Origin of the sequence: Neorhizobium descurainiae (genome assembly GCF_051400715.1) — a bacterium.
Taxonomy (GTDB): domain Bacteria; phylum Pseudomonadota; class Alphaproteobacteria; order Rhizobiales; family Rhizobiaceae; genus Neorhizobium.
The window spans coordinates 1-57,671 of record NZ_JBLFFK010000022.1 but is presented as its reverse complement, the minus strand read 5'-3'; the positions used below and the strand labels follow the sequence as shown (position 1 = coordinate 57,671).

Annotated in this window: 52 protein-coding genes and 2 pseudogenes; 42 read left to right on the top strand and 12 right to left on the bottom strand. The window is 57.9% G+C overall.

Annotated elements, in window-relative coordinates; translation table 11 throughout:
- Positions 1–73 precede the first annotated feature (73 nt).
- The 7 genes from ACMGE0_RS27335 to ACMGE0_RS27305 all read right to left on the bottom strand — a co-directional run bounded on the left by ACMGE0_RS27335 (position 74) and on the right by ACMGE0_RS27305 (position 6,561).
- Positions 74–1,141 carry a maleylacetate reductase gene (locus tag ACMGE0_RS27335; RefSeq protein ID WP_436819039.1) on the bottom strand — a complete coding sequence of 356 codons (1,068 nt, stop codon included), beginning with the start codon at positions 1,139–1,141 and terminating at the stop codon, positions 74–76.
- A complete protein-coding gene (locus ACMGE0_RS27330; protein WP_436819038.1) occupies positions 1,138–2,001 on the bottom strand; it encodes an intradiol ring-cleavage dioxygenase in 864 nt (287 codons plus the stop codon). Before ACMGE0_RS27330 ends, ACMGE0_RS27335 begins: the two co-directional genes overlap by 4 nt.
- Before the next feature lie 35 nt (positions 2,002–2,036).
- The gene (locus ACMGE0_RS27325; RefSeq protein WP_436819037.1) at positions 2,037–2,639 is read right to left on the bottom strand and encodes a nuclear transport factor 2 family protein; all 603 of its coding nucleotides are present in this window, start codon (positions 2,637–2,639) and stop codon (positions 2,037–2,039) included.
- Positions 2,640–2,818: 179 nt separating this feature from the next.
- Complete coding sequence (locus tag ACMGE0_RS27320) at positions 2,819–3,694, bottom strand: alpha/beta fold hydrolase (protein ID WP_436819036.1); 876 nt, start codon at positions 3,692–3,694, stop codon at positions 2,819–2,821.
- Between the two features lie 69 nt (positions 3,695–3,763).
- A complete protein-coding gene (locus ACMGE0_RS27315) occupies positions 3,764–4,555 on the bottom strand; it encodes an IclR family transcriptional regulator (RefSeq protein WP_436819035.1) in 792 nt (263 codons plus the stop codon).
- Positions 4,556–4,724: 169 nt separating this feature from the next.
- Positions 4,725–5,711 carry an aldo/keto reductase gene (locus ACMGE0_RS27310; protein ID WP_436819034.1) on the bottom strand — a complete coding sequence of 329 codons (987 nt, stop codon included), beginning with the start codon at positions 5,709–5,711 and terminating at the stop codon, positions 4,725–4,727.
- Positions 5,712–5,745: 34 nt separating this feature from the next.
- Entirely contained in the window at positions 5,746–6,561 is an 816-nt protein-coding gene (locus tag ACMGE0_RS27305) for a sugar phosphate isomerase/epimerase family protein (RefSeq protein ID WP_436819033.1), read from the bottom strand.
- A 354-nt stretch (positions 6,562–6,915) separates the two neighbouring features.
- On the opposite strand from ACMGE0_RS27305, the gene ACMGE0_RS27300 reads away from it, so the two are divergent.
- The 9 genes from ACMGE0_RS27300 (at position 6,916) to ACMGE0_RS27260 (ending at position 15,956) form a co-directional block, all read left to right on the top strand.
- Positions 6,916–7,746, top strand: a complete 831-nt coding sequence (locus ACMGE0_RS27300) for a shikimate dehydrogenase family protein (protein WP_436819032.1) — start codon at positions 6,916–6,918, stop codon at positions 7,744–7,746.
- Positions 7,747–8,149: 403 nt separating this feature from the next.
- A complete protein-coding gene (locus ACMGE0_RS27295; RefSeq protein WP_436819031.1) occupies positions 8,150–9,706 on the top strand; it encodes an ABC transporter substrate-binding protein in 1,557 nt (518 codons plus the stop codon).
- Positions 9,707–9,798: 92 nt separating this feature from the next.
- On the top strand, positions 9,799–10,767 hold the full coding sequence (locus tag ACMGE0_RS27290; protein WP_436819030.1) for an ABC transporter ATP-binding protein: 969 nt from the start codon (positions 9,799–9,801) through the stop codon (positions 10,765–10,767).
- Positions 10,764–11,753 carry an ABC transporter ATP-binding protein gene (locus ACMGE0_RS27285; protein ID WP_436819076.1) on the top strand — a complete coding sequence of 330 codons (990 nt, stop codon included), beginning with the start codon at positions 10,764–10,766 and terminating at the stop codon, positions 11,751–11,753. Before ACMGE0_RS27290 ends, ACMGE0_RS27285 begins: the two co-directional genes overlap by 4 nt.
- Positions 11,750–12,685: an ABC transporter permease gene (locus ACMGE0_RS27280; RefSeq protein ID WP_436819029.1), complete on the top strand. Its 936-nt coding sequence runs from the start codon at positions 11,750–11,752 to the stop codon at positions 12,683–12,685. The genes ACMGE0_RS27285 and ACMGE0_RS27280 overlap by 4 nt, the downstream gene beginning before the upstream one ends.
- Positions 12,685–13,572, top strand: a complete 888-nt coding sequence (locus tag ACMGE0_RS27275; protein ID WP_436819028.1) for an ABC transporter permease — start codon at positions 12,685–12,687, stop codon at positions 13,570–13,572. Before ACMGE0_RS27280 ends, ACMGE0_RS27275 begins: the two co-directional genes overlap by 1 nt.
- Before the next feature lie 12 nt (positions 13,573–13,584).
- A complete protein-coding gene (locus ACMGE0_RS27270; RefSeq protein WP_436819027.1) occupies positions 13,585–14,313 on the top strand; it encodes a hypothetical protein in 729 nt (242 codons plus the stop codon).
- The gene (locus tag ACMGE0_RS27265; protein ID WP_436819026.1) at positions 14,310–15,128 is read left to right on the top strand and encodes an alpha/beta fold hydrolase; all 819 of its coding nucleotides are present in this window, start codon (positions 14,310–14,312) and stop codon (positions 15,126–15,128) included. The genes ACMGE0_RS27270 and ACMGE0_RS27265 overlap by 4 nt, the downstream gene beginning before the upstream one ends.
- Before the next feature lie 15 nt (positions 15,129–15,143).
- Entirely contained in the window at positions 15,144–15,956 is an 813-nt protein-coding gene (locus tag ACMGE0_RS27260; protein WP_436819025.1) for an SDR family NAD(P)-dependent oxidoreductase, read from the top strand.
- A 9-nt stretch (positions 15,957–15,965) separates the two neighbouring features.
- Here ACMGE0_RS27260 and ACMGE0_RS27255 read toward each other — a convergent pair whose 3' ends face one another.
- A complete protein-coding gene (locus tag ACMGE0_RS27255; RefSeq protein WP_436819024.1) occupies positions 15,966–16,844 on the bottom strand; it encodes an AraC family transcriptional regulator in 879 nt (292 codons plus the stop codon).
- 112 nt (positions 16,845–16,956) lie between these two features.
- Between ACMGE0_RS27255 and ACMGE0_RS27250 the strand changes: the two genes are divergently transcribed.
- From ACMGE0_RS27250 to ACMGE0_RS27230, 5 genes are read left to right on the top strand one after another with little or no spacing between them, the layout of a single operon-like run.
- Positions 16,957–18,015, top strand: a complete 1,059-nt coding sequence (locus ACMGE0_RS27250) for an amidohydrolase family protein (RefSeq protein WP_436819023.1) — start codon at positions 16,957–16,959, stop codon at positions 18,013–18,015.
- On the top strand, positions 18,008–19,102 hold the full coding sequence (locus ACMGE0_RS27245; RefSeq protein WP_436819022.1) for an amidohydrolase family protein: 1,095 nt from the start codon (positions 18,008–18,010) through the stop codon (positions 19,100–19,102). The genes ACMGE0_RS27250 and ACMGE0_RS27245 overlap by 8 nt, the downstream gene beginning before the upstream one ends.
- A complete protein-coding gene (locus ACMGE0_RS27240) occupies positions 19,099–19,515 on the top strand; it encodes a Rieske (2Fe-2S) protein (RefSeq protein ID WP_436819021.1) in 417 nt (138 codons plus the stop codon). The genes ACMGE0_RS27245 and ACMGE0_RS27240 overlap by 4 nt, the downstream gene beginning before the upstream one ends.
- On the top strand, positions 19,457–20,509 hold the full coding sequence (locus ACMGE0_RS27235; protein ID WP_436819020.1) for a 2Fe-2S iron-sulfur cluster-binding protein: 1,053 nt from the start codon (positions 19,457–19,459) through the stop codon (positions 20,507–20,509). Before ACMGE0_RS27240 ends, ACMGE0_RS27235 begins: the two co-directional genes overlap by 59 nt.
- An 8-nt stretch (positions 20,510–20,517) precedes the next feature.
- On the top strand, positions 20,518–20,826 hold the full coding sequence (locus ACMGE0_RS27230) for a non-heme iron oxygenase ferredoxin subunit (protein WP_436819019.1): 309 nt from the start codon (positions 20,518–20,520) through the stop codon (positions 20,824–20,826).
- A gap of 59 nt (positions 20,827–20,885) precedes the next feature.
- Here ACMGE0_RS27230 and ACMGE0_RS27225 read toward each other — a convergent pair whose 3' ends face one another.
- The gene (locus ACMGE0_RS27225) at positions 20,886–21,770 is read right to left on the bottom strand and encodes a LysR family transcriptional regulator (protein WP_436819018.1); all 885 of its coding nucleotides are present in this window, start codon (positions 21,768–21,770) and stop codon (positions 20,886–20,888) included.
- 106 nt (positions 21,771–21,876) lie between these two features.
- Between ACMGE0_RS27225 and ACMGE0_RS27220 the strand changes: the two genes are divergently transcribed.
- Positions 21,877–22,911 (top strand): TauD/TfdA family dioxygenase, encoded by a 1,035-nt coding sequence (locus ACMGE0_RS27220; protein ID WP_436819017.1) that lies wholly within the window; start codon positions 21,877–21,879, stop codon positions 22,909–22,911.
- Positions 22,912–22,953: 42 nt separating this feature from the next.
- A complete protein-coding gene (locus tag ACMGE0_RS27215) occupies positions 22,954–23,271 on the top strand; it encodes a hypothetical protein (protein ID WP_436819016.1) in 318 nt (105 codons plus the stop codon).
- A 118-nt stretch (positions 23,272–23,389) separates the two neighbouring features.
- On the opposite strand, the pseudogene ACMGE0_RS27210 reads toward ACMGE0_RS27215, so the two are convergent.
- Positions 23,390–23,797, bottom strand: a pseudogene (locus ACMGE0_RS27210) (IS21 family transposase); the annotation flags it as partial.
- A 686-nt stretch (positions 23,798–24,483) separates the two neighbouring features.
- On the opposite strand from ACMGE0_RS27210, the gene ACMGE0_RS27205 reads away from it, so the two are divergent.
- The 10 genes from ACMGE0_RS27205 (at position 24,484) to ACMGE0_RS27160 (ending at position 34,579) form a co-directional block, all read left to right on the top strand.
- Positions 24,484–25,395, top strand: a complete 912-nt coding sequence (locus ACMGE0_RS27205) for a LysR family transcriptional regulator (RefSeq protein WP_436819015.1) — start codon at positions 24,484–24,486, stop codon at positions 25,393–25,395.
- Positions 25,396–25,478: 83 nt separating this feature from the next.
- The gene (locus ACMGE0_RS27200; protein WP_436819014.1) at positions 25,479–26,690 is read left to right on the top strand and encodes an aminotransferase class I/II-fold pyridoxal phosphate-dependent enzyme; all 1,212 of its coding nucleotides are present in this window, start codon (positions 25,479–25,481) and stop codon (positions 26,688–26,690) included.
- An 82-nt stretch (positions 26,691–26,772) separates the two neighbouring features.
- Complete coding sequence (locus ACMGE0_RS27195) at positions 26,773–27,582, top strand: transporter substrate-binding domain-containing protein (protein WP_436819013.1); 810 nt, start codon at positions 26,773–26,775, stop codon at positions 27,580–27,582.
- Positions 27,583–27,631: 49 nt separating this feature from the next.
- On the top strand, positions 27,632–28,333 hold the full coding sequence (locus tag ACMGE0_RS27190; protein ID WP_436819012.1) for an amino acid ABC transporter permease: 702 nt from the start codon (positions 27,632–27,634) through the stop codon (positions 28,331–28,333).
- Entirely contained in the window at positions 28,330–29,067 is a 738-nt protein-coding gene (locus ACMGE0_RS27185; RefSeq protein WP_436819011.1) for an amino acid ABC transporter permease, read from the top strand. Before ACMGE0_RS27190 ends, ACMGE0_RS27185 begins: the two co-directional genes overlap by 4 nt.
- The gene (locus tag ACMGE0_RS27180; RefSeq protein ID WP_436819010.1) at positions 29,064–29,792 is read left to right on the top strand and encodes an amino acid ABC transporter ATP-binding protein; all 729 of its coding nucleotides are present in this window, start codon (positions 29,064–29,066) and stop codon (positions 29,790–29,792) included. Before ACMGE0_RS27185 ends, ACMGE0_RS27180 begins: the two co-directional genes overlap by 4 nt.
- A 46-nt stretch (positions 29,793–29,838) precedes the next feature.
- Complete coding sequence (locus ACMGE0_RS27175) at positions 29,839–30,624, top strand: SDR family oxidoreductase (RefSeq protein WP_436819009.1); 786 nt, start codon at positions 29,839–29,841, stop codon at positions 30,622–30,624.
- Positions 30,625–30,637: 13 nt separating this feature from the next.
- Positions 30,638–31,342: a ribonuclease activity regulator RraA gene (locus ACMGE0_RS27170; protein WP_436819008.1), complete on the top strand. Its 705-nt coding sequence runs from the start codon at positions 30,638–30,640 to the stop codon at positions 31,340–31,342.
- 155 nt (positions 31,343–31,497) lie between these two features.
- Complete coding sequence (locus ACMGE0_RS27165) at positions 31,498–32,931, top strand: Glu/Leu/Phe/Val family dehydrogenase (RefSeq protein ID WP_436819007.1); 1,434 nt, start codon at positions 31,498–31,500, stop codon at positions 32,929–32,931.
- Positions 32,932–33,985: 1,054 nt separating this feature from the next.
- A complete protein-coding gene (locus ACMGE0_RS27160) occupies positions 33,986–34,579 on the top strand; it encodes a hypothetical protein (RefSeq protein WP_436819006.1) in 594 nt (197 codons plus the stop codon).
- Here ACMGE0_RS27160 and ACMGE0_RS27155 read toward each other — a convergent pair.
- Positions 34,576–35,772, bottom strand: a complete 1,197-nt coding sequence (locus ACMGE0_RS27155; RefSeq protein ID WP_436819005.1) for an ROK family protein — start codon at positions 35,770–35,772, stop codon at positions 34,576–34,578. The genes ACMGE0_RS27160 and ACMGE0_RS27155 overlap by 4 nt on opposite strands.
- A gap of 111 nt (positions 35,773–35,883) precedes the next feature.
- Here ACMGE0_RS27155 and ACMGE0_RS27150 point away from each other — a divergent pair, with 111 nt between their 5' ends.
- From ACMGE0_RS27150 to ACMGE0_RS27105, 10 genes and pseudogenes are all read left to right on the top strand, one after another.
- Positions 35,884–36,918, top strand: coding sequence for an SIS domain-containing protein (locus tag ACMGE0_RS27150; RefSeq protein ID WP_436819004.1), 1,035 nt, complete (start codon positions 35,884–35,886; stop codon positions 36,916–36,918).
- A complete protein-coding gene (locus ACMGE0_RS27145) occupies positions 36,915–37,877 on the top strand; it encodes an N-acetylglucosamine kinase (RefSeq protein ID WP_436819003.1) in 963 nt (320 codons plus the stop codon). The genes ACMGE0_RS27150 and ACMGE0_RS27145 overlap by 4 nt, the downstream gene beginning before the upstream one ends.
- Positions 37,878–37,891: 14 nt before the next feature.
- Positions 37,892–39,493, top strand: a complete 1,602-nt coding sequence (locus ACMGE0_RS27140) for an ABC transporter substrate-binding protein (RefSeq protein ID WP_436819002.1) — start codon at positions 37,892–37,894, stop codon at positions 39,491–39,493.
- 15 nt (positions 39,494–39,508) lie between these two features.
- Positions 39,509–40,537, top strand: a complete 1,029-nt coding sequence (locus ACMGE0_RS27135) for an ABC transporter permease (protein WP_436819001.1) — start codon at positions 39,509–39,511, stop codon at positions 40,535–40,537.
- A gap of 74 nt (positions 40,538–40,611) precedes the next feature.
- Positions 40,612–41,436 carry an ABC transporter permease gene (locus ACMGE0_RS27130; protein ID WP_436819075.1) on the top strand — a complete coding sequence of 275 codons (825 nt, stop codon included), beginning with the start codon at positions 40,612–40,614 and terminating at the stop codon, positions 41,434–41,436.
- Positions 41,423–42,268, top strand: coding sequence for an ABC transporter ATP-binding protein (locus ACMGE0_RS27125; protein ID WP_436819000.1), 846 nt, complete (start codon positions 41,423–41,425; stop codon positions 42,266–42,268). The genes ACMGE0_RS27130 and ACMGE0_RS27125 overlap by 14 nt, the downstream gene beginning before the upstream one ends.
- Positions 42,265–43,002, top strand: coding sequence for an ABC transporter ATP-binding protein (locus ACMGE0_RS27120; RefSeq protein WP_436818999.1), 738 nt, complete (start codon positions 42,265–42,267; stop codon positions 43,000–43,002). The genes ACMGE0_RS27125 and ACMGE0_RS27120 overlap by 4 nt, the downstream gene beginning before the upstream one ends.
- Before the next feature lie 35 nt (positions 43,003–43,037).
- Entirely contained in the window at positions 43,038–44,012 is a 975-nt protein-coding gene (locus ACMGE0_RS27115; RefSeq protein WP_436818998.1) for a mannonate dehydratase, read from the top strand.
- A gap of 83 nt (positions 44,013–44,095) precedes the next feature.
- Positions 44,096–45,000 (top strand): annotated as a pseudogene (gene kdgD, locus ACMGE0_RS27110) (5-dehydro-4-deoxyglucarate dehydratase).
- A 502-nt stretch (positions 45,001–45,502) separates the two neighbouring features.
- On the top strand, positions 45,503–46,045 hold the full coding sequence (locus tag ACMGE0_RS27105; RefSeq protein WP_436818997.1) for a sigma-70 family RNA polymerase sigma factor: 543 nt from the start codon (positions 45,503–45,505) through the stop codon (positions 46,043–46,045).
- A gap of 383 nt (positions 46,046–46,428) precedes the next feature.
- On the opposite strand, the gene ACMGE0_RS27100 is transcribed toward ACMGE0_RS27105, so the two are convergent.
- Complete coding sequence (locus ACMGE0_RS27100) at positions 46,429–48,801, bottom strand: penicillin acylase family protein (protein ID WP_436818996.1); 2,373 nt, start codon at positions 48,799–48,801, stop codon at positions 46,429–46,431.
- A 315-nt stretch (positions 48,802–49,116) separates the two neighbouring features.
- On the opposite strand from ACMGE0_RS27100, the gene ACMGE0_RS27095 reads away from it, so the two are divergent.
- The 6 genes from ACMGE0_RS27095 to ACMGE0_RS27070 form a co-directional block, all read left to right on the top strand.
- Complete coding sequence (locus ACMGE0_RS27095) at positions 49,117–49,347, top strand: MbtH family protein (protein ID WP_436818995.1); 231 nt, start codon at positions 49,117–49,119, stop codon at positions 49,345–49,347.
- Between the two features lie 10 nt (positions 49,348–49,357).
- The gene (locus ACMGE0_RS27090; protein ID WP_436818994.1) at positions 49,358–50,089 is read left to right on the top strand and encodes a thioesterase II family protein; all 732 of its coding nucleotides are present in this window, start codon (positions 49,358–49,360) and stop codon (positions 50,087–50,089) included.
- Positions 50,082–50,981, top strand: coding sequence for a 4'-phosphopantetheinyl transferase family protein (locus ACMGE0_RS27085; protein WP_436818993.1), 900 nt, complete (start codon positions 50,082–50,084; stop codon positions 50,979–50,981). Before ACMGE0_RS27090 ends, ACMGE0_RS27085 begins: the two co-directional genes overlap by 8 nt.
- Positions 50,978–51,964, top strand: coding sequence for a TauD/TfdA family dioxygenase (locus tag ACMGE0_RS27080; RefSeq protein ID WP_436818992.1), 987 nt, complete (start codon positions 50,978–50,980; stop codon positions 51,962–51,964). The genes ACMGE0_RS27085 and ACMGE0_RS27080 overlap by 4 nt, the downstream gene beginning before the upstream one ends.
- A gap of 59 nt (positions 51,965–52,023) precedes the next feature.
- Positions 52,024–53,463, top strand: coding sequence for a cupin domain-containing protein (locus tag ACMGE0_RS27075; RefSeq protein WP_436818991.1), 1,440 nt, complete (start codon positions 52,024–52,026; stop codon positions 53,461–53,463).
- Positions 53,464–53,522: 59 nt separating this feature from the next.
- Positions 53,523–57,671, top strand: a 4,149-nt coding sequence (locus ACMGE0_RS27070; RefSeq protein WP_436818990.1) for a condensation domain-containing protein, incomplete at its 3' end; no start/stop codon positions are given.

Below are 57,671 nucleotides of genomic sequence, written 5' to 3'. Positions count from 1 at the left end.
AACCGCTCTCCTCCAAAGCGCCGACGACAGTTCCACGTCCAGGGAACCGCGCCTCATTTCTCTACGAGGCCCGTCAGCGAGGGCGCTCGCCGCTGAATGCCTTACCAAGCAATGTGCGGATTGCCTGCCTGTCGAACGGTTTCGGCGCCCAGTAAGGATTGGCGACGGCAAGCTCGGCGGCGCGATCAAGCCATTCTTCGCGCATGCCGATCTCTGCCAGGCGCCTCGGCGCACCGATATCGATTGCGAGTTGCTGGAGCCCTTCGGCAGCGCTGCCTCCCGTTTTCAAGGCACGGCGCACGGCTGCCATTGCCTCCGGCACGGTCTCAGCGACATAAGCCGTCGCATAGGGAAGGATAATCGTGTGCGTTTCGGCGTGCGGCAGGTCGAATGAGCCACCGAGCGTGTGGCAGAGTTTATGGTGGATCGACATGCTGACCGATCCGAGGCACGTACCGGCCAGCCAGGCGCCGTAAAGCGCAAGCCGCCTTCCTTCAGTATTTTTGGGATGCCGCGTAATGAGCCGCATCGCCCTTGCGATACTGCGGATCGACTCTTCTGCCATAAGGGCAATGATCGGATTCCCGTCCGGTGCGTAGAGTGCCTCGACGGCATGCGCGATCGCATTCATGCCGCTCGTGACGCTGAGCGAATGCGGCAGCTCCATCGTCAGATCGACGTCATAGATTGTCGTGGCCGGAAGAATGGCCGGGTCACGACGCGTGGTCTTGGTGCCGTCTTCCGTCTCGCCGAGAATCGGGGTCATTTCGGACCCGGCATAGGTCGTTGGAATGGCGATTTGCGGAAGTCCTGTCCGCACCGAGAGCGCCTTACCCAGCCCAATTGTTGAGCCGCCGCCGATCGACACGATGCCATCGGCTCCCAACGCGCGAAGATCCTCAACAGCCGCTTTGGTCACCTCTACCGGCGTGTGCATGACCGCGCGCGCACAAATGCCGATAGCCGCGTCGCCGAGATGGTTCGTTATGAGCTCTGCTGCTTCGGTCTGCTGCTTGGTGCAGAGCACAAGGACGCGCCTCATCCCCAAACGATCCGCCTCGGCTCTCACATTGAGGATTGATCCGGCACCGAATACAACGCGATTGGACAAAGCCTGAAAAACAAAGCTCTCTGGTGTCATGGCCTGAGCTCCGGACTCAGTACGAAATCATATTCGAGTAAGAGATAAGGAACCGCCATCTCGGTACCGTCCGGAGCCAAACCCGGTTGGCACTCACGGTAGTTGGTAATCAGCGAGTTCTTGACACCGAACACGACGTCGCTGTCGAGGTAGGGATCCCCCTCGATGAACACGTGGGTAACAAGCGTTTCCTGTCCTTCCGCGGCAATCATGAAATGCACGTGCTCCGGGCGATAGGGATGTCGCCCCTGCGCGGCGAGCATTTCGCCGACCGGCCCGTCGTCCGGGATCGGGTAGAATTTCGGTCGTACCGACCAGAACCAGAATCGACCCCGGTCGTCCGCGCGAAAGCGAGCCCGCATCTTGAGATCCTCGCGGCGCTGGACGTCATAGAATCCTTCGTCGTCCGAATGCCAGGAATCAATAGTCGCTCCGGCGAGCGGCCGGCCCGAAACATCGCAGACAGTCCCCGAAACGAACATTGGCACACCGTCAACCCCGGTGGACATGTTAGCACCGAGCGGAAGCTCCGGCCGTTGCTCCACAAAGAAGGGGCCGAAAACCGTCGTCTCCGTTGCGCCTTTCGGCTTGCGGTGATTGATGGCGTCGACAAGCATCGACACGCCAAGCGTATCCGACAGAAGAATGAACTCCTGCCGAACATTGGAGCACATCTGCCCGACCCGAGTCAGGAAATCGATTCCGAATTCCCACTCCGCCTGGGTCGGCTCAATTTCTCGCACGAAGGCGTGCAAGTGCCGGACGATGGCTTCGCTGACGTCTCGCACCCTGGCGTCCGGCGTTCGGGAGATTGCCTGCAGCACTTCGTCGGTAATTGTGGTTTCGTCCAAATCGCGCATGACGCAAGCCCTCCTCTCGAAGGTATTTCCTCTCTTCAGAAGGTCGGCTTGCCGCTCAACCACTCGGCACCCTTGGTATAGAGTGCTTCAACCTCGGGGCCGACCAGCCCTGGCATGTCGAGCTTGACCTTGTAGCCAATGGCCGCCTGGAGATAGGCGAGGTGCCGGTAGCCCTCCGGAAACGTCTTCAGGCGTTCACCGTCGAGCTTCGGTGGCTTCGTCGGATCCACCGGGTCGATCCGGTCCTTTTCATAGATCGGCTGGCGCACAAATATCGCCCACTTACCGTTACGCCGCTCGATGAAATCATAGAAGCGCCCGGTGCAAACCACATCGCAGAGGATCCCCTCAACGTCCGCACGCTGATTGATCGTCATCTTCGTCTGCGCAATCGCCCTGTCACCTTGAACGTCGATCGAGCTCCCGCCGAGGAAATGCAGAATGCGCACGCCCTTCTCGAAACCCTTGACGCTCATGTCGATGAACTGCTCGGGAGTGCCCTGGAACCAGGTGGCCATCATTCGGCCATCGGGATGCCAGCACGTGCGGAACCGTTCCCAGTCGCACGCGTCCCGCCATACCGCCCAGTTTTCGAGGAGATCTCTTATCTCGAGCAAGGTCTCTCGTTCCGTCGTCATTACAATCCTCCTGATCAATTGATGTTCGTGTATATAAACTTGTTCTGTATGTAAACACCGATTTCGGATTTGGCGATGGAAATCTCGTCTAGACCGATATTGGTTCCGGACTGCATCCGACGACGGCAGGCGCTGGAACCATATTTGAGAAGCGGGCACGCGGGTTCGGATGCAGCAGTTCAAGCAGTAACGCGAGCCAAAAACGGCAAAAGGTGCTCGATCACAGCGTCAGGAGAGAATTCTGGCAGAAGATGCCCGCCATCGACCGCATAGCCGCTGACGTCATCTGCCCAGCGACGCCAGATGTCGATTGGAGAGGAACCACTCGCCGTCTTCCGCTTCGGCCACAGGACCGAAACGGGGCACTGCAGTTTTCGACCTGCCTCAATGTCAGCAGCGTCGATTTCTCGGTCCTCGAACGCTGCGGCTCGGTAGTCTTCGCAGATTGCATGACGAACGGCAGGATCATTAAAAGCCGCTCGATAGGCTTTAAGAGCGTCCGGCTCGAACCGCTCCAAGGATCCCGCCATGCCTAATAGCGTTGCGTCAATGAAACCAATGGGATCGGCGGCAAGCAAGCGCTCGGGGAGACCGTTCGGCTGTGCGAGCATGAACCAATGGAAGGCGTTTATCGCAAAAGCAGAGTCAACGGCGGCAAAAGCATCCAGCGTCGGGATGACGGTCAAGGATGTATACCCGCACACCCGATCAACAAAATCCAATGCCAACCGATAACCGACCCGCGCACCACGGTCATGACCCACAACAGCAAACTTCGAATGCCCAAGAGCATCCATCATGTCGACAAGCGTTCTCGCGGATTGTCGCTTGGTCCATGTCGTGTGGGCTTTTAGGATGCGGCTGTCGCCGTAACCGGGAAGGTCAGGGACGATGACCCTGTATCTTTCTGCCAATACGGGAGCAACGAAGCGCCAGGCAATGTGTGTTTGCGGATAACCGTGGAGGAGCAGCACCGGCGGACCTGAGCCGCCGATGACGCCCGCGAATTTCACATCGCGTGTGTGAATCTTGAGATTCTCAAAACCTTCGAACATTGCTAACCCTCTTTAGTGAACGAGGGTTATACCTATTTATGAATTAGATCACAATTGTGAACCAATCGATCAATCTTGAAATCTTGCTCGCAGCGTGGCGACCGCGCGTGTCAAAGTCGCTTCGCAAAGCGTCCTCTTTTCCTTCGTAAAACGCGCAACCGGAGTCGCAATGTTCAATGAGCCGATCGCGAGACCCGAGGGGCTCAGGATAGCTTTCGCAATGCCATTGATGCCCGGCGTGAACTCCTCATAAACATACGCAAATCCAGTGCTTTTAATTTGTTCAAGTTCTTCGCGCAGTCGATCGACTGACGTGATTGTTTTTGGCGTGATCTTTTCGAACTTCACTCTCGCCAGATATTCCTCCAGCATCACGGCGGGTAGATAGGCGAGCAGTGCTTTGCCACCGGACGTCGCATAAAGTGGCGCAATATCGCCTTCACGCATCGTGATGTTCAAGCGGTGGGTACCGTTGACGCTCGCCACAACTTCTGACCTATCGCCTTTGAGAAAGTTGAGCGCACAGGTCTCCTCTGTTTCGTTCGCAATCCATGAAAGGACCGGGCCCGCCGCCGTAAGGAGATCGCCGCTGTCATTCTCTCTCTTTGCGAGTTTTGCGATCGACGGTCCCAAGCGGTATCCTTTTGAGAGCGGCGCGTAGTCCAAGTAACCTCGTTTCAACAAGGTCTTGAGCAACTGGGTGAGGCTGCTTTTCGGAATCGCCAATTCTTCGGCAATCTCGGCGTGGGTCTTTTCAGCGTCCCAGCGGCCGAGGCATTCGAAAAGATCCAAGACGCGAGTCGCCGACTTTACGCTGCTCGACAGCACGTCAGCTCCGCCCACGTCTTTTTCATTCTTCATTGTTGTATTCACGGCGCCTTAGCTCATTTGAAAAATTGATTGCGGTGAAAAGGTATGCTGTGGAGCGACCGATGCACAAGTAGCCGTCATCGGAATTCTATCGTTATCATTCGAAGGCGAATTTCAACGTGTAGCAGGCGCTCGCCAGACCTCCTCGACCGCTAGCAAATTACCTTACCCATAACTCCTCTTCTGCCTTCTCCCAATCAGTTGTCTTGGCGATGTAAGTCTCGATCTCACGCCAAAACTCTACAGGAAGCGGTTGCGAAAGGAGAGTTCTGGTCTCTCTGAATTCCTGGACCGACTTGGCGCCGAACACGACGGATGAGACCGCCGGATGACGCAATGGGAATTGCAGGGCGGCGGCGGCAAGAAGAACCTCGTATTTGCGGCAAATCCCTTCGAGCGCCTTGACCTGGCGCAACACCAGCGGCGTTGCCGGACGCATATCGTAAAAGGCGTCTAGGCGAGCACCGGTCGCCAGAATGCCGGAGTTAAACGGCGAGGCCGCAATCCACGAGATATTGTTGTGTAGGCAATGGTCCAAGAGAGGCGCGCTATTGGTCCGAAGAAGCGAGTACTCGCCCGCCGGCATCATGACGTCCAAGCTAACGGCCCGTGCAAATTGCAGGCATGCACGCCAATCCATGGCTGCAACACCCACAGCCCGTATGAGACCTTCCTCTTTCAATCGCCGTAGGGACGGATATGCTTCATCACATGCCTGTTTGAAAAGTCTGTCGAAGTCTTCTCCGCAAAGTCGGCGGTCAAGATCGTGGACAAAAACGGCATCAAGCCGTTCCACTTTCAGTCGCTTTAAGCTCCGTTCAACAGAACGGCGTGTCGCATCTCCGGAATAGTCGAAGAAGCTTCTTCTGTTTTCCGTGTCGATACTTGAACCCGTGTGATTTTGGTAGCGTCCGATTTTGGTAGAGAAACGAATGTCTTCGCGCGAGACGTGTTCAAGCGCCACGCCGAGCCGTCGCTCACTTTCTCCCCCCAGATACAGGGCAGCCGTATCAAAGTACCGAACGCCGTCGCTCCAAGCCTCCTGTATTGTTTTGATGAACGCGTCCTCTCCGCCCTCATTCGCAAGACTGCCCGCACCCAAACCCATCGTGGGAAAACGTGCGGACGTTGTCGTGGCCGAGTGCAATTAGGTACCCTCCTATGATGTCGGCATAAATCCGCTACACGATCTCGATTTCCGAAAGGAACGACCGCAGCACCTTACCGGCGATCCTGCCCTGCTCGCGAAAATCGAGCCCCCGCAACCGCGCGGTCGGCGCTTCCAGACTGATAGGAATGTGGGCTGGAAGCGCAGCGAGAAGTTCCTTGACCGGAAGTTGTCCTTCACCCGGCAAAAGTCGGTCTTCTCTCGCCTCGCGCCGTCGCTCGTCGATTGTCTGCGGCGCCTCGGATCGTCCGTCGCAAATTTGAACATACGAAAAGAGTGATGGGTGATATGGTGCGACATCACGGGATGTAGCCCCTGACCGGAAGAATTGGAGCGCGTCGATCAACAGACCCAGGTTGCCAGCGCCGACGGCATTCACGGTCGCCGCAGCGCCTCCCAGCGAATTGACGCTGCAATAGGTGATGAACTCTAACATGATTTTCAGGCCGAGGGGTTCGGCAAGCGCGCACAGCGCGGCGAGATTTACCCGTAACCGCTCCTCATTTTCATCGTTCCCCACGACTAAAACGAACCTACCGCCGAGTTCCGCTGCAGCTTCCAATGCAGGCAACAGACTGCGGACATCAGTGCCTGGACTCAGCCAGATCGCTTCGATGTCAAGAAGTTTCACTCCAGAGTCTGAGAGCTTTCGGCGGATTGCTCCTATCGCACCAGCTTCCGAAAGAACATCCACCAGGGGATCGCCCACACGTGGGGCGACGAGACGAATTCCACAATGGCTGAAGCCTCCGCAGGCCGCTGCCTCGATCAACTGCAGCGGATGGGCATTGATCATCATGAGATGATGGAATGAGAGCGCAGTCATCATGGTCTCCGAAACGCTTGAGTGTGCAAACTTGGCCGGGGTTCAGATACTGAAATTCACCACAACTAGGGATAGTCGATTCTGAAGTAGTCCTCATGAAGCCGAACATCGTTTGGAATTGACGCAGGGCGATATGAAGCCCTTTTCCTGCCAGCTCAATGCGAGAATTGGCCTGGTGCCGGGATCTTCAAGTGGCAGAGGCACGTTAATCGATCGCCAAGAGGAAGGAAAGAGGAAACTGTTTACAATTATGAACTGATTTCTTAAAGAGAACAAAGAAGAGTATGCAGCGGGATATCGAGACCCTCGCATGCTCCCGCAAAACGCGACATCCGGGTAAAGCAAGAAGGGCCGCATATGAGTGAGAATTCGAGATTGAACCTCTGGATGCTCAACGGGAAAACCAGAATTGTCGGCGTCGTCGGCGACCCTGTCGAACAAGTCCGTTCGCCCTTGCCGTTGAGCGAGATGATGCAGAGGCGGGCGTTTAATGCAATACAACTCCCTTTTCACGTCACTCCGCAAGATCTTCGAACGTTCGCGGAGGGGATGAAGCGTGTTGGAAATCTCGCGGGACTTGTCTTTACCGTTCCTCACAAGATCGCAGCGATGGATTTGGTCGACCGACTGACGCCGGTAGCGGAGGCGGCGGGTTCTGTTAATGCTATCAGACGTGAGGCAGATGGACTCTGGCTGGGCGACAATTTTGATGGTGCCGGATTTGTATCCGGGCTCCAGGCAGAGGGACATCAGATCGAGGGGCGGTCGGCTTTCGTCGCTGGCGTCGGGGGCGCTGGCACTGCCGTCTGCGCCGCATTAGCTCAAGCGGGCATTTCAAGACTTCGGATATTTGATATTGCTGAGGCGCGTACGAAGGGGGTAAAAGAGCGGCTCGGCCGGCACTTTCCTTCGGTCAATGTCGAGATCTTGCGCCTGCCTGACCCGTCTGCCGTTGATATCGCTATCAATGCGACTGCCTTGGGGATGGGATCGGAAGATCCACTACCCTTCGGTGTGGAGGAACTCTCCGCCCACACTGTGGTCGCTGAGGTTGTTATGAAGCCGCCCGTAACCCGGCTTTTGCGCCTGGCCGAGGAAGCAGGACATCGCGTGTGCAAAGGCGAAAACGTCATGCTCCACCAGTTGAAACCTACGGCACAATTTTTTGAGGTGGCGTCGACATTCTAGGAGCGACCGGTGCGAGCGATAGGTCGATAGGTCGGCCGTGCGCATCCTTCCACCCACCGCCACGGAAGCAGGCCGACAATCCAATCAGTTTAAGAAAGCCGGTTTCGCAGCGCAATGAGACAAGACAACATCGCAAACGCGATCTCAGCGGCCGATAGCCTTTTTCCGGAGAATTTTGAAAGTTCACCGGAGCTTTTCCAGATAGAGAACCGGCGGAGGAGTAATTGAGCGATTGTGCCCGCCGTAGACTGGCCTGCGACACCATTTGCTTCGGGGACATTAACCGCGCAAAGGGATGAACCGCTCCCCTCAGGACGCGTCGCCGGATTTTAACGTTGCATCGGGCGATGCGCCAATGTTACTATGAATTCGTTTACATACATGAACATCTTGGGAGGATGAGATGGACTTTACACGACGTTCCGCGCTGGCCGCGGGAACGCTGCTTGGAATAGCGGGCTTGTTTCCGCCACTTGCGGCTCGCGCTCAATCTGCGCCTGCAGTGAAGAGGGGGGGAACCATTACCGCATCGATGGATCTTGAGCCGGTGAGCCTGTATCCGTTGAAGGGGAACGCGCCCGGGGTTGACCGATACATCATGAACCAGATCTTCGATGCTCTGTTTCGCATCGAGCCGGACGGTTCGATTTCTCCAGGACTGGCAACCAAATACGAATACAGCGACGACAATAAAGTGCTGACGCTGACGCTGAGGGCCGGCGTCAAGTTCCATGATGGAACACCCTTCGATGCAGAGGCGGCCGCATTCAACATCATGGCGGCCAACGATCCGAAAACCGTTGCCACACATGCCAAGGACTTGGCCGAGATTGACAAAGCAGAGGCTATAGATCCGACCACCTTGCGGCTCACGCTCAAGAAACCGTCCGGGGCGATTCTTGCGGTTCTCGGCACAGAGCCTGCCATGATGTGCTCCCCGACTGCCATGAGAGAAAAAGGGGATGCATTCGGGCGCAATCCGGTTGGCACTGGTCCTTTCAAGTTCAAGTCGTGGGCTTCGGGCGAAGCTATCGAATTGGACCGCTTCGAAGACTATTGGGAAAAGGGTCAAGATGGTAAGTCGCTCCCCTATCTTGATGGCATGAAAATGCGTTTCATCTCGAATAACGCCACGAAGATCATCGAAATGCAGGGCGGGAACCTCACGCTCGCCGACGCGATCACGCCCCGGGACGCGGAGAAGCTCAAGAGCGACGCGCGCATCAAGCTCCTGGATCCGCCCGGTGGGATACAGTCCTGGATTTCGTTCAACACTCAAAAGGCTCCCTTCGACAACGTGCATGTGCGCAGGGCAATCGTCGCGGCGATCAACCGGCCGGCGTTGCTGCAAGCAATCGCGCTCGGCAAGGGTGCAACACCACCGGTGATGTTTGCGCCGAACGAGTGGGCCTATAGCGAAAAACCAGCGCCCAGCGACTACAGCGTTGACCTCGCCAAGAAGGAGCTCGAACTCGCTGGGGTGGGGCCGAACTTCTCTTGCACTTTGAGCGTCATTCAGCGCGATCCGGACGTCCAAATTGCCCAGATTCTCCAGGCTATGCTGTCACAGGCCGGCATCAAGCTGAATGTTCAGGTCTCCGAGCGCCAAGCCTGGGTTCAGTCCATCATGGATGCGAAATTTGAAATCGGCCTGGGTCGCTGGGCCATCCCCTATCCGGATCCAGATCAAATCTGCGGCTCGGTGCTTGGCCGTGGGGCGCTCAATTGGGCCAATCTGCGCGACGACGAAATCAAAGGCATGGCGATCAAGGCCGCGCAGAGTGTCGATCGCGAAACGCGAAAGAATGTATACCACGACATCCAGTCGAGATTGATCGATCAGGCTTATTACCTGTTCCTCATCATGCGCGGGGTCAATCACATTTCGAGCTCCCAGCTTCACGGCGTAAGGTTCGAGTCGAACGGTCCTTGGTATCTCTCCTCGGCGTATCTGGCGTGATCAGCGATAGCGATAGAAACGTCGTTGCGATGCGACCGGCATCGGAGGAACGCTCCGAGCCGGCACGTTCGCTCGTCCTTAGCGTTGAGAACTTGAGTGTCGCGTTCGGGGCATTGCATGTGGTTTCCGGCGTGTCGTTCGAGCTTCACGAAGGCGAAACACTGGCGATCGTCGGGGAGTCGGGTTCCGGAAAGTCCGTAACAAGCCTTGCAATGCTCGGGCTTCACGGCGCCAAAGCAAAAGTGGACGGGACAATCGTGTTCCGCCACGGCGACCGGTCCTTGAATATCGCCGTCCAGCCCGAGAGCGTCTTGCGCGACCTCCGCGGCCGCGAGATGTCGATGATCTTCCAGGAGCCGATGACGTCGCTCAACCCGGTTCTTCGCATCGGAGAGCAACTGGCCGAAGTGCTTCACAATCACGGCAAGGTCAGCACTACGGATGCCCGAGAGCGAGCGTTGGCGATGCTGCGAACCGTCGGCATCAGCAATCCGGAGCAGCGGCTGCGCGCTTACCCCCACGAGCTTTCGGGTGGCATGCGCCAACGCGTGATGATCGCCATGGCGCTCATGAAGTCTCCAAGAATCCTCGTCGCCGATGAGCCGACCACCGCTCTCGACGTCACTATCCAGGCTCAGATACTCGACCTCTTGAGGACACTGCAGCGGCAGATGAAGATGGGCATCATCTTCATCACGCATGATCTTGGCGTCGTGGGTGAGATCGCCGATCAGGTCGCAGTGATGTATTCGGGGCGGATCGTCGAGCAGGGACCAGTCGAGGCCATACTGAAGGCGCCACGCCACCCCTATACCCGGGCGCTCATGGATTCCGTCCCCCATGTGGGTGCCGATGGCGAGCGCGTGCCGCTGACGTCGATTTCCGGATCGATTCCGAATTTGGCCAGACCACCGGCCGGCTGCCGCTTCCATCCGCGATGTCCGTATGCCGTTGCCGGTCGCTGCGACCAAGACGAGCCCGCGCTCGAGGCGATCGACCCGAGACGGCGCGTTCGCTGTGTCCGCTGGAACGAACTGTCTCTGTCGAGGGAGGAGATCTGATGCAGGACACGCTTATTTCCGTATCCAACCTGACGAAATGGTTTCCGTCCCGCGAAAGGGGTGGCAAGCCGGTTCAAGCGGTGACGGACGTTTCCTTCGACCTAAAACGCGGGGAAGTCCTGGGTCTGGTGGGTGAATCCGGTTCCGGCAAATCGACGATCGGCCAGAGCATCATCCGCTTACACAAGCCGGATAGCGGGCGCATCGATATCGACGGCATCGATTTCGCCGGTGCATCGGAGCGTGCTCTGCGGCGCCACCGGAAGCTCATCCAGATGGTGTTTCAAGATCCGAGCTCTTCGCTCAATCCGCGGATCAGGATCGGTGATGTCCTGTTTGAAGCGCTTGCTATCCACGGGATCGGCAGCACCCGGCAGGAGCGGCGCAAACGGGTGGCCGAACTCCTCGACATGATCGGCTTCGGTCCGGACTTTGCGCAACGCTATCCGCACCAGCTTTCCGGCGGCCAGCGCCAGCGGGTCGGCATCGCGCGTGCGCTTGCCGTGGAGCCCAAGGCCTTGATCGCGGATGAGGCAGTTTCGGCGCTCGACGTCTCCATCCAGGCGCAGATCATTCAATTGCTGGCCGATCTGCGTCGCAAGCTGTCGTTCACGCTGATTTTCATCTCCCACGATATGAACGTCGTGGAATATATTTCTGATCGGGTGGCCGTTCTCTACCTCGGCCGCATCGTCGAAATGGGGCCGGCCCGCGATATCTTCAAAAGACCGAGGCATCCCTATACCGAAGCACTCCTTTCGGCGATCCCCGATCCCTCATCGCGAAAGAGAGAGCGGATCATCCTTCAGGGTGACATTCCCAATCCGAGCAACCCGCCATCCGGTTGCGTCTTCAGGACGCGCTGTCGTCACGCCGTGGAACGATGCGCCACCGCAGTTCCACCCTTGGCACAGGTGCTCCCCGGACACCAGTCGGCCTGCATCCGGCAGGAGCTTTATCAGAACGATATGGGACAATGGTCATGAAGCGTCTCATCGATTATCTGGCACAATTGCTACCTTTGCTGCTGATTGTCAGCATTGTCGCTTTCGTCCTCATCGATCTTTTGCCTGGCGATGCGGCGATGGAGCGTGTGGGACTCGATGCTACACAGGAGCAGCTTCAACGGGCGCGCGAGGAAATGGGCCTGAACGATCCCTTGCCGTTGCGCTACATTTATTGGCTCGAGCGCGCTGTGCAGGGAGATCTCGGGCGATCGCTGCGTAGCGGAGAGCCGGTGACCGCGACCCTTGTCAGGCGCGTGCCGGTAACGGTCGAACTGGCCTTGTTCGGCACCGGCCTGGCGGTGTTGATTGGTGTCCCGGCCGGCATCTTGGCGGCCGTATTTCGCAACGGCCGAATCGACGCAATCGTCAATCTGCTCGCGCTCTCTGGCATGGCCGTGCCTTTCTTCTGGCTCGGTCTGCTACTCATTATGCTGTTCTCGCTGAAACTTCAATGGGTACCTCCGTCCGGCTATGTCAGCTTTGCCGAGGATCCTCTCGGCAACCTGAAATTCATGGCTCTTCCGTCCTTGACGATCGCCGTCGCGTTTGCTGCGACGCTGATGCGGCAGACGCGCGCCTCGATGCTGGAGGTACTGACGGCGGATTACATCCGGACCGCCCGCGCCAAAGGGACGTCCGAACGCCGCGTGATCCTGAAGCACGCGCTCCGCAATGCCCTCATTCCGATCATTACCGTCATGGGTCTGCAGATGGGTTCGCTGCTCGGCGGCGCGATCGTGACGGAAACGGTCTTCGCATTGCCGGGCCTGGGGCGGATGATGGTGGACGGTATCTTTCAGCGCGATTTCCCGAGCGTTCAAGGCGCGCTGCTGGTCATCATTATCGCGGTGGTCGTGACAAATCTCATCACCGACGCCTGCTATCGTCTGGTCAACCCGAGGATCAAGTGATGGCGGTTACCGAGCTTCACACAGGTGCGGTCGCCACTCCGGCGGAAATATCCAAGAGCCCCAACGCCGGCATGGTTCGCCGCGTTCTTTTGACGTGGCAAGGCGCTGTCGGCGCTTCCATTTTGGCTGTCGCTCTCTTTTGCGCGATCTTCGCGCCATGGATCGTGCCGTATTCGTCGGCCGACATCGACTATATGGCCATCATGATGCCGCCCGACCATATGCACCTATTCGGGACGGACGAGGTTGGCCGCGACATTCTCAGTCGCTGCATCGAAGGCGCTCGCACGTCGCTAATCGTGGTCTTCTCCGCAGTCGCATTTTCCGCGGTGGTCGGCATGGCTATCGGCCTCGTCGCAGGCTGGGTCGGAGGGCTGACGGAAAAGGTTCTGATGCGCGTCATGGACGCCGTCCTCGCCTTTCCTCTGATCGTGCTCGCTCTAACGATCATCGCGATCCTCGGCCCCAGTCTTTCGAATGCGATCCTCGCGATCGGTATCGTGAAGATCCCGCATTTCGCTCGTCTGACGCGCGGCGAAGTGCTTTCGCTCAAGGAGTTGGACTACATCAAGGCTATGAAGACGCTGGGCGCGAGCGAAGCGCGCATCCTGTTGCGTCATATCCTTCCCAACTCTATCGGCCCGGTTCTTGTCTATGTCTCGATTGCAGCCTCGCTCGCACTGATGACGGAAGCCTCGCTCTCTTTCCTTGGACTCGGCGTTCAGCCGCCCACGCCAAGCTGGGGAGGCATGGTGGCGGTCGGCATGCAGAACTATCAGTTCTGGTGGATGAGCATCTTCCCAGGCCTGGCGATTTTCTTGACCGTCTTTGCATTCAATCTTCTCGGGGATGCCATCCGCGATGCGGTGGATGCCCGCCTTCAATGAGAGGGGCAAACTATGATGGATTTCGAAGGCGCTGCAATGTTGGCGTTGTGGAATGGCGTAACCGCTGAACGGCAAGCGGAATACGACCTTTGGCACACACGCGAGCATGTGCCGCAGCGGCTTGGCGTTCCTGGTATACGCGGTGCGCGGCGATACACTCGCCTGAGAGGTCCGATGCCAGAATATCTGACATTGTACGACGTTGACCGAATAGAAGTGTTCGAGAGCGCGCCTTACCGTTACCTGATCGACAATCCAACGCCTTGGTCGCGCTCGATGCGCCCCTCATTCGAAGGCTTTTTCCGGCTTTGTTGCGACCGTCTCCTGACAGTCGGTGGGGGAATGGGATGTGTCGCCGCAGAGATAACGTTTGATGACGACTTCGACATCCGTGCCCCAGACATGCTGCGCCTTCTCGGCGAAATGGGCCGAGTACCGGGCATAACCGCCATTCATGCCATCAGAACCGATCGGTCGGTCGCCGGCATGCCTTTCGCCATCGGCGGCGCGAAACCAGCATTTCCGGACGGCGGGGCCCTGATTCTGGAAAGCTACGGTGCAACCGAGCTTGATCAAGCTCTTGAACGGTTCCGCGCTGCGGCCGCAGACACGATCTCGGCCGAGAAATGGGCCAGCCTCACAACCTACTCGTTGGCCTATGCGATCGAAAAGCCGTCGCTGGAGCGTGTAGTGACCATCGGACCGGATGCCGTCGCCGACGCGGGTTTGGTGTCGGAGTGAGCGGCCTCATTGAAATGCCTGACGGCGTACGCGTCTATACACGCACAGCTGGTCATTCCGATGCGCCCGCAGTCTTGTTCCTGCACGGCATTCTGCAGTCTCACATCTGCTGGGAATACCAATTCGCGGATCCACGGCTCTTGAAGCGGCATCTGATTGCTTTTGACCTTCGCGGCCATGGTGGCTCTGACAAGCCGGAGGATCCGGAGGCCTACCGCAAGCCTGGCGTCTGGGCCGACGAACTGGCGGCGGTCATCAAAATGACCGGCGCAAGAAAGCCCGTGCTCTGCGCCTGGTCGTTCGGTGGACGTGTCGTTCTCGACTACATCGAGAAATACGGCCAGAATGACATTTCGGGGATTGTGCTAGCGAACTCGGCTGCAAAAACTGGCGGACAATTCCGGAGCGAAACCAGTGCTCGTTTACTGCCCATGGCGGCGAGCGAGGATTTTGCCGAAATGCTGAACGCGAGGATCGCATTTCTTAAGGCTTGTTTCCATAAGGCGCCTCAGCCGGAATGGCTGGAGCGGTGTATTGCCTACAATTTCGTAACGCCTGCTGCCGTCCTGCGATTGATAACAGGACAGGCTGTTGACCATGACGGAACGCTGGCCTCGATCCGGATTCCCACGCTCATCATTCATGGCCAGTGCGACCCATTGATCTCTCCGGCGGTCGCTGAGCATGTGCTGACCATTTTGCCCAGTGCGAAGCTGCTTCGTTACGACGATATAGGCCATTCGCCATTCGCCGAGTGCCCAGACCGGTTCAACACCGATCTCAACGATTTTCTCGACAACATCGAACTAATCTAGCAGCGGAGTAACATCATGTCTGATGCGACCACCATATCCTCCCACGACACCGCGATCGTTACCGGCGGCGGCGGAACCCTCGGCAGCGCCATCTCTCTCGAACTGGCGCGCTTGGGATATAAACGTGTGGCGATCGTCGATTTCGATGCTGAGAAAAGCCGAACAGTGGCGGGCAAGATCTCCAGCGAGGTCCCCACGGCCGAGGTCGTCTGTATCGACGCGGACCTGACCGATCCGGCTGCACCCTCAGCGATCGTCAGCAGGCTGCTGGAGCCAGGGCGCAGGATATCATGTATCGTCAACAACGCCGCCGCGAACCGGCGCGGCGGGGCAGGAGAGCTTGCGCGGTCTGACTGGGACCTGGTCATGTCGATGAATATCGGCGCGCCGATGTATCTCTGCCAGGCTGCCATTGCGCATTGGCGGGAGACAGGCGCCGGCGCATCCGTGGTCAACATCACCTCGCGCGCCTGGCTAGCCGGTTCCGGCGTGGCCTATTCTGCCAGCAAGGCCGGCCTGGTCGGCCTCACACACGCCTTATCGGTAGAATTGGGCCCGCTGGGCGTTCGCGTGAACGCCGTCGGCCCGAGTTATATCGAAAGCCCGTTCAATGGCATCGTGAAAACGGAGGAAGAGCTTCAGCGCATCGGCGAAGTGCAGCGGCGAATGACGTCGCTCGGGCGGCTCGGCACGGCGCAGGACGTCGCTCACATGGTCGCCTTTCTCGCGTCCGAAAAGGCGAAGTTCATCACAGGCGAAACGATCTATGTTGCAGGGGGAGCCCAGCTTCCGCCAAATGCCAACGCCTCCAGAGCCTACGGTCTATGACCACTGGCCTCAGGTCGCTCTCAACTCCCGCGGCGATCTGCCATATTCCAGGCTGAAGGCATTGGAAAAGTGGGATGGGCTGGCAAAGCCGAGGTCGAGCGCGATCTCGGTCAGGCTTTGGCGCGTGTCGACAATGCGCTCGCGCGCCAGTGCCAGACGGCGCGACATCACATATTGATGCGGCGTGATGCCAAGAGCAATGCGGAACGACTCGCTGAAATGTGACGGTTTCAGCTCGGCGAGCGCGGCCAGTTTCGCAAGCTGATGCCGCTGTCCCGGATCATCCTCTATGGCGCGCAACACTCGTTTCAGCCGCCAATCCGTAAGTCCGCTCGCTGGCACTTCATGCTTCTGCGCGCGCATCGAAATCAACTCCGACGAGAGCATGTCAACGAGTTGCTCCAACAGACAGCTAAGGTCCGCGGCTTCGTCGGCTCTCATTGTCACGGACACTATTTCGCTAAGCAACCGGCTCAAATTATCGCTTTGAAAATCCAGCTCTGTCTGTCCCAAGTGAAGAGCCGAGGGAAGGAACAGCAATAGATATGTCCAACTTCCAGGAGGGCGGGCGCTTCTCACCGTCGCGCCGGCCGGCACAAATCGGATCCAATCCCGATGATGGGCGACAATCTGCTCCTTACCTGCGCCGACCGCATTGCGAAAGCCGTATCTGGGCCCCTCGCACAGGAACGTCAAGGCATCCACCGCCGGGCGAAAAAGCCCCGTCGTCCAGTCGCGCGCACTGCTGGTGACCACTTCCGCACAAGCATTGCCAGACGATAGCGAGGCGTGAACTTTTCGCGTACTTTCGTGCTGGAGCAGGGACTTTTGAACAACTTGCATGGGTCTGGAACTGGCAAAGATCATTCTGTACAGCACGTTCACCACATGGCGACTGCTGTCGAGACAGTTTCATTCGCAGCCTAACCTTTATCGGAGAAATTTGAAAGTCTGCTTGGACGCTTCCCGGTAGGTAGGGTCAACGGAGGAACCGTTGATCATGCCAAAATCAATCGATTGCGACATTCATCCCGCCTTGGCGTCGGTCAAGGAGCTCATCCCATTTCTTGATCCGTACTGGCGGGAAATGGAGGAAAGCCGCGGCACGAATGCTCTTTACATGTCGAGTTATCCGCCGGCCATGCCACTGTCGGCGGGGCTGGGATGGAAGACCGGAGACCCTCTGCCTGGTGCCGACGTCGAAGCGGTACGCCGACAGGTGCTCGATGTCGGCGGTTGCGATGCCGCGATCTGCAATTTGCTGTCAGGTGCAGCGATGGTGGCCAATCCTTATTATGCGGCCGCTCTCTGTCGGGCTATGAATGACTGGCTTGCTGAGACCTGGCTCGCCCAAGACCGACGGTTCCGCGGCTCCCTCGTCGTTTCGATCAACAACGTTCCCGCGGCGGTCGAGGAGATCGAGCGCCGCGCCGGTGACTATCGCTTCGTGCAGGTGCTGCTCTATCTCGGTGGCGAAACGCCCCTTGGACGAATGCAGTTCTGGCCGATCTACGAAGCTGCGGAAAAGGCCGACTTCACTATCGGCATCCATCCCGGCACAGCCTACCGTCACGCGCCGACACCGACGGGCTGGCCCTCATTCAGGGCCGAGGATTACGCAAACATTCCTTCGGCCTTCGAAAGTCAACTGATGAGCCTCATCAGCGAAGGCGTTTTTCAGAAATTTCCGAAACTCCGCGTGGTGCTGTTGGAATCCGGCGTGACGTGGCTGCCCGTCTTCATGTGGCGTTATGCGAAGCTGTGGCGGGGCACACGACGGGAAACGCCCTGGCTCGACCGTTCGCCCGAGGAGATCATTCGCCAACAGGTCTTTGCTTCGCTTGCTCCCGTCGATGCCGCCGATCCGGCGCGCGGGATCGAGCAACTTTGTGAAGCGGCCGGTTCGGACGGCATGTGGCTCTATGCGAGCGACCACCCACATTGGCAATTCGATGATCCCGATCCCTTCCGTGGTCTTTCGTCTTCGCTGCGGGAAAAGTTCGCGACCGAAAATCCATGCTCGGCCTATCCGAGAATTGCGAGAATCCTCAATGTCTGACGCACGCTCTTCGTCCGCCGGCATGACCGGCCCCATCGACTGTGACATCCACCCTGGCATGACCTCGCTTGCCGAGCTCTTCCCCCATCTTGAAGGCAGATGGGTCGATCATCTTCAGTCCTATGGTGTTCATCTTCGCCAGACCTTCGCCAACACCATGACCTATCCGAGGCTCGCGCGCGACACTGCCCGCAGCGACGCTTGGCCGCCCGGCGGAAAACCACCCGGATCGGACCTCGATTTCCTTCGCGAGCAGCATCTGGATGCGCAAAACATTGCCTACGGCATCCTGCAGCCGCTGCGGCCGGGTGTCGCCTCCGAGCGGAATCTTTCCTTCGCCGCAGCACTCGCGAGGGCGGTAAACAGCTGGCAGGTCGAGAAATGGTTTAAGCCTGAGCCGCGACTGAAGGGAAGCATCGTTGTCGCGCCGGACGATGCGGATGCCGCCATTGCCGAGATCGAGCACTGGGCCGGCCATCCCGGTTTCGTGCAAGTCGCACTACCGCCGAAATCGCTGGAGCCGCTGGGCCGCAAGCGATATTGGCCGATCTTCGAAGCCGCCGCCAACGCGGGGCTTCCGATCGGTATTCACGTCTCGGGCGTCGCCGGACACGCGATCACCGCGAGCGGCTGGCCATCCTTTTATGCCGAGGACCACAATTCCAACATCGCGGCCATCCAGGCGACCGCCATCAGCCTGATCTTCGAGGGCGTCACCACCCGCTGGCCTGATTTACGCTTCGTGCTGATCGAAGGCGGCCTCGGTTGGTCGACGGCGCTTGCTGCGCGCCTCGACCGCACCTGGGTGAGGTTTTCCAGTGAACTTGCCCATCTGACCGAAGCGCCGTCCATACATCTCAAGCGCAGCTTCCACTTCACAACCCAGCCAATCGAGGAGCCGGATCGAAAGGGAATGCTGACCGAGATGCTGCGCGAAGTCGGGATCGAGCGGATTCTGTTTGCCAGTGATTACCCTCACTGGGACTACGACGACCCGCGCTATGCGATCCCCGGCGACCTCACCTCTGTCGAACGTCAGGCGATCCTGCGCAACAATGCGGCTGCTTTGTATGGATTGACGCTGTGAAGACGAAGTATCTCATCTGCCCAAAGGTCGATCTCCCTGTCGGTGAACGTCGCATCGTGACGATCAAAGGGCGCGAGATCGGCGTCTTCAACGTCAAGGGTAATTTCTACGGCATGCTGAACCGCTGTCCGCATGAGGGGGCCGCGCTTTGTAAGGGGCTCATCGGCAGCCTGGTGACGTCGCAAGAGCCCGGCAGCTTCATGATGCACCGCGAAGGGGAGATTCTCCGCTGTCCATGGCATGGCTGGGAGTTCGATATCCGGACCGGCCAATCCTACTGCGATCCCGCGAGCGTCTTCGTGAAGCAGTTCGATATACACTGTGCTCCAGGCGCCAAGGTCGTTGAAGGCCCATTTGTCGCCGAGACATTCACCGTCAGCAGTGAAGGCGAGTACCTCTATGTCGAGCTCTAGTCCAACTGTTGCACGCGTGCTGATCGACCCCGCCGGGCTGGAATTCAGTGTAACCGAAAAGGAACCGCTTCTTCGATCGGGTTTGCGTGCCGGGCTTCCGATGCCGCACGATTGCTGCACGGGCAATTGCGGTACGTGCAAGTTTCAGCTGCTCGAAGGAGAGGTGCTACAGCTCTGGCCTGAGGCGCCGGCTCAAAACGCCAGAGATGTTGCACGCGGTCGGTTCCTCGCATGCCAGACGACGGTGACGACCGATGCGCGCATCAAGGCTCTCGGCTGGCCAGGCGAACTTGTACCCAACCGTCCAGCGCGCATGGAGGCCGTCTTGGCCGAGCGCCGGCGCCTGACGAAGAGCTTGAGCCATTTCCGCTTCAGGACAGAATTGCCTGCGGTATTCCTGCCCGGACAATTCGCGCTGATTGCGTTTTCCGGGGTCGAAGGAGAACGGGCTTTCTCCATGTCGAACCTTCCAAATGCGGAGGGCAACTGGGAGTTCATCATCCGCCGCAGCAATGGTCCGGGTACCGCCGCACTTTTCGACATGCCTGTTGGCCGCAAGGTTCACATCGACGGGCCGTTCGGCAAGGCGTTTCTGCGGGAGACGGATCGCCCGGTCCTGTGCATAGCGGGAGGGTCCGGCCTGGCACCGATCATGTCGATCATGCGCCGGCTGGCGCAATCGGAGGGGGGAGGGATCATCGATCTTTTCATCGGTGCCCGGTCGGCCGACGAGCTGTGCCTGCTCGATGAAATCGAAAGCTGGCGGAGAGCCTCGCTAACCAAGGCGAATTACGTCATTTCGGCGGGTGACCGCAGCGATTGGGGAGGGGACGTTGGCTTCGTCCATCAATTTCTAGTCAGTCGCTGTCGGCGACCTCTTTCCGATTATGAAGTCTATCTGGCCGGCCCACCACCGATGATCGATGCGGTTACGGCCGTGCTGCGAGACCATGACGTTCCGGCGCAGGACGTCCATTTCGACCGTTTTTACTGAGGTGCGACATGAGCGAACGGCTTTGCAGATTGAGTGAAATTGATCCCGGCAGCGCTGTGGCGGTGGATCATCCGCATTTCGGTAGGCTAGCGATCTACCACACCGAGGAAGGGGTGTTCGCCACCCAGGATCTCTGCACGCATGGCAACGCCAGCCTGGGGGATGGCTGGCTCGAAGGGACTGAGATCGAATGCCCCTTGCATGCCGGCCGGTTCTGCGTGAAATCCGGAAGGCCGACAGAAGCTCCGGCCGAGAAACCACTGAAGATTTTTAAGGTTGAAGTTGAGAACGATTGGATTGTCGTTTCGCAGGTCTGAGAGGCTCAAACTTTGATACCTGGCGGGGCTGAGCAAATGCACGATCTCCTTCTGGGCAATCAGTCACTAAGCTGCCTTGTAATCGCGGCCTGAAGCTCGCTAGCGGCAGCCCCCAACGGTCGATTTGCGTTCCATACTACACATACGTCCATGTGGGCGGCCGGAGCGAGCGGTATTGCGCGAAGGTCGGCAAATGCCGTATCTCGGGCAGTAAAGCCATCAACCAAAGCAATCCCCGCGCCAGCTTTGACGAATCGACAGGCGCTTTGACCTGACTGGACATGAATGGAGCTGTCGGGAAAGAGCCCCCTGGCGGAAAACAATTCTTCGACGAGACGCCGCTCGGGCTGATCCTGCGAGTGCATCACAAGCGGGTATTTCGCGACGTCTTCGAGGCTCACCTGCTTTAGCTTCGCGAGATCGTGGATCTGTGGTACCACACAAAAAATGCCGATCTGTCCTGCCGTCTCGGTGATTAGTCCTGGATCCTCCAACAGTGGAACATTGAACCCGATGTCGGTTCGGCCTTCGAGCAACGATCGCATCAGCGGTAGCGGGGTCAGCAATTCGAGCTTGATCCTCACGTTCGGGCGATTGGTTCGAAGGGCGGTGATGAGCGGCGGCAGGACGTCCACGCCGAGGCTGGGAGAGGCGGCAATGCGGAGTATTTCTGGCAGCCCCTGGCGAAGATCGGCTGCGGCCAGCCGAACACGTTCAATCCCATCCCAAATGTTCTGAATTTCGTCCAGAAGACGCATTGCCTCAGGCGTTGGCAGCAATCGCCCCCGGACGCGGTGATACAGTCGCACCTGAAGTCGATCCTGGATATGCAAAAGAATCGTGCTGATCGATGGTTGGGACACACCTAAAAGCCGCGCCGCATCACTGACCGTGCCTGTCACCATGAAAGCGCGGAAGACTTCTATCTGGCGGAGACTAAGCATGATGTCCTCAAGCGATCCATAGAGAAAGGTTATACCCTACCAAAGCCTACGGCATAGCGCTGAAGCGGTGCATCCTTCATAAAATCAAGTGTTACAGGAGGATCACATGAAAAACCGTATGTATGAACCGATCAACGAACCCTGCGCGTGGCTTGGAAGCGAACTTCAGGATGAAAAGTCCTGGTTGACCCAGTTGACATCCCGTAATCTCGAAGAAATCGAAGCGGCGCTCCAAAATGTCAAAGCGCGCGATTTGAAAATGGAGGAAATTAGTCCATCGGATTTCGCCATTCCTTCTTTGGAGTCGACACTGAAGCATATTGGAGAAGATCTCGAAAACGGACGGGGATTTTCGCTGATCCGTGGTCTTCCGGTTCAGCGTTGGGGAACGGAGGATTCCGCCCTCGTCTATTGGGGGCTTTCGACGCACATCGGCACGCCGGTTTCGCAGAATCACAAGGGGGATCTTCTCGTACCGGTACAGGACGCGGGGCTCTCAGCCAGCGATCTCAACGTTCGGGGTCCGCAGACGAGCGCCAAGCTGTACTACCATTCTGACTTTGCAGATATCGTCGGGCTCCTGTGCATGCATCCCGCCAAGGAGGGCGGCGTGAGCCGGATTTGCAGCTCGATCTCAATTTACAATGCTCTAGCTGAATCCGGACGGACGGATCTCATCGATGCATTCTACGATGGGTATTATTTTGATCGGAAAGGCGAACAGGCACCCGATGTCGCAGCGGTTAGCGACCATCCAATTCCGATGTTGAGCTGGCACAATGATCGATTGAGCTTCCGATACGTTCCGGGCTGGGCAGAGTCTGCCGTGAAACGGACCGGCAAGGCCTGGAGTCAATCGCAGCATGAGGCCATCAACGAGGTTAATCGCATTTCGAACGACCCGCGATATTTTCTCGACATGGACTTTCAGCCAGGCGACATCCAGTTCCTGAACAATTATTGCGTCTTGCATTCACGAACCGCTTTCGTTGATTTCCCAGAACCAGAGCGCAAGCGTTTCCTTCAGCGGATCTGGCTTCGCGCCCATCGGGGGCGCGATCTTGCAGACGATTTCGACCATCTTTTCGGATCCGCATCAACGCGTGACGGTATTCCCGCCCATCTGCGAGAACTAGCTTAATCAGGAACAGAGAGCGCTCTCGCCCTTGCGCGAAGATAGCCAATGGTGCAGGAGCGCTTCCGCACCGTTTTGCTTCAAATCAGAAAACGACTGTTATCCACCAAACGAGGGGCTAAACGGGACCTTGATGGTGCAACACGCCTGAACTTTATTATCGGTGATCCCATCGCACACGTTAAATCACCAAGCGGTGTTACAGATATGCTCAGGGCACGGGGTCGCAATTCAATTTGCATTCCCGGTCATGTCGCAATGGAGGACTTGGAAACGTTCTGGCGCGGTATGCTAACGCTGAAAAATCTCGATCGGATCATCATCACGTTGCCCCATAGGCTCGCAGCTTTTTCGATAGCCATGTGATCATTCGCTCCTTTTCATCATGATGGCCCCCGGCACAGAATTCCTGACACTCCCCGCCAAAATCGGAATAGCAGCTTCGAACGCCGGCGCTCCCTGCTCTGTCAGCTCGCAGACGGCTTGGGCCATGAATGAGCGTCAGTGCTTGCGGCGCGTCTATGGTGGGTGGCGTGAAGGATTTGCCGTCGACGAGACGATGAAGCAGGTTCAGCACATGCGTCCTGGTCGGAATGCCGGACTTCAGTGCCATGTCGACCGCCGACAGGACGGCCTGTTCATCGTGCTGAAGGACCAGCGCCAGGTTTTCGGCCATCTCTTGATCGCCGCCTGGCTTCTTGACCAGGTATTGCTGCAAGGTCCGGAATGCATGGGGGAGTTCGGCGAATGGTGCGCCATTGCGAAGCGCACCTGGCTTTCGCTGCACGACCGCCAGATAATGTCGCCAATCATAGATCGTCTGCCCCGGCCCGTCATGGGAGCGGCTGATAATGCGGCTGTGCTCGCAGACGATCTGGCCTTCCGCGGCGACAGCGCAATTTTTACCGGATGCCTGTGCTGCCGATTGATTAATCCGGTTCACTAATAATCCACTGATGCCCGTCTGTTCGACGACAGTCGCAGACGTAATATCCGCGAAGAACGGTTTCCCGACCCGAGGGCGGTGACGACGTCTGTCGAAGGGCAATGCCCAAACATCAGGGCCATCGCTACTGTGCTGCAAGCATGCAGCAAGGCGATGGCCCTCTTTGGAGAAAGATACAGCATTGTCGACCATTGCTTGCCGATCGGGATCAGGGGACACCCGGCGCCGAGTGTCCACCAGAAGGTCGACTGTACCCAAGCCCGTCCGAAAGCCTCAGTGCAGAATGCGTGCAGGGGTGGTCGTGAGATCCGCTGTGTCTTCAGTCCAGCGATCCAGATCGATCCACGCCGGAAGAACCGAAATATAAAGGAGAAATCGATGAAGACAGCACTGATTACTGGCGGCGCCGGTGCCGTCGGGGCGGCGGCGGCACGCTTCCTCGCAAGCGTCTGCTGGGGGCTTGCTGGGCTGAATGTGCTCAGGGCTATATGAGCATGACGGCCTGAACGTCGCCGCGTGTCTCATTCTTGAGCAAACTCCGCAGGTGGCAGTCCCGACTTCGTCAAGTATAAGATAGGACAATCCGACTGATTTTTTATCTTACCCGTGTCCATACAGAACGAGCGTGCTTTATGATCACTTTTAAGCAGCTGGAGGCATTCTTTTGGGTGGCCGAGCTCGGAGGCGTTAACGAGGCTGCTGATCGACTTGGTGCGACACAATCTGCTGTTTCAAAGCGGGTTCAGGATCTAGAATACGCACTTCAATTGGAGCTGTTCGATAGAACAAAACGGCGCGTTCAGCTGACACATGACGGGCGCCGGATGCTGAAGCACACCGCGGAGATTTTGCACCACCGCACTCGCCTGCTAGACGATGCGAAGGCTGCTCCAACGGTACGAAGTTTGCGACTTGGCGTCACGGAGCTAACGGCCACTACCTGGCTGCCTGCTCTCGTGAGCCGAATTCGCAACAGCCACCCTTCTGTCACTGTAGAGCCAGTGGTCGAAGCCAGTGCGGCGCTTGTCGAAAAGTTGAGAGTAGCCGATCTGGATATGGCGGTAGTTCCTGATGCGTTCAGAACTCCGGAGTTTGAGATTATTACACTCGCTGCGGTTGAATTTTCCTGGCTTTGCAGTCCTATTTACGCGCCTCACCTTAGCAGGATCCCGCTGAGTGCTCTGAAGGACTACACAATTATCGCACAACGACATGGTTCTGGTCTTGGAGATTTGATTGTACGATGGCTTGATAGCAACCACGTCAGTCTCGGTAGCGCGATTTCAACGAGTAGCCTCGCTGCGCAGACCTCACTCACACTCTCTGGGCTGGGGATCAGTTATCTCCCGCGCAAAGCCTCAGAAGGGCTTATCGCAAACGGCGCATTGAAACCGATCGAGACATCGCCGCCTCTGCCGAAAATTCCATATTGCGTCATGTACCCAAAGGGTAAGGCTGACGACTTCCTCCGCTTCGTCATGGCAATCGCAAGCGAGATCTGTGATTTTGGACGGCTAGCCACTGCGACCCAAGGCGTAGATTAGTTTCCTTTTGGGAATATTAAGAAGAAATTAAATTCCATTGACGACTTAGACGTACAGAGGCAGTTTGATCTCATCAGAGATCAATGAAAGCCACCGAAATGCTTGCGAAACGCCTCGAGCTGATAAAGCCCTCTCCGAGCGTAACTGCGATGAGCCGCGCGAACGAGCTCATTGCAGCCGGTCACGACATTTGTAATCTGGCTGGCGGTGAACCCGACTTTGAGACACCGGTGCATATCATCGACGGCGCGTCTGAAGCTATGAGAAGCGGCGCGACGAAATATACGTCGGTTGACGGAACGAAGGCCTTAAAGGAAGCAATTGTCGAAAAATTCCGCCGCGAGAATGGGCTCCACTACGAGACCAGCCAGATCTCCGTTGGCGCTGGTGCGAAGCAAATCATATTCAACGCCGTCACGTGCAGCGTCAATGATGGTGACGAGGCGATCATTCCTGCCCCGTACTGGGTTTCCTACCCGGACATCGTTCGCTTCAACGGCGGTTTACCGGTTTTCGTGACGACCAGCGCAGCTCAGGACTTCAAGATTACGCCCGACCAACTTCGGGAAGCCCTGACACCCCGTACCAAGTGGCTTTTCTTGAACTCGCCGAACAACCCGACGGGCTCGACCTATACCTCGTCCGAACTCGCAGCTTTGGGGCGTGTATTACGAGAGCACCCAGATGTCCAGGTCTTAACGGACGACATCTACGAGCACATTCGTTATGACGATAGCAACTACACGAGCTTTGCGGCGGCCAATCCCGATTTGTTCGATCGGACCTTGACGATCAACGGCGTTTCCAAAGCCTATTCGATGACGGGATTTCGAATTGGCTACGCCGGCGGGCCTCAGCCGCTCATTAAGGCAATGGCGATGCTGCAGTCTCAAAACAGCGGGAACCCCGCGTCTGTGAGCCAGGCAGCAGCGCTGACAGCCTTGAAGGGAGGAATGGACTTCTTCCCGGCTTGGCTCGCAAAGTATCGTCAGCGCCGTGATTACGTAGTATCACATCTCAACGCCGTCCAAGGTCTCTCATGCCCAACTCCGCAAGGAGCCTTCTATGTCTATGTGGGATGCGAAGAGATCATCGGTAAAACCTCTCCATCCGGGGTCCGCATCAGCAACGACACCGACGTCGTGATGTATTTGCTGAACGATTATGGCGTCGCCACGGTTCAAGGCGCCGCTTACGGTGTTTCCCCAGCATTCCGGATTTCTTTTGCGACGTCGCTAACGACGCTTGAGAAAGCTTGCGCGCGAATTGCAGCTGCCTGCGCAGCTCTTCGCTGAACTTGAACGGGCCGGTGGCGCCTCGGCCGCCCCGGAGAAGAAAAAGACAGAGGCTTCAGAGTGGTGAACGAAGGAAATCGACATGAAACTTGTTGCTATTGCTACCTTGATCGCTGCGAGCATCTGCTCCGCAGCGCATGCGGATAAACTCGCTGACATCAAAGCTAAGGGTTCGCTGACCTGCGGCGTGTTTGGAGATCTTGTGCCTCTCGGCTTTCAGGATCCGAAGTCCCGGACCACCGTCGGCTTCGATGTAGATGTCTGCGCAGGCGTCGCAAAATCTCTCGGCGTGAAACTGGAACTGCAAACGCTTTCCGTTGCATCCCGTATTCCCTCTTTGACGACAGATCGCGTCGACGTCGTGGCAGCGGCGATGGGCTACACAGCCGAACGGGCCAAGCAAATCGCGTTCTCGTCGGCCTATATACAGGTTCCGATTCCAGTTCTCGTTAAAACAGCGTCCGGCATCAAATCGTTTGACGACTTGAAGGGTAAACGGGTCAGTGCGATCCGAGCCTCGAACCCGGAAGCCAAGGCAAGGCAAGTTCTGAAGAACAGCTCGATCATCACCTACGACGATGGCCCCTTGGCTTTCCTGGCTCTTCAGCAAGGTAAAGTTGATGCGATGACGATATCGCAGGCGGCGGCAGTCGGATTCCGCAACCGTGCTGAGGGTCAAGTCGTCTTCCTCGATGAGGTTCTGCATTGGGAACCCGACTGCATCGGCGTGAAGCTCGGGGAAGCTGCTCTACTGGAAGCAGTTAACAAGTCGCTGGCCGACATGGAGGCTAGTGGCGAGCTTCAAGCGATATGGGACAAGTGGTTCGGTCCCAACACGGAGTACAAGCTGGAGAGGGTCAAAAAGCTGACCGAGTTGAAGGATTTTCAATAGCTTCTAGCGGCAGGGCGCTGCGGCGCCCTGCATCGGAAAGGCGGTCGCAATGTTTTCTTCCAATTCCTTGTCCATCCTCGGGCAGCCAGACATCCAATATCTATTCATCGAAGGGCTAGCCCTCACTCTTCAGCTGTTTGGGCTCTGCTTCGTTCTGGCATTCGCGCTCGGGATCGCCTTGACGATCACTCGGATGTCGCTGCAGCCGGCTGAATACCTCGTGCGCGTTTTCGTGGAATATCACCGTAACGTTCCAGTGCTCGTTCAACTGCTCGTATGGTATTTCGGGGTTCCCCAGCTCATTCCTCAGCCGCTCAAGCCTTGGGCCGATGCACACCTCACAGAATTCTTCTACGCAGTGGTGGCTCTCAGCCTCAATTCCGCGGCGTACATTACCGAAGACTTTCGAAGCGGCATTCGCGCTTTGCCGCAAGGGCAATACGAAGCTGCTCGGGCCCTTTCCTTGTCGCACCTTCGCACATTGCAACTGATCATGATTCCTCAGGCTATCCGCGTTGCAATGCCTGCGCTGGTCAACCAGACGCTCAGTCTCCTCAAGTCCACGACACTGGCCATGGCTATCGGCGTCGGAGAATTGATGTACGTCGCGCGTCAGGTGGATGGTCAGACCTACGCGACCTTCGCCGCCTTCTTGGTTCCGACGATTGTCTTCCTCGTTTTGACCCAAACGGTCATGGCTCTCGGTGACTGGCTTGGAAGACGATCCAACAGGGGGAGGCGCGGTGCATGATCGACATCCTTAACACCTTTGGCCTCGGGCTTCTCATCGGCGAGTTTCCTCACGGGCCAATTGGAGGGATTGCTCTCACCTTGATACTGTCGGCCGCCGCATTGGTGACCGCGTTCCCGCTCTCCATCGCAATCGCTCTTGCACGAACATCCAATCTGCAGATCTTGAGGGCGCTGTCCTCGGGGTACGTTTACCTCGTGAGGGGTGTGCCGCTGATCCTGCTGATCTTCTGGGCATATTTCGTCGTGCCTCTCTTGGTTGGCTACAATACGTCAGCCCTGGCGACGGTAATAACTGCGCTTGTCATCTACGAAGGCGCGTATCTGAGCGAGGCAATCCGGGGATCGATAGCCTCTCTACCGCCAGGACAAATGGAAGCGGCCCGCTCCTTGGGGTTGGGCTACTGGCGGACCCAGTTTTACGTAGTTCTCCCCCAAGTCCTGTACAACGCGCTCCCAAGTATAATCAGCCAGTTCATCATGCTGATCAAGGACACATCTCTGGCCTACATCATCGGCGTTCACGAAGCTACATTCACCGCTACGCAGATAAATGCGCAGTTATTCACGAAGCCGTTTGAAGTCTACGCGCTCCTGGCGAGCATCTATTTCATGATTTGCTATGCCCTGAGCAAGGTCGCGCGCGTGGTCGAGCAACGCATCAAGGACCGAAGATCTCAGGACCTTAAGGCAACAAGCAGTTCGGTGACATCTCTGCAGGAGGCCCGCCCATGATCGAATTTCAGCAGGTTAAGAAGTGGTATGGGAGTTACCAGGTCCTGCACGATGTATCCGAACGTGTTGAGAAGGGCGAGGTCGTGGTTGTGTGCGGGCCGTCAGGCTCCGGAAAATCAACCCTTATCCGCACAATCAATCGCTTAGAGCCGATCCAGGAAGGCAAGATCCTTGTCGATGGCATTGACCCTAATAGCAGGGACGTTGATATCAATCAGTTCCGGACAGCGATTGGGTTCGTCTTTCAGCAGTTCAACCTCTTTCCGCATCTGTCCGTCCTTTCGAATCTGATGTTGGCACCCGTGAAAATCCGACGAATGAGTAAAGCCGCAGCGAAAGAGCTGGCGATGTCTTTGCTCGCAAGGGTCGGCCTGGAAAACAAGCCCCATGCCTATCCGGATCAACTTTCTGGCGGCCAGCAGCAGCGTGTCGCGATCGCGCGATGTTTGGCCATGAGCCCGCCGATCATGCTCTTTGATGAGCCGACAAGCGCACTTGATCCGGAGATGGTCGGGGAGGTTCTACAGGTCATGAAGCAACTCGCCTCCGAGGGCATGACAATGATTTGTGTCACGCATGAGATGGGTTTCGCTCGCGAGGTGGCGGATAGGGTTTGGTTCATGGCGGACGGTGCGGTTCTTGAACGTGCGCCCCCTGAAGTGTTCTTCAATTCTCCAACTCACCCCCGCGCGAAGCGCTTCATCTCCGACATCCGCAGTGCGTGAAGAGTTTCTCGACGCTATCGAACGATTGACCGATTAAAGGTGGAACATGGATCTGGAAATTAAAGGCAAGACAGCCCTCGTGTTGGGCGGCGGTGGCGGGCTGGGATCAGCAATCGCCGTATCACTCGCCCGAGAGGGTGCGAACATCGCCGTTGCAGACGTTGATGTTGATGCCGCGGCGGCCGTGTCCGAGCAAATTGAAGCTTCTGACGGGAAGGCGCTCTCGCTGCGATGGGACCTTTCCGAAATCGACACGGTAGAGCCAAATATCAGGAAAATCGCTGAGCAACTCGGCTCCGTTGATATCCTGGTGGCGATCACGGGCGGCCCTCCACCAGGACCGATCGTTGGTCAACCAAGCCATGTCTGGCAGACTTTCTTCAACAGCATGGTTCTCTCTGTATTCGCCATTGCAGATGCTGTCATTCCAGCCATGAGTGACAAAGGTTGGGGCCGGATCATCACCTCTACTTCCTCGGGAGTGATCGCCCCTATCCCAGGACTTGGGATCTCAAACGCGCTGCGAACATCGCTGACTGGCTGGTCGAAGACCCTGGCTGGTGAGGTGGGGAGCAGAGGCATCACTTCGAATGTCATCGTCCCGGGGCGTATTCTGACGAAGCGCATCGACTTTCTCGATGAGAAGAAGGCTGAACGTGAAGGACGTTCCGTAGAGGACGTCCGCAAACAAAGCACCGCTTCCATTCCGGCTGGCAGATACGGGGACCCTTCTGAATACGCCGATGTCGTGACTTTTCTCGCGAGCAACAAAGCCTCGTACGTAAATGGCTCCGTGATCCGCGTTGACGGCGGCTACGTTCCCTCGATCTAGAAAGAACACACACATGCAGCACCATGAAATCGTAGACACGCTATCCCGGGTTTCAACCGCCACGATCACAACTGTTTTGTTGAAGAAGGGTTTGCGCAACTCTTGGATCAGAGGATCCGCACCATTGAGGGTAGGCCAGCCCAGGATCGTTGGCCCCGCATTTACCCTCCGGTTCGTTCCGATGCGCGAAGATTTGGCGAGCCCCGCCTCGTGGAGTTCGCCCACCTCAACGCGAGCGGCCGTCGAGGCCATGCCTGAAGGAGCTGTTGTCGTAACCGATGCAGTCGGGGCGAAGGACGCGGGGATATTTGGCGATTTGCTTTGCGCCAGAATGAAAAAGCGCGGCGTGGCAGGGCTCGTCACGGATGGAGTCGTGCGCGATGCGGTCGGCATCCGCGCGACCGGCCTTGATGTCTGGGCGGCGGGCATTGCTGCGCCGCCCGCCGTTGCCAGTCTTTCGTTTGTGGGCTGGCAGGAAACCATTGGGTGCGGCGGAGTGGCGATCGTCCCCGGTGACTTCGTTGTGGCGGATGACGACGGCGCCGTGATCATTCCGGCCGCTCTGCTTGACGAGGTTGTCGCGATCGCTCCTGAACAGGAGAGAGAAGAGGCTTGGATCTTCGACGAAATTAAAAAAGGAATTGCTTTGCCCGGGCTTTACCCGATGAACGAGGAAACCCGGAAGCGCTACCAAACCGGTGATCAAGAAGCTCGCTGAGCATTCGTCGCTATTCGGACGCAACCGAGCGTCGGATCTATCAAATCAAAACTCCCGAGAATGGTGATGACCGCTATGCGTCACCCCCAGGTGGACGCATGGCGGAACACATCACGCGTGGCACAGCTGCCTAAAGGGCCAAGGAGCGCATCACAATGCATCAAAAGATTGCAAAAGCGTTGGAAAATACAAACCGTGGCTTCCTCTCCGACGTAGATGCTATGTTCAGCAGAGCGGCAGAGTTGGTCCCAATGCAGGAGGGCCTCGCGGAAAAAATCCGGATTTGCAACGAAACCTATGTAACACGTTTCGGCGTTCGTTTGCGCGGTCGAATGTACACATTTGAAGGATGGCGCTCGGTTCATACCAATCATCCCTCTCCGGCCAAGGGCGGGATCCGTTATGCCCCCAATGTCGATCAGCATGAGGTTGAAGCGCTAGCCGCGCTGATGACTTACAAGTGCGCGCTGATGGACCTTCCCTTTGCCGGCTCTAAAGGGGCGCTTAAAATTAACGTTTCGGATTGGACGGAGGCAGAACTCGAGCGGATCACGCGCCGCTTCACACAGGAGCTGGTGCGCCAGAATTTTCTCAGCCCTGCCCTTAACGTTCCGGCCCCGGACGTCGGGACATCGGAACAGACAATGGTTTGGATCGGTAACGAGTATCAGCGGATGAACCCGCACGATATCAATGCTGCGGGATGCGTCACAGGCAAGCCGATCGCCGCAGGCGGTATCGAAGGGAGAGTGGAAGCGACGGGCCGGGGAGTTCAGTACGCGGTCCGGGTATTTTTCCAGACCGAACGTGACCGAAGAAAAGCACGTGTTCCTTCGACCCTGGATCAGTGCAGAGTGGTCGTTCAAGGCTTTGGAAATGTCGGCTATCATGCCGCAAAGTTCCTGGCTGAAGATGGTTGCCGCATAACGACAATCATCGAGCGCGATGGTGCCATTACCAATGCCGACGGACTTGATATCGAAGCGCTGAAAGAGCATGTCCGCATCCATGGAGGAGTTGCTGGCTTTGAAGGCGGAACCTTCGGCAATGACGGCGAAGCTGCTCTCGAAAAAGAATGCGAGATCTTGATCCCGGCCGCCTTGGAGAGCGTGATCAACGAAGACAACGCGAGACGCATAAAAGCTGCTGTAATCGCAGAGGCCGCCAACGGCCCGGTGACTTACGAAGCCAATGAGATCCTCAGAGAACGAGGGGTGGTGATCATACCCGACCTTTTCGCGAACGCCGGCGGTGTTACGGTAAGCTATTTTGAATGGGTGAAGAACCTCACCCACATGCCATTTGGGCTTATGGAGCGCCGACAGCGGGAGCACGAGCACCTTGAACTGGTAACGGCCCTTGAGGGCGCGCTCGGTGTTAAGCTGGCCCAAGGAAACTTCGGCCGGTTACAATTGGGGGCGTCCGAGATAGACCTTGTTCGATCCGGTCTTGAGGAAAAAATGCACTCAACTTATAGGCGGATGTCTGATCTGTGGAATTCAGATTCCAAGATCAGCGATCTGCGCACCGCAGCATACGTCATTGCGATTAATCGACTGAAAGCCATCTATCAAGCGATCGGTATCTGAAGTCCGGTGCACTATCATGAAGCCGGAATGATTGCTGTCCGTTAGGCGGCAGCCGCATCACGCCGAATTAGTGATCTCAAATTGGCGCCCCGATTATTCCCATCTCCACGACTAAAGCAATGTCTCTGATCCACACCTTGATCAAATGGCGCAGCGCGTCCTTCCTCAGATAAGCATCCGGAATCCGTGACAGCGAGGCCCAAGTTTTATTACCTAGAAGGAAGCTGAGCGACCGCGCAGCGTAGCGATCAATGGGTCGGTCGAGAGCCTTAGCACCTAGTAAGGAATAGACATGTTCCGGGATACTTCGAACTTGGCCGATTCAAATATGTCGGAATATGAAGGATGCTTTGGTTCCCTATCTGATACAAGTTTAAGTTTTAATCGATTTAACACGGCCTCTCTTGGGCAGCCGTCACAATGAAGTTCTAAACCGTTGTAGAATTTCGTGTTATAGCAAATACCATGAGGCAAATTTTCACATTTTCTTTACACGCAAAAAGCGCTTTTTGCTTCCAGCAATGCCCCTTCTGCGTATGATGCTGCTAAACGATGGAGAGGGCTAGCTGGCGCCTCGGCCGGCATCCCGCGAACATCTGACGGATGGCTGCGCCATGAGCTCGTTTGAAAACCGGCAAAGATTCCACCGCATCGGTAGGAAGCCGTTCATCATCTTGATCAGCTTCTGGCGCTTGTCCGTATTGGACCGCGTTTCGCTCGCGACAAGGAACTGGAGCCATGATCAAGTCGACCGGCGATAATTTGCCCAGATGCGTCACTGAAAAAACTGCCCCGAAGCCTGCGGTCCTGGCACTCTGACATGGACGCCGGGCCTCGCGTTGCATTTCACTGTTCCTCGGCAAGCCCAAATCCGAAGCGCGGAAAAGTTCGCAGCTCTTACGGGAGTTGACCCGCCATCTTCCCGGAAGCCGAATATTCTAACGAGACTTTGATCGGCGAGAAGAGGCGAAGCTGGCTCCAGCTTTGATTGTGAGCGTTGATAGCAGACACACGCGACGTCTATTGCATATTTCGAAGAATTGGCTCCATCGGCATGGTCGTTTTTGAGCGAGATGATGTTCTCCTCAGGCGGAAGAACCCTCCAAGGGATCTCATGCTCGGAGATATCAACGATGACCTGGTTGCGATGTTAAGACGACTGCGGGCGCAGAATGTTCTCTTCGGCTTCATTTCGGACCAAAGAGGTATGGCTGCTGCCTCGCGTGGATTGGCGGAATACGCCCCGCTAACGAAGATGCTCGACGACCTGCTAACCATTCGCGGCGCCGCCCCTGACTTCTGGATCGCATGGGATATCTCCCTGAGCGGCAGCAAAGCCGAACTTCAATCGCGAAGTGAACGATCCCACGACCTCGCAGACGGAATGATCCTGCGTGCGCTAGAGTGGTATGACGCCGATAAGAACGGAGCCGTGATCGTCAGTAGTTCCTTGGCAGGTACTATCGCGGCAAAAGGAGCGGCCATTGCTGCTCTCCATTATTCCGGTTGGCGAAGCAGTCGAAGTCCTGTGAGCGCAGGGAAGACAGACGCCGGCCGCCCTGCCTCTTCCCCTGAGATAACCGATATCCAACAGCTTTATGGCGCGCTCGAACAGATTTTAGGGCTGGTCGACCGAAGATCAGCCTAGACGGGATGAGAAGCGCGCAGCGTTGGCCGCGATAGGATTGGCTTGTGATATTGGCTGACAAGCGAACGCATTGCCAAATCATGTGCGAGAATTGCAGCCCCTTCTACGGTGGCGTTTGCGCCTTTGGTTGATAACTCGATCTGCGTATCCCGGTTTCTGGCCCTGAATTCGTCGATGACAATTTCGGCAAAGGCCGCATTCCGTGAGAGACCGCCGCCCAAGGCCATTACTGAAGGATCAAGGATGGCTGCCGCGGCCGCCGCTATGCGCCCGAGCGCAACCCCATGTTCACGCATAAGCGCGGCTGCGATCGGATGCTCCATCTGTCCAAGCGCGAACAGTTCTTCGGCAATGCGCGGGGGCGCCTCACCACCGGGCCATTTTAAAAGTGCACTTTTCATCAAGCCTCGCGACCCATACCTTTGTTCTATCGCATCACGCGGCGATACCACATCTGCCGACCAGGACAGGGGAACCTGGGCCAGTTCGCCGCTCCCACCCTGCCCTCCTCGAATGAGGGCGCCATCGCAGAAAAATCCAAGTCCTATGCCGACGCCGATCTGCATATAGACGGCGTCATCGTGGCCGCGCAGGGAACCGGTCGCGTGCTCGGCAACCGCTGCACAGTTCACGTTGTTTTCGATCAAGATAGGACAGAGTGCAGAAAGTTCAGCGGTGGAGCAAAACGCGTCTACCATGTCAACGACAAGCGAACCGCGATCGGCGACCCGTTCGAGATTTCTTGGCACGACCTGGTTCAATGCAAGCGCAACGGCATGCAGAGACAGCTTTGCCCCCAGTTTTTTCGCCGAAAGGGCAACGTGTTCCCCGGCAAGTTTCGCCGCGGTTACCGGTTCACCATGATGACGCACGCAAATATCTTGCAAGACCGTGCCATTCAGGCCCCTGGCAAGAATGCTCACCTGTGTCGACCCAATGTCCACGCCAAGAACCCAGCCGGCCTCATCACTGACGCCGTAAACAAGGGTCGCACGACCTCGCAATCCTTGCTCGCGGCGGATCTCCAGAACCATTTTCGAAGCCGCCAACTCAGCAAGGGCCGCCGTCACTGTCGGGAGGCTGATTCCCACGCTTTCGGACAATGTCTTGCGGGTTGCCTCCCCGAGCGACACCAAGGTCGCAAAGGTTGCTTGCGCCACCTGAGACATCTGCTTTCGCCCGACGAAATCCATCTCTTCTCCATCGAATCCACGAAGTCCAATTACCACACCGATGGGCCGGAAAGCGAGTTGACTCCTTTATTAAAGTCGGTAACTTTAAAAATTATCCGAGGGAGGGTGTCGATGTCGGAGATATATCAGCCGCGAGCGTGGATTGATGCCCAATCTTCGTTCGCAGTACAGCCGGAAGCCCTGGCAGCCGTGGCTGACCGGCTTGAAGATCAGCTACAGAAGAATCCGATTCCCAAACCTCAACGGATTGCCCTTGTTGGTATTGGTGCAAGTCACGCTGCGGCTGGCGCTGCTGCCTTTCGCCTGCGCGCGTCTGGAATCGATGCCGTTCGCTTTCTTCCGAGCGAGATGCCGGCGGGCCTGGGCGATCGCAATGACGTCACGATCTACATCTCCCAAAGCGGCCGTAGCGCCGAGGTTGTGGAGGTTGCCAACCGCGGAACCGGTTATCGCTTCGCATTGACAAACTACCAGCCCTCGCCGCTTGCCGATATCTGCAGCCGCGCACTCAATCTCGGTGATCTGGCAGACAGCTCGGTATCCTTCGTCAGCTTTACCGGAACGCTGCTTGCGCTTGGCATGCTGATCGACAGCTGGACCGGCCGGCGCGGTTCTGACACCTGGAAGACTTTGATCAGGTCGTCCTTTGCCGCCGTTGAGGACGCTTCACCCCAAATTGACAGGATTGCTGATCTTATCGTGAGTTGCCCCAGCACGGATTTTGTCGCACCGGCTCCGATGATATCAGTCGCGGAGGAGGCCGCCCTCATGCTGCGAGAGGGCCCCCGGATCATCGCCACAGCGATGGAGACGCGCCAGTATCTTCATGGTCCGATGGATGCCGCGAAATCGGCAGCGCACGTGGTTTTCGGCGCTGACCGCGAAGCCCTGTTGGTGACGCAATTATCGGAGCGGACGGATAAGCTGGTTTATATCACCGGGGAGAATGGCGGCGCCACTAATCTGCCTGCGATCTGCCTGCGACTTCCGGTGCCCGTCGCGGATGGCATTGGCTTCTCGCTCGCCGCCACGTTCGCGATGCAAAAGCTTACCCTGTCGACGGCGAAACTGCGGGGAATTGACATCAACGAGCCAGCCTTCAAGCGGCTCGATACAAAAACTGACCATGCGATGGTGGCGCGGTGACCAATTTCCCTGCTCCGGAACTGCTGGTCGGCGTCGACGTCGGTGGCAGCAAGACACACATCCGGATCGAACGTGCCGATACGGGAGCGATCCTGCACGACACCATCCACTCCAGTACCGGTTGGGCGGGCCTGTCAGACAGCGATCGCGCCCATGCATTAGCAACGCTAGTCGAAACCTCGACCGCCGGACGAGGAACCGTTGCCAGTCTTGTTGCTGGTGTTCACGGCAATGACAGTCGTGAGCAAGAGGAAGTCCTTCAGACGCCCATACGAAGCCAGTATCCGATCGTCCGCATCCTCAACGATTCCCATCTTCTGGTTCTTGCTCATGGAAGTCCGTCTGGAACTGGATTGATCGCCGGAACAGGTTCATCGGCAACATCCATCCAGTCCGATGGAGAGGCGCTCACGGTAGGTGGCTGGGGTTGGCTTTTGGGAGACGAGGGCGGCGCTGTCGGCATCGTTCGGGATGCGGCCAGGCAGGTATTGCACGCCTATGATAGCGAACAAGTCGATCCCCTGACAAACCTTCTGCTCATGGGCCTGGAGGTTGACCATCCGCACGGCCTTCAGCATCGGCTGACGGCAACAGAACCGCGAGAATGGGCAAGAGCTGCCGAACAGGTGTTTGCAGCCCTTGAGGTGGGATCGATGCGGGCGCAGGCTGTTATCGACGCCCATGCCGAAGCAATGGCGGGAATGATCGAACTCTTGGCCCGCAGAGGTGGCGACGTGTCAACGGTCGTCTGCGCCGGCGGCGTCATCACAAATCAGCCAGTCCTATTCGAGGCGGTCAGAGCATCGATCAAGGCGCGGGTTTGCGCGACGAGGGATGTCGTTCTTCTCAAGGAACCGCCGGTTTCGGGCGCGATCATACTTGCGCGAAAACTCTATCAGGCGTCGGAAAGGGAACACCGGCGAGTTGATGTCACGGAGAAGCGTTCCGCTCTCAACTAAACGGAGGAAATTCGATGATGAAATTTCGTTCACGCCTAATCATGACGGCTACACTGGCCGCCACCATCAGTTTCGCACCAGCCGTGTTCGCGGCGACCCCCGACAACCAGCTGGTTATCGGGACTTCGCTTGCCCAGGTCCTTTCCGTCGATCCGCAACAGGGGACCGAGCCGAAGACCCAGGAAATCCTCGCCAATACCTATGATCGCCTGGTCTTGATGGACAGCGAGGACAACAATGCAATCAAGCCGCAACTGGCCGAGAGCTGGAAGATCGATGACAAGGGCATTACCTTCAAGCTGCGCGATGCAAAGTTCGCCTCCGGCAATCCGGTGACAGCCAATGACGTGGTGTTTTCCCTCGTCCGCCTCCTGAAACTGAGCCAATCTGCATCCGCATACTTCAAAGGCGCAGGCTATACGGCCGACAATATCGAAAGCCTCGCGAAGGCGGTCGACGACAAGACATTCCGAATCGAACTTACCGACGCCGTGCTTGCCGAAGATCTCCTCTACCGACTGGGCATGGGTGTTTCGAGCGTCGTCGACAGCGTCGAAGTCCAGAAACATGTTGCCAACAACGACTATGGCAACGAATGGCTGCGCACCAATACAGCCGGCTCCGGTCCGTACACGCTGCGCCGCTGGACGCCGAACGACATCGTTATCCTCGAAGCCAACAAGAACTTTTGGGGCAAGACACCGGCGATCGTTCGTGTGACGATGCGCCATGTCCCGGAAAGTCAGACGGCCCGGCTGATGTTGGAACGTGGTGATATCGATATAGCAAACGCACTTACCGCTCCGGATGTGAAGACGTTCGTCGGCAACGACAAATTCGTGGTCGACCGGGTCAAGGTGGGTGGTTACTACGTGTTGGCGATGAATGCCGGCAAGGAGCCGCTCGCCAATCCCACCGTTCGTGAAGCCATTGCTTATGGGATCGACTACAAGGGCATTGCCGAAACCGTTCTCGGTCCGTACGGGCGCCAGCGCAACGTTCCGGTTCCGGAAGACTGGAAGGGCGCCATCGCCAATCCCGACTGGTCGTTCCAGCCGCAAAAGGCCAAGGAACTGCTCGCCAAGGCGGGTTATCCGAATGGCTTCTCTCTGACGATCAAGACGATCGCCCAGCCGCCGCGGGTCGATATGGCCACGGCCATTCAGGCCAATCTCGCTGAGATCGGCATCAATGTCAGCATCAAGCAGGGCAACGGCGCCGATATCGTGGCTTCCCATCGTGCCCGCGACTTCGATCTCCTCATCCCGCAGTCTTCCGCCGTTATGCCGAACGCGATGGGTGCGATGAACGACTTTGTCACCAACCCCGACAACCGGCTCGAAGCCAAGAACGCCGGCAACTTCGTCTGGCGCTCGGCCTGGGACATCACCGAAATCAACGCCCTGCGCGACAAGGCAAACGCTGAACGTGACGAGGCGAAGCGCGCCGGGATGATCAAGGAGTTGCAGGAGAAATTCATCGCGGCCAAGCCCGCCGTTCTGCCGATGTTCGAACGCTTCGAGCCGGTGGTTCTTAACGCCCGGGTCAAGGGCTTCCACGGCAATCTCTGGACGCTCAACCGGGTTGACACTGTCAGCAAGTCGGACGGCAAGTAAAGAACCCGGCCGGTCATGAAGGAATTTACGCTCCTCGAAATCATCAGGCGGCTCGGGCAATTGCTCATCAGCCTGTTCGTACTGCTCATCGTAACCTTCACGATCGGCCGCGTTCTTCCAACCGATCCGGTCGGTGCCATCGTGGGTGAGCTGGCGGACCCTGCCGCATACACTGCAATGCGGCAGAAGCTCGGCCTCGACCTGCCAATCTACGAGCAGTTCTTCATCTATCTGAACTCGTTATTGCACGGCGATCTCGGCGTCGCCGTGCTGACCGGCAACCCGGTCACAAAGGATCTTGCTCAAGCTTTTCCGGCCACGCTGGAGCTTGCCACCCTCGCCGTCATTATCTCGACCGTGCTCGGTGTTCCGCTTGGAATGATCGCCGCTTTCTTTCGCGACACGTGGATCGACAAGGTCGCCCGTGTGATTTCCCTCGTTGGCCATTCGATACCGGTATTCTGGTTCGGCGTTGTTGGCCTCGTGATCTTCTATGCGGGTCTTTCGTGGGTCGGCGGCCCAGGCCGGGTGGATACTTATCTCGAGGGACTGGTCGAACCTCGGACGGGTCTCCTGCTCATCGATAGCCTGCTTGTCGGCGACACGGAAACCTTTTGGAACGCAGCCAGCCACATCATCCTGCCTGCCTGCATTCTGGCCTATTCCGCCATGGCCTATATTACCCGGATGACGAGGAGCTTTACGCTCGAGCAGCTCAATCAGGACTATGTGATCGCCGCACGCGCCAAAGGCGCCTCAAGCCTCCAAATCCTCACCGGGCACCTTTTGCCAAACATCGCGGTGCAGTTGGTAACGGTGTTGGCGATCTCATACGGAACGCTGCTTGAGGGCGCCGTCGTCACGGAGATCGTCTTCTCCTGGCCGGGCATTGGCCAGTATATGACGAACGCGCTGATGATCGGCGACATGAACGCGATCCTGGCGGGAACGCTGATCATCGGCTTCATCTTCATGATCCTGAACTTCATCTCGGACCTGGCATATCTGCTGCTTGATCCTCGCACGCGGGAGGTGACGCCGTGACCCTGCAAAACTCGATCTCAAATGATGAAGCAACAAAGAGTTACGCGGCCCGCTTTGTCCGCGGCCTTCGGGGCATGTGGGACAAGCTGTCTCAAGAACCATTAGGATTGTTCGGCTTTGCCATCGTCCTGCTCCTCATCATCTGCGCCGTTTTTGCGCCGTGGATCGCGCCCTACAACCCCGCAGTACAAAACCTTGCCGAAGCGCTTCGCCCGCCAAGCGCGGCTCACTGGGCAGGCACCGACGAGTTTGGGCGCGACATTTTTTCAAGGCTGATCTACGGCGCGCGCATCACAATCCTGACCGTGTCGGCGGTTTCCCTTATCGTCGGTCCGCTGGGCCTGATCATCGGCATTGTCTCCGGCTTCGCTGGTGGGCGCATCGACTCCGTTCTGATGCGCTTCACAGACATCGTCCTTTCCTTCCCGTCACTCATCCTGGCGCTCGCCTTTGCCGCAGCGTTGGGCGCCGGACTTGAAACGGCGATCGTGGCGATCTCGCTCACAAGCTGGCCGGCGATCGCCCGCCTTGCCCGAGCCGAAACCCTGATCGTTCGCAATACAGATTATGTTTCAGCCGCGCGTCTCTACGGAGCATCGCCCTCGCGCTTGCTGTTCCTCTACATCGCGCCAATGTGTGTTCCTTCCGTCGTCGTACGGCTGACGCTCAACATGGCCGGCATCATCCTGACGGCCGCCTCGCTTGGTTTCCTCGGCCTCGGCGCGCAACCGCCGGCGCCAGAGTGGGGTGCGATGATTTCAAGCGGGCGTAAGTTCATGCTCGACAACTGGTGGGTTGCTGTCATGCCGGGCATCGCCATCCTGATGACCAGCCTTGCGTTCAATCTCGTCGGCGACACGCTTCGCGACATTCTGGATCCTCGTCATGTCCGCTCCTGACAAGCCAATCCTGCAGGTGAAGAACCTGTCTGTCCGCTTCGGCAAGGGAGCAATCCCCGCCGTCAACAATGTCTCTTTCGATCTCGGCCCCGAGCGATTGGGCGTGGTTGGCGAATCTGGCTCGGGCAAGTCGACGCTCGGTCGCGCGATCATGAAGCTCCTGCCGACGGTTGCCCGGGTCACTGCCGACCAGTTGGATTTTGAGGGCAACACACTGCTTGACCGCCGCGAGCGTGAAATGCGCGCGCTTCGGGGAAACCGCATGGCGCTGATCATGCAGGATCCTCGTTATTCGCTGAACCCGGTGATCCCGATCGGTAAACAGGTTGCGGAAGCAGCGCTTTTGCATCGCCGCGTGAGCAGGTCAGAGGCGCGTGAGCTCGCGGCGAAGATGCTTGAGCGGGTCCGTATCACCGATATCGAGCGCACGATGCGGCTTTATCCGCACCAGGTCTCAGGCGGCATGGGACAGAGGGTGATGATTGCAATGATGCTGCTCGCGAAGCCTCGCCTCGTGATCGCGGATGAGCCGACTTCGGCGCTCGACGTCAGTGTCAGAGGAGACGTCCTGAACCTGCTTGACGAGATGGTTCGGGAGAATAACTCAGGTCTCCTCCTGATCAGCCACGACATCCGCATGGTGGCTGCCTTCTGCCAGCGGATCATGGTCATGTACAAGGGCAAGGTGGTCGAGACCTTGCAGCGATTGGAAGACGCGGAGCACCCCTATACCCGCGGCCTGATCGCCGCACTGCCGGATCCCGCACATCCGGTGCGTCGCTTGCAGACGCTCGACCGTGCCTTGATCGACGCAGCGGAGCCACGCCCATGATCCAGGTTAAAAACCTTATTGTTTCGTTCGGTTCGGGGGATTTCCGCCGGAAAGTAGTCAAGGATGTTTCCTTCTACGTGAGCAAAGGCGAGACCCTTGGGATCATCGGTGAATCCGGCTGCGGCAAGTCGACCCTGCTGCGCTCTCTTGCTGGCCTCGATCGTCATTGGGAGGGCAGCATCACCCTAGGCGAGAAACCTGTCGGCAGAATGCGAACCAGGGAGGAACTGCTGCTGGCACAGATGGTGTTCCAGGACCCCTATGCTTCGCTGCACCCGCGTCATCGCATCGGACGCATCCTCGCAGAACCTCTAAAGGCAATGGGGCTCGGCGCCGGTTGGGACAAGGTCGCCGATGCCTTGCGCCAGGTTGGCCTCCCGCCTCAGTTCGCGGAACGGTTTCCACATCAACTATCGGGCGGGCAAAGGCAACGTGTTGCCATCGCACGTGCCCTGATACTCGAACCGCCGCTCCTGCTGCTCGATGAACCAACCTCTGCGCTCGATGTCTCGGTACAAGCTGAAGTTCTCAACCTGCTCAGCGACCTGAAAGAGGCCCATAATCTGACCTTCGTGCTCGTCAGCCACGACCTCGCGGTGATCTCGCATATGTGCGACCGCATCCTCGTGATGAAAGACGGGGTCTTCGTTGATGAACTCAGTCAGGAAGACGTGCGGGTGCGACGGACCCACTCCGGCTACGCGCAGACGCTGTTGGAAGCGAGCCTTCTGTAACCCTTTCTCCAAAATCAACTACACGAGGCAAATCAATGTATGTAGGAACACAGCTCAAGGCGAGGGACGATGACGATTATCGCGTCTGGGCGCAACTCGGCATCAAGCACATCTGCGCCGATCCGGAAGGCAAGCCCGGTACCTGGACCCTCGACGATCTAAAGCGCCTGCGTGAAAAGGTGGAAAGCTTCGGGCTTATTCTGGATATGATCCAGATTCCGCTCCCCTCGAACCCGATCGAACGCGCCACCTACCCTGACATTCTGCTCGCGGGACCCAATCGGGAGCGCCAGATCGACGAGATCTGCAAACTTATCGAGAACCTCCACATCGCGGGTATCCCCGCTGCAAAATACAATCTGAACCTGATCGGCATTCCTCGCACGCCGGACGAACCGGGTCGGGGCGGCTCGATGAATGCGGCTTTCCGCTGGGAAAAAGCGGATCAGAATGCCGCCCCGGGGCTGGCTGGCGTTCTTTCGGAAGACGAGAATTGGGAGCGGATCGACTACTTCCTGGAGCGGGTCGTCCCTGTTGCGGAGTCGAACAGAATTCGCCTTGCCTGCCATCCGCACGATCCCTATACGCCGCCTGGGTATAAGGGCGTGACACGCGTCCTCGGCACGGTGGACGGTCTCAAGAAATTCGTGACCATGCGCGAAAGCCCCTATCATGGCCTGAACTTCTGCCAGGGCACGGTCGGCGAGATGCTCGATAACCCGCGCGAAGAGATCTACGATATCATCCGCTGGTTCGGCAGCCGCGACAAGATCTTCAACCTTCATTTCCGCAACATCCGTGGTGGGAAGTTGTCGTTCATGGAGACTTTTCCTGATGAAGGCGACATGGACATGGCGCTTTCCCTGAAGGTCTACAAGGAGGTCGGCTACCAGTACATGATCATGCCGGACCACGTGCCGACCATCTCCGGTCGCGATCCCGAGGGCGTCGCCTTTGCCTTCTGCTACGGTTACACCGCCGCCCTTTTGCAGGCGCTGGAAGTCTACTAATCCCCCAGGTACCGAGAGTGCCTCGCCGCTGGGACGTCTGAGCAGCGGCGAGAAGCTACATTTAAGTGTGGAGACTGGCGATGATGACACCCGAAGAAATTAAGAATTTGCTCGGCACCGGCCTCTTGTCCTTTCCCGTAACCCATTTCGACAAGGAAGGTCAGTTCCAGGCGGAAAGCTATCGCCACCATGTCGAATGGCTGTCGGGCTTCGAGGCGCCGGTGCTCTTCGCAGCCGGCGGCACCGGCGAATTCTTCTCCCTGTCTCCCGATGAAATTCCCGACATTGTTGCAGCGGCCAAGGAAGCCGCTGGCAAACGGCGATCGTCTCCGGCTGCGGTTTCGGCACCCATGTCGGCGTGGAACTGGCCAGGAACGTCGAAAAGGCCGGTGCCGACGGCATCCTTCTCCTGCCGCATTACCTGATCGACGCGCCGCAGGAAGGCCTCTACCAGCACGTGAAGCGCATCTGCCAGTCGGTCGGCATCGGCGTCATGGTTTATAACCGCGACAACTCGGTGCTCCAGGTCGATACGCTGAAGCGCCTGTGCGACGAATGCCCCAACCTGATCGCCTTCAAGGATGGCACCGGCGATATCGGCCTCGTCCGGCAGATCACCGCCACCATGGGCGACCGGCTGATGTATCTCGGCGGCATGCCGACGGCGGAACTTTTTGCCGAAGCCTATCTCGGCGCCGGTTTTACCACCTATTCCTCCGCCGTCTTCAACTTCGTGCCTGACCTTGCGGTCGACTTCTACAAATCGCTGCGCGCCGGCAACCGCACCCGCTGCGAAGAGATCCTGCGCGACTTCTTCTATCCCTTCATGGCGCTGCGCAGCCGCCGCAAGGGTTATGCCGTTTCCGCCATCAAGGCCGGCGTACGCCTGCAGGGCTTCGATGCCGGAAAGGTACGCCCGCCGCTCGATGACTTGACAGAGGAAGAGGAGCAGATGCTCCTGAAGCTTATCGGCAGCCACAAGCCGTAATCTTGTAGTTCGTGGGCTCCGCCGCCAGCGGAAACAGAATTGCGAGGAATGTCATGGTGATCACGGCATACTCGAGCTGATAAGAAGGCGCCACGACTTGCGAAACTCGTTTGGCATAAGTCACACCGGATTGAAAGCGAACTCTATCGGTTGTTGGTCGACGATCAAGCTTATCGGGATATGGCACGGACAAGCAACACATTCGGCGATGGCCATGCCGCGCAAAGTATGTCACGTGTGCCCGAGATGTTCCTAAATGCGTAATTCTGCAGCTCCCGAGGGTACCCGTCAGCGCAGCAGTTTCGGAGACGCGGCCTACGCCGACATAGAATCAACGTCGAGCAATCTCGCCACTTCCAAGCCCTGTTGCGAGGCAAGTGTCAGCACACGCAGAGTTGTCAATATCGTAGTTTCCGAAGTTGTCTCACCACACTCGCAGAAGTAGGGTAAAAAAATCAGGTTTCCCTTCGCCGATGTGGTCAAATAGTCTCCGGGGGTCGCGATGCAGGAAGACGAGAGCGTTGTCGACGTGTTTCTGCAGCACCGGGCAAGCCTGATCGAATATGCGGCCGCCAGAGCCGGCCGAGAGCACGCTGAAGATGTCGTGCAGGAGGCCTTTATCCGACTTTCGGCGATCCAGGGGAATGATCCTCAATGGGCTTTTGGTCCCCGTGGGGAAATTCGAAATCTCAATAGCTATCTTTTCGGCGTCGTGCGTAACCTCTGTACCGATCGATTACGCGCCTTGGCACAAGATCGCTCTCGCCGCTCGCCCGAGGAAGCACTGCAAAACGTTCCTCAAAAGGAGCGGTCTCCCGAAGAGGAGGTGCTGGTTCGAGAGCAGCTTAGATTGGTGAAGCATGCCATCGAGGGGTTGCCGCCGCGCATCGCAACGGCATTCAAGATGCGATGGATCGATGGCGTCTCCTTCAAGCTCATCGCGGCGCAACTCGGGGTTTCCGTTGCCCGAGCAGACCAGCTCGTGCGGCAGGCGGAAGTGCGACTTTCCCAGCAATTGCCGGATTTCAAGCCACGTTGTAGATAGAAGCTCTAAAGATCGCCGGCTTCCGCTGTGCCTTCGAGTGGCATGAATCTTGCTGCCGAATTGATGAGCCGACATGAACGTGGTGACGAACTAGAATGACAAATTTGACCGACGCACTTGCGGACGAGGACTGGCATGAAGCCCGATCTTGGGTCGACCGCCTCAAGCAGGACCCCGAAAACCACGAACTTCTGATGGAGTTTGAAACGTGGTTAGGAGAGGTACCAGCCAGGGCAGGCGCGTACCGCAAGGTTCTTGATACCTTGGAGCTCCTGCCGTTGCTTAGGGAACAACCATCAGATCGTGGAGGCGATCACTGTCCCAATTTAAAGCACCCTCCGGATAAAAGCTGAGACATTTGCGTTCCTGGCAACGCTCCAAGTTTATTCGTCGGAAAGGTTGAGCTCGCTTAGTCGGTTCCGTCGGACCTCGTCATTGGAGAACGGTCGCTTCGGCAGCATCTTCGACAAGAACACCAAGGTTTGATCGATGTAATAAGGAGAACTCTTCTCCGACGACTGCCCATAGGTGAGAAGAGCGCGAGCAACCGGGCCATCCTCGTTCCAGGTCACGATCTGAATGTAGCTTGAACCGCCCATGCCCAAGTTGTCATAGCCTTGAGGCCCCAGAGGCCCGAAATCCATCAGGTTCAAGACGCCCTCGGGACCGCTTCCGCCACTGATGGGAATGCCAAGTGCGTTTGCGCGCTTCTGTACCGCGCCAAGTGGCACATCCGCATCAAAGCCTGCCCGTTTAAGTTGCTCGACAGTGTCACCAATCATGTGCAGCACATGGTCTCGTAGATCCGGTCTCTCCTTGGCGAGGTCTCTCGGCGTCGTGAGTGGGTCCGATGGATCAAAGGAACGGCTCCAGAGATCCTGATCCGGCAGGTCGTTGACCCGCTGCCAAAGCTCGCGGAATATGACTGCGCCTTCGCTTGCTGCGTCATCCCGTCGATTCCATTGCCTGAGCGCAGCGCATCCGACTGAAACAGGCCGAGCGACGGTGGTGCTGTGTGAGGCGCAAATGTCTAGGATGTCGTCCAGAACCATCTCAGCAGCATAGTTGCGGTTGCTCAGCAGCATCTCCTGGAGATCGGTTGGTGTGATATTTCCTTTCCTGGCGGCGATCAGTTCTCTCAGCTGGCGGTATCCCGCTCTCGTGCGTAGATTTTGCGGCTCATTGACGCCACCGATGATCGACGCATAGCCGGTTAGAGGATGCTCGGCATTTGCAAGCCAGAATGAGTTGTTGCTGTTGAGGACGTAGTCAGCGCGCTGGAGAAGAGGCATCTTCTCCGCGGGCAGGATGCCCGGCTGAAGTGAGCCCTCGACGTTTTTCCATCCACAATCCGGTCGCGAACCGTCAAGAATCACAGCGCCGAAATTGTTGGCGATCGCCTGCGCTTCTGTTGACGGCTGGCAATTTCGCATTTGCTGCTCGGAAACGTTCGGTACGATCGACAGATCTGCGTAAAGGGTGTTGCCGTTGCGATCGGCGGCGATCGTGTTGACCCAGGGCGTACCATGAATTCTTTTCAGCGCGGCCTGGACGTCGACGACATCGTCCGCTCGATCGATGTCGAGCCACTGGTCCAGCGCTCGGCTGTTCTCCAGCATGGCATCGCGAACGGCATAGGCTCGTTGTTCGCTCCAGGTCGACTTGCCCGCGATGTTTCCGATGACGGGGCCGAAACGGCTCCAATACGTCATGCGTGTGACTGTGCGAAGAGAGCCGTCGGCCTGCAAGACGTCGATCGAAACTGGCTTGGGCTGTATTTTTTCCGGGTGCCCGTCATACTGATAAGACATTGGATCCCTAGGAAGAAGGGTCAGCTCATAGAACGTCTTGCGCTGCCCCGTTGAAACGGTATGGGTCCACGCCACGTTTTTGTTGAACCCAATGATGATGGCGGGATAAGGAAGAATGGTTACGCCCATCGCATCGAGACGGCCCGGAATCGTGAGGTGCATCTCATAAAACCGGTTAGGACCGTCCCACGGAAAGTGAGGGTTTGCGACCAGGATTCCCTTGCCGCCGGCGGCAAGGTCACGCCCGAGGGCGTATCCGTTGCTCCCCGGTGGTGCGGGCTCCCGCTGATCATGGTATCCAGGAGCACTCGCCGCCGGCTCCGGCGTCTCGGATGGCGGCATGGCGGTTGCAATGGCCTCCTTCAGGCTCCCCATACTGCCCTGGATCATCTTGTCGGCCATCAAGAGAAGAATATCGTTCGCTGACGCCGGGGCCACCCATTCTGCACTGCGGCAGGTTTCCGGACGTGCCCCTGCCGGAGTGTCGGAGAGATAGCGGTTATATCCAGCAGCGTAGCCAGCGACCAGTTCTGCCGCATCGTGACTGATGCTGCCGTAAAGCTCGGAAACCTTCGTCGGATCGACATATGAGCGATAGAACGTGTCGCTTTCGAGATTGGCCGGCCCGCCCCAAGACGGGTGGCCCTCGGCGCCAAAATATCGGGAGCGCTCTCCGCGGACCGTGATGAGCGTCTCGGCAAGCAGGCAGACATTGTCTTGCGCATAGGCGTATGCGACGCCATAGCCGAGGCTTCGATAATCCGAAGCCCTGATATGAGGGATGTTGAACGTCGTTCTAATGATCTGGACGCTAACCGGAGGACTCTTCTGATCTCTCGCGTGAACTTCAGGGGTCGCCGCCAGGACCAGACCCAGTAAGCCTGGCCCAAGGGCCGCAAACCTTATCGCTAAGCTGATCATTGAGCGAGATTGGCCTTTTGTCATCCGATAACTCTTCCGCTGGCAACCCTCAATTCGGCGACACACGATCACCTCTCTTCGGATGACGGACATGAAGGCCATTTTTCAAGGGCGCGGTCCCGGCCTCGTTCAATTGCGCCTCACAGCAGCCTCTCCTGAACACGTTTCAAGGCCATATGCAGAAAAAAATTCGAACACCCCTAGAAAGTCGACGCGCCGCTTCGTCTCTCCGTTGTCCGGCCTGGCAATCATCAGTCCTGGCAGGACGCTGAACGTTTCGGGCACGGCCTCTTAAACCGGCGGTTCTCGAGAGACTGCACGTTGATTGAGGAGGATCTCATGAGTTGGGGCGACGAAAACACCGATTTCACCGTGGTGATCAATCACGAAGAGCAATACTCGATCTGGCCAACCTACAAGCCGATCCCGGACGGTTGGCGCTCCGCCGGGAAAACCGGAAAAAAGGCGGAGTGCCTCGCCTATGTCGAGGAGGTCTGGACCGACATGCGCCCGCTCAGCCTGAGGAAGGCGCTGGCCGACCGTCAGGCAACCGAGAAAGCTTCAGCCTGAAGGGTTCGAAATGCCTCGGCTCAACCTTCTTTGCTTCCCTTATGCGGGTGGCACGACCTCGACCTATCGTGACTGGGACAAGGTACTGCCGTCATGGATAAGGGTTCGTGCGTTCGACCTGCCCGGACACGGCGCACGCCGGCACGAACGGCCAATTTCGAACTGGCCAGATCTGGTTCGGTGGCTGTTGACACAAATCGAGCCGTTCTCGCAGCAACCCTGCGCGCTCTTCGGGCACAGTATGGGCGCTCTTGTCGCCTTCGAGTTGGCGCATGCGCTGAAGGCGATAGGTCGGGAGCCCAAATGGCTCGGGCTCGCCGCATGCCGTGCCCCCGGCTATCGAGAAGCCGAGCTCAATTGGCTGCACAGCCCTGAGCAGCAAGTCCTGGCCGAACTCAGATCGCTCGGCGGCACACCGGATGAACTTCTCGAAAGCCGGGAACTGTTGGACCTCGTTTTGCCGGTGATCCGAAGCGACTTCCATTTATGCGGAACCTACGAGCAGGCCCATGGGGCACAACTCACATCCCCTATCACGGTCTTCGGAGGGACCGACGATCATGAAGTGTCGGCGCCGCGAAGGCACCTCACTGCCTGGCAGGAGGAGACATCAGGCCGCTTCGCACTGGCGATGATCGACGGGGATCATTTCTTTATCGACTCCCGCCGAAAGGAGCTCCTGAACGCGATCAGGGCATCGCTCTCCGAACTGAGAACCACAATGGAGATTATCGATGCTTGAAGCTGGAGCTGTGCGGAACGCTGAGATCCGCACCGGGAGAGCATTGGAAATATATGATTCTGAAACCCCAATAACGAGCGACCAATTTCTGCCGCGCGTCGGGTCCGGGTTACGGCATTCTGGCATCGATCCCCGAGCTGTTCACCTTTGGACTTTCGATGTCGACAGCCTGAGCGCGTCGGCAAGGCAGACGGTCCGCAGCTTTCTGTCTATGGACGAGATCGATCGGGCGAGGCGATTTCGTTTCGCTTTGGACCGAAGCAGATTTGAGATCGGCAGGGGCGCAATCCGCAAGATCCTGTCGCACTATACTGGACGCCGGCCGCCCGACATCAGGTTCCAGCGCGGTGCTTTCGGGAAGCCGTTCCTTCAAGATCTGGGGATATACGTCAACTGGAGCCATAGCGGTTCCTGGTGGTCGCTCGCCGTTTCTGCGGCCGGCCGCATCGGCGTCGACATCGAGTTGGAGGAAAACGCCGCGGATTGGACCGGTCCCGCTTCGATCGCCTTCAGCACACACGAGATTGGCTACGTCATACACGAGCAGGACCCAGAGCGCCGAAAACGCCATTTCATTGGCGTGTGGACGCGCAAGGAAGCGCTTGTAAAAGCGACGGGTAAAGGATTGCACGACGCGATGACGGCTCTCTCCGTCGTCGATCCACAAGGTCGTCCCAAGAGCAAGGTCGATCTGGGCGCCGACGGTTGCTGCTGGCTTTCCCCCTTCCGTGGGGGACCATCCGTCGTCGGGGCAGTGGCCACGGCGTTTCTGGCTACGGATATCCGGTATTGCGACGGCAAGGCCCTGGTCGAGGCTCCGGTCGACAGCAATCCACGATCACTTTCTCACAAGAACTGTCTTGCCTCAGTCCGAGCGGAGTTGTTGCCATGAGCGCAGTACAGCCTAATCCCATCACCGCAATCGACGTCACCGAAATCTGGAAGCACAAAGGGACTGCCGTCGTCCTTGTGCAAGGAACGCCAGATGCAGCTCTTTCCGATCACTTCGGTGTGGTTAAGACGCTGGTTGACCAACATCTGCCGCAGGAAGGAGCGATCCTCTTCCGCGGGTTCAGAAAAGTCGACGTTCCCGGCTTCAACGCATTTGCGCGGAGTTTCGGACACGAGCTCGCATCGTACGAATTCGCATCGACGCCGCGCAGCAAGATCGATGCCGGCGTTTATTCATCCACGGAGTATCCTGCACATCAATGGATCCCGCAGCACAATGAGCAAGCGTATACCCTGCGCTGGCCGCTGAAGATCTGGTTCTATTGCGACATTCCGGCTGAGGAGGGGGGTGCAACGCCCCTCGCCGACAGCCGGGAGGTCTATCGAAAACTGCGGCCAGAACTCCGCCGCCAGTTCGTCGACAAGGGCCTGATGTATGTCCGCAACTACGGCAACGGCCTCGATCTTCCATGGGAAAAAGTGTTCCAAACGGATGATCGCACCGTCGTAGAGGCATTCTGCCGCCAGCAGGACATTCGCTGGGAATGGCTCGCCGACGGCCAACTGCGCACACGTCAAATCTGCCAGGCCGTAGCGAAGCACCCGACGACCGGGGAGGACCTTTGGTTCAACCAGGCGCATCTCTTCCACGTGTCCGGCTTGGAAGCGTCCGTGCGTGAATCTCTGCTTGAGATCGTCGACGAGGAAGACTTGCCCCGCAACGTCTATTTCGGGGACGGCAGCCGCATCGAAGACGCGCTGCTCGATGAAGTCCGTGAAACCTATCTCGATGGGCTCTTCAGCTTCCCCTGGGAGGAGGGCGACATCCTCATGCTCGACAACATGCTGGTGACGCACGGCCGCGCGCCGTTCAAGGGCAAACGCCGGGTCCTCGTGGCAATGGCCGAAACCTACCCAGACTGAACAACCACTTCCATCACATCACAGTGTTGACCGCCTTCAAACCGCAAAGGAGACTTCCGATGTCGGCGAATCCCGAAAGACTTTTTGATTTTTCTCCCTATCTCGAAAATCTCGAGCCTCATCGCGAGCTGGTCAAACAGTTTGCCGCGCATGAGGCATTCAGAAGTGCCGACGTCGAGGAACTCGAACTCGACGAAGATTTTTACCGGCGGCCCCTGCGCCCGGAGGATCTCGACTATATCAAGTTCAAACGGGCCGTGACCCCGGATCGGATCAGCCTTCTTCCATCGCTCGCCGCCCAGCGGATGCTGCTTTGCATCAACGAGCTCGACGTCGCACGATTGCCGAAGGACGGCAGCGAAAAGAGTTTCGAGGAGTTCCATCGCTTCTACGGCGGCGATGGCCGCATCCTAGCCGCTCGGGTCCGGCCGTTCCTCGAGAACTATGTCTTCAGCCATCTTGCCGAGCCGTCCGAGGCAATCGACGTTGATGGCTGCGTCTCACAACTCGCGGACCATCTGCGAAACGAAGCGACGGAGTGGAACAATCTGTTCGAACTCCTCCAATACCGCGACTATGTGGAGGAGGGGCTTCGGTTCATTCTCATCCAACGCTGGAGCCTGCTGCCGGCAAAACGCGCCGCGCTGGCGAAGGCGGCGGCGGCGGGCTTCTTCGACATCCTTCCGGAGGACATCCGCCCACGGCTTTCTGTTGCGGGTTTCGAAGACGCTCTCATCCGCAAGCTCGCCGACAAGGTGGGCGTGAGCAAGCGCGAGCACTCCTACTGGCAGTTCTACCTGTCGACCAGCCTGGCCGGAGGCAACCTTCTGCACGCCTTTGCCGCACGTCCCGACCGGGCGCTGACGCTCTACGGCGCGGCCTTTGCCGCCGAAGCTGAATTCATCGCATTTGGCTGCATCGTTGGCCAGGGTCTTGGTCGTCTTGGCTTGATTTCCGGCGGTGAGTTCGGTCTCGATCTGCCAAAGACGATCGAGAGCATCACGCGACGTTTCCGCTCGGTGCTGACCGAGGTCGAGCGGCTCTATGGCGCCCGTGGCTTGGCGGAGGTCGCTCAAGGCTTTGTTGCCGCTCGAAGGCTCGCAGCGTGCACATGGGACGACCTTCTCGATCAGATGCGTTGGATTTCGGCCGTCGACCAGTATCGCGACATTGCCAAGTCAATCAGCGAACGTATCGAGGCCGAGCGGCCCGATATCGACAGGGAGACCTTCGTTGAGCCGCGCGAGATGTGCTCCACGACCCACGTCCATAACGATCATCGTCTGGTGGTCATCGAGTCCGGCGACATGGTCTTCTGGGCCAATCTCGGCATGAAGCTGCGCATGAAGCCCGGCGAGATGGTCTTCGTCCCCAAGGGGCGGCTGCACGGATCATCGATCGAGTCCGACGAATGCACCTATCATCAACCGATCATCCCGCCGGAGTGGATCGAGCCGCTGGTGAACGAGGTGCAGCAACGCAAGGCAGCCGCCGAGTAGCGGCTGTCACTCTCGCCATCGTCGCATAGGGATTGCACATGTCCAACGAGCAAGAGCAAATGACGTCTTCAGCCAACGAGACGACATCCTGGGGAACGCGAGTTATCCTCGGCGACAGGCATGGTGAAGTCGCCATTCCGGACTGGCTCGTTTCCTCCTACCAGCGATTCCGGCAGGATGTGGTACATCCGAAGTTTCCCTGCTTCTTCGGCACCCAGGCCGAACGACGCGGCGAGATGTTCTATTCCTTCGTCAACGGGACAGATCTCACAGATCTGCCCCGGACGATGGCCAAATTCTCAGAATTGTCGGCGGAGAGAGAGCACGAGAAGAACAATTTCGCGCTCTTTTTCGAGCCTGACCCGGTGCCTCTCAGCCATGATGAATACAGGCAGCGGTTTTGGAAAGCCCTGCAATATCTTCACGACCAGGATCCGACGCTCACCGAGCAAAGCGAGCTTTTGGAGCCGGACCATCCTGATTGGGAATTCGAATTCGCCGGCACACAGATGTTCGTCGTGGGTTGCACCCCCTCTTACGAAAGACGCCGCAGCCGCAATCTCGGACCGGGCATGATCATGCTGTTTCAGCCGAGGAGCGTATTCGTGGATGCGATCACGCAAAAGGCGATCGGTCCGCAGGCCCGCGATCAGGTCCGCAAGCGGCTGGTTGAATGGGACGGCATTTCGCATCACCCGGATCTCGGTGTATATGGCGACCCGGAAAACCGCGAATGGAAGCAATACTTTCTTCCCGATGACGACGACCCGAGCGCTGGACGGTGCCCTTTCCTCTCGCGCAAGCACGAACTGGAGAAGGCATCGCTGCATTCAATCCACGCGCTCAATTCCTCGTCGGGCTCTGAAGCGGTGGGATCGGGAGACACGATTGTCGACAGGCTTGTGCGGCACGCAGCGGAATTCCCTGACCAGATTGCGGTGCGCTTCCTCGTCGACGGTGAGGCCCGTGAGGAGGCTCTGACCTATCGAAAGCTTGACCTGCGCGCTCGCCATTTGGCCCACCAGTTGCGGGACCGGGCCGAGCCGGGTGATCGCGCCGTCCTCCTGCTGCCATCCGGCCTCGACTATGTGGTTTCTTTATTCGCTTGCTTTTATGCGGGCATCATCGCGGTTCCCGCCTTCCCGCCCGAAACCCAGCACCATCAGAACCTCGAAAGGCTTCGGTCGATTGTCTCCGATTGCGAGCCAGCAGTACTCCTGACCGACGCGACGCATCTCGCCCATGCCGCGTCTTTCGCGGCTGCGGAAGGCTTAGAACAGACCATCCTGTTTGAAGTCGGGCCGCCTCGGGATCTGACGATCCTCTCTCCGGCTGCGGTCAAGCCGGAAGCGATTGCCTTTCTGCAGTATACGTCGGGATCGACCTCAACGCCGAAAGGCGTCATGGTTTCTCATGCGAACGTTACCGCGAACGAACGCCTGATCGGTGAGGCGATGGAGTTCGGTGCCAAAGACGTGATGGTCAGTTGGGCACCGCTCTATCACGACATGGGACTGATCGGCGGACTTTTTGCGCCGATCTATCATGGCTTCCCTCTGGTCCTCATGACGCCGCAGGACTTTCTTGAACGACCATCCCGGTGGCTGAAGGCGATTTCGAAGTATCGTGGAACCGCCGGCGGCGGTCCGGATTTCGCCTTCCAGCTCTGCATCGACCGGATTCGGGAAAGTCAGTTGCAGGATCTCGACCTTTCGAGCTGGCGGGTCGCCTATTGCGGCGCTGAACCGATCCGCCCGGAGACCATGGCAAGTTTTGCCGGTCACTTCGCAGCAGCAGGTTTCCGGGCCGATGCACTCTATCCCTGCTATGGCCTAGCAGAAGGAACGCTCATGGCGACCGGAGGCAAGCCTTTGTCCGGCGCAAGGGTCGGCCGCTTTGATACCGAAGCTCTTTCACGAGGACGCGCGGTCGTTGACGACACCGGAACGGGAATAGTCGATTGCGGCGTCATCCAGGCAGATCATCAGGTTCTCATCGTCGATCCCCAGAGCGGCGCTACGTGCGCAGAGGGTGAAATTGGCGAAATCTGGCTCTCCGGCCCGAGCGTCGCGAAAGGCTACTGGGAAAACCGGAGGGCGACGCGGGAAACCTTCGTCGAAAGCGCCGATCACGGGCTCTGCTTGCGCACCGGCGATTTGGGTTTTCTCGTGGATGGCCACCTCTATGTCAGCGGGAGGCTGAAGGACCTCATCATTATTCGCGGCCAGAACTACTATCCGCAAGACATCGAGAGGGCCGTCGGCGATCCTGTCGATGCGCTGCGCAAGGGAAGAATTTCTGCCTTTCCGATTATCGCGGGCGGACAAGAGACGATTGGCATCGCCGCCGAGGTCTCGCCTGCCAAGTTCGAACGCCTTGGCGGCGATGTTATCCTTGATCAGATCCGAGCGGCTGTCGCGTCCTCGCATGGGGAGGCGCCCGGTCTTATGCTACTGCTCAGGCCTGGCGACCTACCTCGGACATCGAGTGGAAAACTGAGGCGCAGCGCCTGCTTGCCCGAATGGCTAAGCGGCTCGATTTCCCCGTTGGCTTATCACCATGTCAACGAGGGCAAGGTTTCCGGCCGCCCTCCCTATGCAGCACCTGTCGACGAATATGAGCGAAGCATCGCATCCGCCTGGGAAGAGATTCTCGGCATCGCTTCTATCGGGCGCGATGATGATTTTATTTCTCTCGGAGGGCAATCGATACTGGCAGCCCGCCTTACGGCGCGGCTTGCTGAGATCTTTGGCCTCTCCCTCTCTCCCGCGATCGCCTTCAGCGCTCCGACCGTTATTGAGCAGGCGGCCCTCGTCCGTTCCATGAAGCGCCGGACCGATCCGCTGCCGAATTCGCCGAGGAAGGGGCAGCCCATTCCTCTGACCCACGAGCAGAGCGGGCTCTGGTTCTTTTGGAAACTGGAGCCCGATAGCGCTGCCTATAATGTCGTCCGAACTCTGCAGATAGACGGCGCAATCAACGAGCAGGTGATGCTCGACAGCCTGAAGATCATCCTGAAACGGCATGAGGCACTGACTGCGCGCTTCTCCGAGACGGATGGCATTCCTTACCAGGAATTTGCGACCGAGCCGGCATTTGACTGGGCGAGTGACGATCTGTCCGCTCTCGCCTCTGATAGAAGGCGCGACGCCGCACAGCACATTCTGGCTGCCGACATCATCGGGCCGTTCGATCTGACCAAAGGCCCCCTGCTGCGGGTTCGCTATATCGTCCTCGGGCCGGAGGCCTGCCTTCTCCAGTTTGTTACGCATCATATCGTCGCCGATGCGCGATCGGCTGAAATCTTTCTGACGGAGCTGGCAGCCGTCTATACTGCTGCGTGCGAAAACAGAGCGGCGGCCTTACCGGGCCCGTCCATTCTCTACGGGGGCTATGTCGCCGCGCAAAGCGCCAGAACGATCGACGGCATCGAGTATGAGCGGCAACTTGCTTATTGGCGGTCTTACCTTGGAACCGAAGGCCGCACGGCCGCCCTTCCTGCCGATGTCCGCCCAGGCGCCGACGATCCCGGCATCGGCGAAACCCTGAACGCCGATGTGGCGCAATCCATTTCCACAAGCATCGGCGAGCTTGCCAGAGGTTGGCGTACGACACCCTTCACGATCATGCTTTCGACCCTCATCCTGCTCGTGACGCGCTATGGCAACGGACGGGATGCGCAGATCGGCGTGCCGATTGCAGGACGTGACGATCCAGAGACGCGCGATCTCGTAGGCGACTTCGTCAGGATGCTCGTGATCCGCGGCGAAACGACCGGCGACAAAACGATCGAAACCTTCGTTCGCGAAGTGCATCAAGGCCTGATCACCGGCCAACTCAATCAGGACCTTCCCTTTTCCAGGCTTGTCGATGCGTTACGTCCGGAACGCGACCTATCGGCCACGCCATTTTTCAATGTCACCTTCAACCTCAGGAACAACGGGGATGGACAAGACCTTTCATTTGGTGAGGCCATTGCTCGTCCCGAAATGCAGGTGGTTCGACCGGTTGCCTTCGATCTGATGATCGATGTCGACGAGACCGATCACGGCCTTTCGCTCTCCTGGTCCTATCGCCCAAGCGTCTTTGAGGCCGCCACGATCGAGCGTCTTTCGGCCCATTACGTGGAGGTTCTGTCGCAGATCGCGTCGGCGGGCGAGGGCACACGGCTCGGCGAGCTGACGCTGACCGTGCCGGTTAAGCATCCC

Excerpts from the sequence above, each read along its gene's own strand:
- ACMGE0_RS27335 (WP_436819039.1), bottom strand. The coding sequence starts at position 1,141 with ATGACACCAGAGAGCTTTGTTTTTCAGGCTTTGTCCAATCGCGTTGTA.
- ACMGE0_RS27330 (WP_436819038.1), bottom strand. The coding sequence starts at position 2,001 with ATGCGCGATTTGGACGAAACCACAATTACCGACGAAGTGCTGCAGGCA.
- ACMGE0_RS27325 (WP_436819037.1), bottom strand. The coding sequence starts at position 2,639 with ATGACGACGGAACGAGAGACCTTGCTCGAGATAAGAGATCTCCTCGAA.
- ACMGE0_RS27320 (WP_436819036.1), bottom strand. The coding sequence starts at position 3,694 with ATGTTCGAAGGTTTTGAGAATCTCAAGATTCACACACGCGATGTGAAA.
- ACMGE0_RS27315 (WP_436819035.1), bottom strand. The coding sequence starts at position 4,555 with ATGAAGAATGAAAAAGACGTGGGCGGAGCTGACGTGCTGTCGAGCAGC.
- ACMGE0_RS27305 (WP_436819033.1), bottom strand. The coding sequence starts at position 6,561 with ATGATGACTGCGCTCTCATTCCATCATCTCATGATGATCAATGCCCAT.
- ACMGE0_RS27300 (WP_436819032.1), top strand. The coding sequence starts at position 6,916 with ATGAGTGAGAATTCGAGATTGAACCTCTGGATGCTCAACGGGAAAACC.
- ACMGE0_RS27295 (WP_436819031.1), top strand. The coding sequence starts at position 8,150 with ATGGACTTTACACGACGTTCCGCGCTGGCCGCGGGAACGCTGCTTGGA.
- ACMGE0_RS27280 (WP_436819029.1), top strand. The coding sequence starts at position 11,750 with ATGAAGCGTCTCATCGATTATCTGGCACAATTGCTACCTTTGCTGCTG.
- ACMGE0_RS27275 (WP_436819028.1), top strand. The coding sequence starts at position 12,685 with ATGGCGGTTACCGAGCTTCACACAGGTGCGGTCGCCACTCCGGCGGAA.
- ACMGE0_RS27270 (WP_436819027.1), top strand. The coding sequence starts at position 13,585 with ATGATGGATTTCGAAGGCGCTGCAATGTTGGCGTTGTGGAATGGCGTA.
- ACMGE0_RS27260 (WP_436819025.1), top strand. The coding sequence starts at position 15,144 with ATGTCTGATGCGACCACCATATCCTCCCACGACACCGCGATCGTTACC.
- ACMGE0_RS27250 (WP_436819023.1), top strand. The coding sequence starts at position 16,957 with ATGCCAAAATCAATCGATTGCGACATTCATCCCGCCTTGGCGTCGGTC.
- ACMGE0_RS27245 (WP_436819022.1), top strand. The coding sequence starts at position 18,008 with ATGTCTGACGCACGCTCTTCGTCCGCCGGCATGACCGGCCCCATCGAC.
- ACMGE0_RS27230 (WP_436819019.1), top strand. The coding sequence starts at position 20,518 with ATGAGCGAACGGCTTTGCAGATTGAGTGAAATTGATCCCGGCAGCGCT.
- ACMGE0_RS27225 (WP_436819018.1), bottom strand. The coding sequence starts at position 21,770 with ATGCTTAGTCTCCGCCAGATAGAAGTCTTCCGCGCTTTCATGGTGACA.
- ACMGE0_RS27220 (WP_436819017.1), top strand. The coding sequence starts at position 21,877 with ATGAAAAACCGTATGTATGAACCGATCAACGAACCCTGCGCGTGGCTT.
- ACMGE0_RS27215 (WP_436819016.1), top strand. The coding sequence starts at position 22,954 with ATGGTGCAGGAGCGCTTCCGCACCGTTTTGCTTCAAATCAGAAAACGA.
- ACMGE0_RS27205 (WP_436819015.1), top strand. The coding sequence starts at position 24,484 with ATGATCACTTTTAAGCAGCTGGAGGCATTCTTTTGGGTGGCCGAGCTC.
- ACMGE0_RS27200 (WP_436819014.1), top strand. The coding sequence starts at position 25,479 with ATGAAAGCCACCGAAATGCTTGCGAAACGCCTCGAGCTGATAAAGCCC.
- ACMGE0_RS27195 (WP_436819013.1), top strand. The coding sequence starts at position 26,773 with ATGAAACTTGTTGCTATTGCTACCTTGATCGCTGCGAGCATCTGCTCC.
- ACMGE0_RS27190 (WP_436819012.1), top strand. The coding sequence starts at position 27,632 with ATGTTTTCTTCCAATTCCTTGTCCATCCTCGGGCAGCCAGACATCCAA.
- ACMGE0_RS27185 (WP_436819011.1), top strand. The coding sequence starts at position 28,330 with ATGATCGACATCCTTAACACCTTTGGCCTCGGGCTTCTCATCGGCGAG.
- ACMGE0_RS27180 (WP_436819010.1), top strand. The coding sequence starts at position 29,064 with ATGATCGAATTTCAGCAGGTTAAGAAGTGGTATGGGAGTTACCAGGTC.
- ACMGE0_RS27175 (WP_436819009.1), top strand. The coding sequence starts at position 29,839 with ATGGATCTGGAAATTAAAGGCAAGACAGCCCTCGTGTTGGGCGGCGGT.
- ACMGE0_RS27170 (WP_436819008.1), top strand. The coding sequence starts at position 30,638 with ATGCAGCACCATGAAATCGTAGACACGCTATCCCGGGTTTCAACCGCC.
- ACMGE0_RS27165 (WP_436819007.1), top strand. The coding sequence starts at position 31,498 with ATGCATCAAAAGATTGCAAAAGCGTTGGAAAATACAAACCGTGGCTTC.
- ACMGE0_RS27160 (WP_436819006.1), top strand. The coding sequence starts at position 33,986 with ATGGTCGTTTTTGAGCGAGATGATGTTCTCCTCAGGCGGAAGAACCCT.
- ACMGE0_RS27155 (WP_436819005.1), bottom strand. The coding sequence starts at position 35,772 with ATGGATTTCGTCGGGCGAAAGCAGATGTCTCAGGTGGCGCAAGCAACC.
- ACMGE0_RS27150 (WP_436819004.1), top strand. The coding sequence starts at position 35,884 with ATGTCGGAGATATATCAGCCGCGAGCGTGGATTGATGCCCAATCTTCG.
- ACMGE0_RS27140 (WP_436819002.1), top strand. The coding sequence starts at position 37,892 with ATGATGAAATTTCGTTCACGCCTAATCATGACGGCTACACTGGCCGCC.
- ACMGE0_RS27135 (WP_436819001.1), top strand. The coding sequence starts at position 39,509 with ATGAAGGAATTTACGCTCCTCGAAATCATCAGGCGGCTCGGGCAATTG.
- ACMGE0_RS27130 (WP_436819075.1), top strand. The coding sequence starts at position 40,612 with ATGTGGGACAAGCTGTCTCAAGAACCATTAGGATTGTTCGGCTTTGCC.
- ACMGE0_RS27125 (WP_436819000.1), top strand. The coding sequence starts at position 41,423 with ATGTCCGCTCCTGACAAGCCAATCCTGCAGGTGAAGAACCTGTCTGTC.
- ACMGE0_RS27120 (WP_436818999.1), top strand. The coding sequence starts at position 42,265 with ATGATCCAGGTTAAAAACCTTATTGTTTCGTTCGGTTCGGGGGATTTC.
- ACMGE0_RS27115 (WP_436818998.1), top strand. The coding sequence starts at position 43,038 with ATGTATGTAGGAACACAGCTCAAGGCGAGGGACGATGACGATTATCGC.
- ACMGE0_RS27105 (WP_436818997.1), top strand. The coding sequence starts at position 45,503 with ATGCAGGAAGACGAGAGCGTTGTCGACGTGTTTCTGCAGCACCGGGCA.
- ACMGE0_RS27100 (WP_436818996.1), bottom strand. The coding sequence starts at position 48,801 with ATGACAAAAGGCCAATCTCGCTCAATGATCAGCTTAGCGATAAGGTTT.
- ACMGE0_RS27095 (WP_436818995.1), top strand. The coding sequence starts at position 49,117 with ATGAGTTGGGGCGACGAAAACACCGATTTCACCGTGGTGATCAATCAC.
- ACMGE0_RS27090 (WP_436818994.1), top strand. The coding sequence starts at position 49,358 with ATGCCTCGGCTCAACCTTCTTTGCTTCCCTTATGCGGGTGGCACGACC.
- ACMGE0_RS27085 (WP_436818993.1), top strand. The coding sequence starts at position 50,082 with ATGCTTGAAGCTGGAGCTGTGCGGAACGCTGAGATCCGCACCGGGAGA.
- ACMGE0_RS27080 (WP_436818992.1), top strand. The coding sequence starts at position 50,978 with ATGAGCGCAGTACAGCCTAATCCCATCACCGCAATCGACGTCACCGAA.
- ACMGE0_RS27075 (WP_436818991.1), top strand. The coding sequence starts at position 52,024 with ATGTCGGCGAATCCCGAAAGACTTTTTGATTTTTCTCCCTATCTCGAA.